We start from the raw sequence: 56,894 nt of genomic DNA, 5'->3' as shown, positions 1-56,894 counted from the left end.
CTCGAGGTGCTGCGCATCATCAACGAGCCGACCGCGGCCGCGCTCGCCTATGGCATGGACCAGAAGAAGGGCGGCACCATCGCGGTGTACGACCTCGGCGGCGGCACCTTCGACGTGTCGATCCTCGAGATCGGCGACGGCGTCTTCGAGGTGAAGAGCACGAACGGCGACACCTTCCTCGGCGGCGAGGATTTCGACGCGCGGGTGATCGACTACCTGGCCGACGAGTTCAAGAAGGAGCAGGGCATCGATCTCCGCGGCGACAAGCTCGCGCTGCAGCGGCTGAAGGAGGCCGCCGAGAAGGCGAAGATCGAGCTGTCGTCCAGCAAGCAGACCGAGATCAACCTTCCCTTCATCACCGCCGACGCCACCGGTCCGAAGCACCTGGTGCTGCAGCTGACGCGCTCGAAGCTCGAGGCGCTGGTGGATGACCTGATCCAGAAGACGCTCGAGCCCTGCAAGCAGGCGCTGAAGGATGCCGGCCTCAACGCGGCCGAGATCGACGAGGTGATCCTGGTCGGCGGCATGACCCGCATGCCGAAGGTCATCGAGGCGGTGAAGCAGTTCTTCGGCAAGGAGCCCGCGCGCAACGTCAACCCGGACGAGGTCGTCGCCATCGGCGCCGCGATCCAGGGCGGCGTGCTCAAGGGCGACGTGAAGGACGTGCTGCTGCTCGACGTCACGCCTCTGAGCCTCGGCATCGAGACGCTGGGCGGCGTGTTCACGCGCCTGATCGACCGCAACACCACCATCCCGACCAAGAAGTCCCAGGTGTTCTCCACCGCGGACGACAACCAGTCGGCGGTGACCATCAAGGTGTTCCAGGGCGAGCGCGAGATGGCGGCGGACAACAAGCTGCTCGGCCAGTTCGACCTCACCGGCATCCCGCCCGCACCCCGCGGCGTGCCGCAGGTGGAGGTGACCTTCGACATCGACGCCAACGGCATCGTCAGCGTCCAGGCGAAGGACAAGGCCACCGGCAAGGAGCAGCAGATCCGCATCCAGGCCAAGTCCGGCCTGTCGGATTCCGACATCGAGCGCATGGTGAAGGAGGCCGAGGCCAACGCGGACGCCGACAAGAAGCGGCGCGAGACGGTGGAGGCGCGCAACCAGCTCGATGCGCTGGTGCATGCCACCGACAAGACGCTGAAGGAGAACGGCGACAAGGTCGCGGCCTCCGACAAGTCCGATGTCGAGGCGGCGATCGCCAACGCGCGGCAGGCGATGGAAGGCCAGGACGCGGATGCGATCCGGGCCGCGAATGAGCGCCTGTCGCAGGCGGCTATGAAGATGGGCGAGGCGCTCTACAAGGCGCAGCAATCGGCCGAGCAGCAGGGTGGGCCGGGCGGCGGCGATGCCGGCGGCCAGCAGGGCGGTCCCGGCGGCAAGCCCGACGACAAGGTGGTGGACGCCGAGTTCGAGGAAGTGGACCCGAACAAGAAGAAGCCTTCATAAGGGCTGCTTCGGATCGGCTAGGGAATGGCGCGCCCGGCTTCCGGAAGGGGGTCGGGCGTACCTCTGTTGACCGCTTTGCGCATCGAGGACCGACGGCCCCATGGCCAAGCGTGACTATTACCAGGTGCTGGGCGTCGCCCGTGACGCGAGCGAGGACGACCTCAAGAAGGCGTACCGCAAGCTCGCCATGCAGTACCACCCCGACCGCAACCACGGTGACGCCGCGGCGGAGGGGAAGTTCAAGGAGCTGAACGAGGCCTACGACGTCCTGAAGGACGCCGAGAAGCGCGCCGCCTATGACCGCTTCGGCCATGCCGCCTTCGAGAATGGCGGCGGCGGTGGCGGCGCGGGCGGCTTCGCGGGCGGCAACCCCTTCGGCGGCGCCTTCGAGGACATCTTCGAGGAGATGTTCGGCGGGCTGGGCGGCCGTGGCCAACGCGGCCGTGGGCCGGTCGGCCGCGGATCGGACCTGCGCACCACCGTGGAGGTGACGCTGGAGGAAGCCTTCGCGGGTGCGAAGAAGACCATCCGCATCTCCACCACCGTCGCCTGCGAGGCCTGCAAGGGCACCGGCGCCGAGGGCGCGGCGGCGCAGGCGGCGGCGACCTGCGGCAGCTGCGGCGGGTCGGGCAAGATCCGCGCGCAGCAGGGCTTCTTCCTGATCGAGCGCACCTGCCCCACCTGCGGCGGCTCCGGCCGGACCATCAAGAACCCGTGCAAGGTCTGCGCCGGCCAGGGCCGCGTGCAGCGCGAGCGCACGCTGGCCGTCACCGTCCCCGCCGGCGTGGAGGACGGCACCCGCATCCGCCTCTCGGGCGAGGGCGAGGCCGGGATGCGCGGCGCGCCGGCAGGCGATCTCTACGTGGATGTCGGCGTGCGCGCGCATCCGATCTTCCAGCGCGACGGCGCCAATGTCTTCGTCCGCGTGCCGCTGCGGATGACGCAGGCGGCACTCGGCGGCGCGGTGGAGGTGCCGGTGATCGATGGCGGCCGCGCCAAGGTGACGATCCCGGCCGGCACCCAGGCGGGCGACCAGTTCCGCCTGCGCGGCAAGGGCTTCTCCGTGCTGCGCAGCGCCGCGCGCGGCGACATGTATGTGCAGGTTGCGGTGGAGACGCCGCAGAACCTGACCAAGCGGCAGCAGGAGCTGCTGGCCGAGTTCGAGCGCGAAGCCGAGGCCAACGGCCGCTCCTCCCCCGAGAGCGAGGGCTTCTTTGCCAAGGTGAAGGAGTTCTGGGACGGGCTGGGGCGGTAGGCGCGCTTCCTGCCAACGCGCATGTGACAGCCACTGCCCCCCGCGCAGGCTTGCGCCCCTGTGAAACCTCTGCCGAGGGACCACGTTGAGACTGCAACCGTCGCACCCCCCCAGCGACGGCCCAGGCAGGCGGCGGCGCGGAGACGGTCCCACCCGCGCCGCCGCCCGCCCCCCCGAAGCCGGCTCTGCCGGCTTCTTCCTGAAGGCTTCGTAGGCCGGGTGCGCGCTCTGTGCGGCCCGGCTTTGCCGTGCGCGCGGCGGCGGTCATTGGGCCGCTCGCCCACCGTCACGCCGAAGGCAGGGCCTCGGCGTCGCGGCGGGCGAAGGTTACTCGCTTCGGTCGCTTCGCGCGCCTACTTCACCGCCAGGTTGGAGAACATCAGCACCTTCCGCTCCAGGTCGAAGGTGGCGTGACTGCTGGCGCGGAACAGCTTGAGCAGCGGCTCCATGTCGTCGGCATCGGGCTGCAGGACATATTCCTCGACGCCGTTGTCGAGGATGAGCTGGAGGGTGAATTTCCCCTCCTCGCCGCGTTCCGTCTCGGTCCAGGAAGCCTGGATGTTGGTGACCTGCCGCACCCGGTGCGCGCGCTGCGTCGCGATCTCGGCCGGGTCGTGGTTCTCGTGATGGGTCATGCGCACCTCCGGTGGATGCGGCGAGGGACGCGCCGCGGCGCGGACGGTTCCCGCGCTCAGTGCACCCGGGCATGGGCGGCGCGCAGATCCTCGACGAAGCGGGCGTATTCGCGCTTCTGGCCATCCTCGTCCGGGATGCGCAACAGGTAGGAGGGATGCACGGTGGCGAAGACCGGCAGCCCCTCCGGCCCGGCGACGATGGTGCCGCGCGTCTTCATCACCGGCAGCGCCTTGCCGGCCAGCGCGCGCAGCGCGGTGGCGCCGAGGGCGACCAGCAGCTTCGGGCCGACGATCCCGATCTCGCGCAGCAGGAAGGGGCGGTAATAGGCAATGTCGCCGGCATCCGGCGATTGGTGCAGGCGGCGCTTGCCGGTGGGGGTGAACTTGAAGTGCTTCACCGCATTGGTGACATAGGCCTCGTCGCGCGGCACGCCGGCATCGCCGAGCGCGCGGTTCCACAGCCTGCCGGCCGGGCCGACGAAGGGGCGGCCCTGGATGTCCTCTTCGTCGCCCGGCTGCTCGCCGACGAAGAAGAGCGGCGCGCCCGGCGGCCCTTCGCCGAACACCAGCTGCGTCGCGCGACGGGCGAAATCGGGCAGGTCGTTGCGGCCGGCGAGCTCGCGCGCCAGCGCAGCAAGCGCCGCCTTCGGATCGCCGCTGGTGTCGAGCAGGTCCATGTCATCCACAACGCGCGCGGCGGCCGCGGGCTGCGCCGGCCTCTGCGGCCGCGCATTCGGTGCGCTGGCGCCGCGCGCGACCATCTCCGCCGCGCGCCGCGGCGCTTCCGCCAGCAGGCGCGGGATCGCCGCCGTCTCCGGCATGTTGCGCCAGTATTTGCGCGGCATCTCGGCGCGCATGGCGCCGGGCTTGAGGCGGGCGGGGTTGAAGATCGCCGCGTAATAGGCGCGCCAGAGCGGCTCCACCGCATCGTCGGGCGGCACGTCGGCGCGGCGTCCGCCGGGGCCGAAGGCGAGGTCGTGCCCGTCCCAATGGACGCTGCGCCGCGGCGTCACGATGGACCAGCGGAGGCCGGCGAAGCGGCGGACGAAGAAGCCGGCCTCGGCTTCCTCGATGTGGTGCTCGGGCTCGAACCAGGCGACGTGGCGGATGCCGGCCTCGGTCTCCACCTGCCGGAAGCGCAGGAAGGCGTGCATCTTGTGCGCGTCGCGCCGAACCGATTTCGCCATGGTCGTGAGCCGGACGATGTCGGGGTCGGTCGCCACCTGCATCAGGTCGTGCTCGCCATGGGTGAGGCGCCAGAGGACGCGGTAGAGCAGCGCGAAGCGCTCGGGGTCGTTGTGCCGGATCGCGATCTCCGCGAGCTCGACGAAGGCGCGCGGCACCTGGAAGCCACCGCCCGCGGCCGGCGGCAAGCTGCCTTGCGCGAAGAGCCCCGGCGCATCGCCGGCGACGCGCCATTCGGATTGTTCTGGCGGCACGCCCGCGCCGAGCAGCCCGCGCGCGGCGTGGCGCCAGGCGGCGAAATCGGCGGGGCCCGGCAGCACGGCGGCGACTGTCATCGGAATGGGGCCATCAGAACAGGCTCATCTGCATGGGCTTCGCGGCGCTGGCGAAGGCGGTGCCGGGGATCAGCCGCTCGCGCAGGTTGCCGCTGTCCAGCAGGTGCGGGCGGTGGTCGGCGGTGACGATGAAGGGCGTGACCCTCGGCAGGCTGACGCGCAGCCGCGCCAGGTCCTCCAGCCGGATGCGCGCATGGCGCCGCGTGGCGATCAGCTTCTCGACCGTCTTCGTCCCGAGGCCGGGCACGCGCAGCAGGTGCTCGTGCGGCGCGCTGTTGAGGTCCACCGGGAAGGCGCCGCGATGCTTCAGCGCCCAGGCGGTCTTCGGATCGAGCGCGAGGTCGAGCATGCCGCCCTCGCCGCCGGCGATCACCTCCTCGCGCGTGAAGCCGTAGAAGCGCAGCAGCCAATCGGCCTGGTAGAGCCGGTGCTCCCGGATCAGTGGTGGCGCGACCGGCGGCAGCGCGCGGGAGGCATCGGGGATCGGCGAATAGGCCGAGTAGTACACGCGCTTCAGGCGATAGCCGGCGTAGAGGTCGGTCGCGGTGGTCAGGATGGCGGCATCGTCGGAGGCATCGGCGCCGACGATCATCTGCGTGCTCTGCCCGGCCGGCGCGAAGCGGGGCGCGCGCGCGCGGCGTGCGGTGCGGGCCTCGTCCTGCGCGCCCTCGATGCGGCTGCGCAGCCGGCCCATGGCGCGGCGAATCTCGGGGAAATTCTTCTCGGGCGCGAGGGCCTGGAGGCTCTCGGGCTGCGGCAGCTCGATGTTGATCGAGAGCCGGTCAGCGTAGCGCCCGGCCTGCTCCACCAGCTCAGGCGATGCGTCAGGGATGGTCTTGAGGTGGATGTAGCCGTGGAAGCCGTGCTGCTCGCGCAGCGTGCGCGCGACCCGCACCAGCTGCTCCATGGTCCAGTCCGGGGAGCGGGTGATGCCGGAGGAGAGGAACAGCCCCTCGATCGCGTTGCGGCGATAGAAGTCGAGGGTGAGCTGGACGATCTCCGCCACCGTGAAGCGGGCGCGGCGGACGTTGGAGCTCGCTCGGTTGACGCAGTAGGCGCAGTCGAAGGCGCAGGCATTGGTCAGTAGGATCTTGAGCAGCGAGATGCAGCGGCCATCCGGCGCATAGGCGTGGCAGATGCCCATGCCCTCCGTGCTGCCGAGCCCGCCGCGCGTGGAATCGCGCTTCGCCGTGCCGGAGGAGGCGCAGGAGGCGTCGTATTTCGCCGCGTCGGCGAGGATCTCGAGCTTCTGGAGGAGGTCCATCTCTGTTCATGATATGTTCTTGTCGCCGGGACGCAAGGGCCCGGACCACGCGATCGCATGGCACGGCTCAGGAGCCGAACTGCCAGGCGGCGACCGGCACCGCCAGCAGCAGGATCAGCGAAACCACCACCAGCGCGCCGTCGCGGGTCAGCAGCCCGGCGGCGAACAGCGCGATGACCGCCGAGGCGAGCGAACCGGAGGTCGGGATCACCTCCATGAACGGCATGAACAGCGTCAGCCCGAGGATCAGGATGAGGGGCAGGAACAGCCAGGGCCGATGCAGCAGGAAAGTGAGGCGCGGCTTCAGGAAGCGTTCGACGAAGCTCACGGGCTTGCGGAGCCAGCCGATCCCCTTGCAGAGCTTCGCGCTGGACATGTGGCGGCGGGTGATGAAGCCGGGCAGCCACACGCAATCGCGCCCGGCGATCATCTGCACGACCAGGATGAAGACGATCACCGCGACCGTCGCGGTGATGCCGGGGATCGCGCTGGCCGGCGAGGTGGAGATCAGCGAGAAGACCAGCATGAGGGCCGCGAAGGATTTGTGGCCGAGCTTTTCGAGCACCTCCTGCACGGCGATGTGCTCGTCATGGACCGAGCCCTCCAGCCGGTCGAGGACGTCGCTGAGTGCGCGCGTGCGTTCCTGGGTCACTGCCTCGTCTTCGTGACGCAATTTCCACGGGCCTGCGCAGACCGATCCGTCATGAAGATCGTCGGGAACGTCAGGTTCCCCTGCCTCGGCGCCGAACGGGTTCATGCCGGGCGTGGCGCGCATGCGCAGGGACGAGGGCTGACGTTACGGGTGCGGCGCTAGCGCCGGCCGCCGGCGATCCGCACTTCCACCTCCGCTTCCAGGGGTCCGCCATCGTCCTTCAGTTCGCGGCGCATCTGCTCCCGCACGACGCGCCGCAGCGCTTCGGGCAGAGCGGTGTATTCCTGGCCTGAGTTCCCGGCTCCCTCCTCGATGCCGGCGAAGAAGGCATCGAAGGAGGGGAAGGTGGCGCGCAGGGTCTCCGTCCGACTCTCGACCTCCACGAAACCCGCGGCTTCGAACAGCGCGCACAGATGCGCCTCCTCCCCGAGCGAGAACATGCGCGCCGCTTCCGCCGCCTTCGCCGAGACGTGCCGGCCGATGACGGCGAGAACGCGATTGGACAGGGATCGCTCGGGCGTGGTGCTCACCGACACCGCCGCACGCCCGCCGTGCCGCAGCACGCGGCGGAATTCCGAAAGCCCTCGTGCCGGGTCGGGGAAGTACATCAGCCCCATGTTGCAGAGTACCGCATCGCAGCTCTCGGGCGGATGGGTGAGCGCCTGGCCGTCCTGGATCTCGAAGGAGACGTTCGGCAACCGCCCGAGCCGTTGCCGCGCCCGCTCGATCATCGCGGGGGAGATATCGGTCGCGGCAACGTGGCCGGCGGGCCCGACCGCCTCAGCAGCCGCTTCGGCGGCGAGGCCGGTCCCGGTCGCTATGTCGAGCACGCGCTGCGCCGGTGCGAGGCGCGCGGCATGCAGCAGGGCCGGCACGAAGGGGCGGGTCAGCCGCCCGATCACCTGGTCGTAGTTTGCCGCGGCCGTGCTGCTGAACTGGAGGTCAGCCATGGGCGATGCTCCTCCGCTGCGCGGCAGACGTCCCGGAGGCCGCTCCTGTTGGACCCGTCGGCGCGGCAGAGGTTAAGCGCCTTTCCGCGGAGCCGGCGAACGCCTTGTCGCGAGGCGGGAACCCTCGTCACCGCGCCCCGCCCGGCGTGATCCCGAAGGCGGCCCGAAACGCCGCGCCGAAGGCGGGGGCGCTGGCATAGCCGACGGCGGCGGCGGCGCGCGCGGGGGGCTCGCCGCGGGCCAGCCGCGCGGCGGCTTCGGAGAGACGCAACCGCTGGCGCCAGCGGGCGAAGCCCATGCCGGTCTCGGCGAGGAACAGTCGCTCCAGCGTGCGCGGGCTGGCACCGGCGGCCTCGGCCCAGTCCTCCAGGCGGAGCGGGCTGGCGGGGTCGGCGCGCAGGCCCTCGGCGACACGACACAGGCGCGGATCGCGCGGCTCCGGCACGCCGAAGGGCAGGCCGGGGGCGCGGGCGATCTCGTCCAGGATCAGCGCGGCCAAGTGCCCGCCGCGGCCGGCCTCGTCCCACTCCAGCGGTTCCCGGGTCGCGGCGAGGATCAGTTCGCGCAGCAGCGGCGAGACGGCGAGCACCGTGGTCGCGCTCGGCCCCACCGCGGCGGCGTCGGCGCGCAGGAACAGCGCGCGCATCGCGACCGGCCCCTCGATGCCGACGCGATGCGGCTCGGCGGCCGGCATCCACAGCGCATGGCCGGGCGGGACGACGAAGGCGGCGGCGTCGGTCGCGATGCGCATCACGCCGCGCGTGGCATAGAGCAGCTGCGCGCGGTCATGCGCATGGCGCGGCACCGCCTCGCCATCGGCATAGTCGCGAGCGAAGGCGGCGAGGGGGCGGTCCACGCGGTCGTGCGGCAGGTCGCGCCGTTGCGCCGGTGCCTGGCGGTTTCGCGACAGCGGCTGACGGGACGTCTTCACCCCGCCAGGCTACCATGCCGGCGAGCAACCCGCCCAGGATCGCGCGCATGGATGCCGCCACCCGCCAGATCGCCTTCGTCAACCTGGCGCATGTCTTCACCCATTACGGCCTGCTGATCCTGGCCACCGCCGTGCTGGCGATGGTGGTGCAGGAGGGCGCCGGCTTCGGCACCGTCTATGGCCCGATCCTGGCGCTCGGGACGGGGATGTTCGTGGTCTATGGCCTCGGTTCGCTGCCGATGGGCTGGATCGCGGAGCGCATCGGGCGGCCGGTGCTGATGCTGGGCTTCTTCCTCGGCACCGGGGCGGGAATGGCGCTGGCGGGGATGGCGCCGGGGCCCTGGACGCTGGCGGGCGCGATGTTCGTGATGGGCGCCTTCAGCGCGATCTACCACCCGATCGGCACGGCGATGCTGGTGGATGCGGCCGGCGCGCGCGTGGGTGCCGCGGTGGGCGTCAACGGGGTGTTCGGCAACCTCGGCGTGGCGCTGGCGCCAATCGTCACGGCGGCGGTCGCGGCGGCCTTCAGCTGGCGCTGGGCGTTCATCCTGCCGGGGCTGCTCTGCATCGCGTCGGGCCTGCTCTACTGGGCGAACGGGCTGACCGACGTGGCGCGCGCCAAGGCGGCGAGCCGGCCCTTCCCCACCATCCCGCCCGCGGTGGTGCGGCGCGCGGTGATCGTGCTGCTCTGCATTGCGACGACCAGCGGCTTCGTCTTCAACGGCTTCACGCTGCTGCTGCCGAAGCTGATGCAGGAACGCCTCGCCGGCAGCCCGGACCTGCTGCCGGTGGTCGGCGTGCTGGCCTTCTTCGTCACGCTGTTCGGCGGGCTGACGCAGTTCACGGTGGGACGGCTGATCGACCGCAACACGCTCAAGCGCGTCTTCATGCCGCTGGCGCTGGTGCAGATGCCGGCGCTGCTGCTGCTGACGCAGCTTTCGGGCTGGCCGGTGCTGGTGGTCGCGGCGCTGGTCTGCGCCTCGGTGTTCGGCCAGGTGACGGTGAACGAGACGATGACGGCGCGCTACGTGGCGCCGGCCCTGCGGGCGAAGCTCTATTCCATCCGCTTCTCGGTGGGCTTCCTGGGGGCGGCGATGGCCTCGCCGCTGGTGGGCTGGCTGCACGACCTCTACGGCGGCTCCGGCGCGGTACTGGCGGTGCTCGGCGTCTTCGCCACCGTCACGCTCGCCTGCGCGCTGTTCTTCCCCGACCGGAAGGAGGAATTGCAGCCGGAGCTCTGGGTGCAATCCGCGCCGCCGCGCGGCGTGCCGGCGCCGGCCGAATGAGGCGCGCGGCGATCCTGCTGGCCGCGCTGGCGATCGCCGCGCCGGCGCTGGCGCAGACGCCGATCCGCTTCGCGCGCGGCGCCTCCTCCGCCGTCGTCGAGGGCAGCGTGCTGCGCGGCGAGCGCGCGACCTACAGCATCGCCGCGCGCGCCGGACAAACGATGACGCTGCGGATCGCCTCGCCCGAGGAGAACGCGGTGTTCCAGCTCTACGCGCCCGGCGCGCGCATGGCACCGGAGGGCGTCGCCGGCAAGCCGCTGCCGGGCGCCGCGGAAGGCGAGGATGCGCGCAGCTGGCAGGGGCGCCTGCCGGCGAACGGCACCTACCTGATCGTGATCGGCCCGACGCGCGGCAACGCCGCCTATCGGCTGGAGGTGGCCGTCAGGTAGCGCGCCGCCGCCCCGCCAGCCCCGCCCAGGCCACCAGCCCCGCCACTGTCTTCGCCACCGCCGCGCGGCTCGCCTCGTCGGTCAGGTCGCTGTTGGCGTCGAAGCGCTGCGTGGCACTGCCGACGTAGCAGTCCGGTGCGGGCATCAGGCGCATGCCGCAGGCCAGCAGCACGGTGCGCAGATGCTGCTGCGCGCGCGCCGTGCCGAGCGAGCCTGGCGTCGCCCCCATGATCGCCGCCGGCACCTCCTGCAGCGGCGTGCGGCGCGTCTCGCCTGCCGGCGCGCTGATGCGGCCGCCGCCCTCGAAGCGGCTGGCCCAGTCCACGGCGTTCTTCAGCGGCGCGGGGATGCCGGCATTGTATTCGGGGCAGGCGAAGAGCATGGCGTCCGCACCCCACAGCGCCTGGCGGAAGGCGACCACCTCCGCCGGCCAGCCGGGCGTCTCCAGATCCTGGTTCATCAGCGGAAGCGCACCGATCTCCACCACCTCGAGCGTCGCGCCCTCCGGCAGGGAGGAAGCGGCGGCGCGAAGCAGGCCGCGATTGTAGGACGCGGCGCGCAGGCTGCCGCAGAGGCCGACGATCCTGACCATGCTCGATCACTCCCGGACGAGCAGGCCCCTTCGCACGAGACGGCGGCAGAAATCCACCGCGCCCTCGCCAAGTTCCGCCGGCGTCGCGCCATCGGCCAGCCGTTCCATCCACGCCGCCTGCGTCGCATCCAGTGTCATCGGCGCGCCGACCCAGCGCAGCGAGGCGCCGCCGGCTTCCTCCGGCACCAGCGCGTGCAGCACGCCGGGCGCGAGCTTCAGCGGCGTCTCCGGCCCGGGATCGGCCACGAACAGGCCGCGGCCGAGCAGCGCCGGGCGGTCGGCCGCCAAGCGGTCCAGCAGCTCCAGCGCCGCGCGCTCCAGCGCCGCCGGCTCGGCCAGCCGCGCGGCCAGCGGACGCACCAGCCCGGCCAGCGCGCCGGGCCCCTCGGCCAGGCGCCAAGTGGGGAAGCTGCGGCGCAGCGCCGGCTCGCTGGCTTCCAGCAGGTCCACCGCCAGCCGCAGCACGGTGGCGAAGGAGGGATCCATCAGCCCGACGGTGATGTGCAGCGAGGGCTCGTCGCCTTCCTGCGCGGCGGCGTCGTGCAGCACGCCGCGCGGAACATAGAGCGTCTCGCCCGCGCGCAGCGTCAGCGTCGCCGGCTCGCCCTCCGGCTCGATGTTGCCGGGCCAGGGGGTCCGGCGCGTCGGGTGCGGCACCGGCTGGTCGGACCACAGCCGCCAGCGCTTCTCGCCCTGCACCTGCAGCACCAGCACGTCATGCGTGTCGTAATGCACGCGGAAGCCCTGCGCGCCGGGCGGGGTGAGATAGATGTTGGCCTGCACGCCATGCAGGAACACCTGCTCCAGCCCGCGGCAGAAGCGTTGCAGCGCCGGGTGGATCTCGTGGAACTGGCTGACCACCAGCGTCGCCCCGGCATCCACCGCGGCGAACAGGTTGGGCAGGTCCACCCGCCCATCCTCGCGCAGGAAATCGTCGAGCGGCACGGCGGCCGTGCCCTTGCGGCGGCTGTCCGCCATGCTGACGCGCGGCTCCCGCGCCGCATCGGTCGCCAGGAAGGCGTCGAGGTCGGCGACGGAGAGCAGCCCGGCATGATGTGCGGGAGCGGGCGCGGGAAAGTGTCGCCAAGCCGTTCCCTCGCGCAGGGCCAGCCCCTCCTCCAGCGGAAGGTCGCCGAAAGCCTGGGCCCAGGCCGCTTCGGCCTGGGTGTGATTGCTGCTCATGCGCCGAAGGCTAGCCCGCGCTGCGGTTGTGGCTCAACGGCCTGAACGGCCGAAGCCAGGCGAATCCTCGTTCGGCCCGCGGTCGCTGTCAGAGAGGCCGGTGCGCCGCGGCCCCGCGCCGCCGCGTCCACGGCCCGGCTGATCCGACGGGTCGTTGTCGCTGATGCCGGCGCCGCCACGCGCGCCGCCACGGCCCCGGCCCGGCCCATCCGACGGGTCGTTGTCGCTGATGCCGGTGCCGCCACGCGCGCTGCCCCGACCCTGGCCGGGCCCGTCGGAAGGGTCTCGGTCGCTGACTCCGGTGGCGCGTGCGCCGCCGCGGCCGCGGCCCGGCGCGTCCGAAGGGTCGCTGTCGCTGACGCCGGCGCTGCGCCGCCCGCCACGGCCGAAGCCGGGCTGGTCGCTGGGATCATTGTCGGTGACGCCGCTGCCGCGGTGGCCGCCCCGGCCGCGGCCCGGCGGATCGGAGGGGTCGCTGTCGCTGACCGCCACGCGGTTCTGCACGAGCGTCGGCTGCGGCTGCCGCACGAAGCCGGGCTGTTGCTGCTGCGGCACGAAGACCACCGGCCTCTGCTGCGGCACGCAGGCCGCGGTCGCCGACCCCGCCCCGCCGATCACCGCCAGCCGGAGCACGAACAGCCGGCGTCCCAGCGGCGCCGGCGTCTTCCCGCTCTTGTCGTCCGGTTCCCTGGTCATCCGCTATCCCCCCGTGCTCACAGGGTTGTGCGCCTATTCGCGCGGGATAGCTAACGATATTACCCAGAAACGGCCAAAGAGATAAAAATCTGACATGCGCGGGCGAGACGACGAAGGCCGGCCGAGCCTCGTCGCCCCGGCCGGGTACGATCCGGCCTCACCAGCCGCGGCGGCCGTAGCCCGGGCTGTCGGACGGATCGCTGTCCGAGAGGCCGGTGCGCCGGCGATAGACCGGTGCGCGATAGCCGCCGCGACCCCGTCCCGGCGCATCCGAAGGGTCGCTGTCCGAGACGCCGGTGCGGTAGACCGGCGCCGCGCGATAGCCGCCGCGGCCGCGGCCCGGCGGGTCGGAGGGGTCGTTGTCGCTGATCCCGGTCACCCGCCGCCCGCCGCGGCCGAAGCCCGGGCTGTCCGAGGGGTCGTTGTCGGTGACGCCGCTGCCGCGATGCCCGCCGCGCCCGCCGCCCGGTGGGTCGGAGGGATCGGAATCGCTGATCGCCACGCGGGTCGGCGCATAGGTGCGCTGCGGCACATAGACCACCGGCCCCGCCTGCGGCACGCAGGCCGCGGTCGCCGTGCCGGCGCCGCCGAGCGCGAACAGGCGCAGCACGAAAAGCCGGCGACGCAGCGGCGCAGGTTTCGCGCCCGCTTCCTCATCCTGTTCGTCCGTCATGGCGGTCCCCCTTCGTCGCCTGGCAGCCTGCCCGATATTCATGGCCACCATGTGAACGAATCGCGCAACGACGACGTCGGCGCATCGCTCAGCGATAGCGTATGCCAATGATACGCGCACGAAAGAACGGAAAATAGTCGGGCGTGCCGAAATGGTTGCCGGCCTCGACACGGCCCGCCACGGTGAAGCCGCCGACGCGCGCCTCTTCCAGCACGCGCCCGCCGAAGGGCTGCAGCCGAAAGACGCGCGCCGGGTTGGCATCGCTCCAGCGCTGCATCGCGAGCGCCAGCAGGCGTCCGTCATCGGCCACCTCGATCTCGACCGCCACGGCCTGGCCTGCATGGTCCACCCGCAGGCGGGCGCGGTGCTCGTCCATCGCCTGCCACGCCAGGCCCGGCCCCGGCAGCAGCGCGGCCGGCACCCACAGCGCCGCCTCCGCCACGCAGCGCGCCATGGCCGAGCGCGCGAGGTCGGGCGTGTCCGCCGCGCGCGCCACCGGCACCAGCCCGGCCAGCCAGAAGCGCACCCAGGCATCCCCCCGCGCCAGGCCGTCGGAACCGAGGATGCGGGCCGGCCAGGCGCCGAGCCGGGGGATCCAGACGAAGCCGTGCGGCGGGGCAAGGATCTGGCGCGCGCGCATCGGCTGGTAGCGCGGCGCCGTCCGGTCGCCGAGGCCGAGCTCGCCTTCCATCTCAATCTCGGCGATGCGGCTGAGCGGCGTGCCGGGGGCGATGGCGCGCGTCAGCCACCGCCGCGCCGGCGCCGGCAGGCCCTCCACCATGGCGGGATCGAAGCGCGGCGGCGCCGGCTCGGCGAGCGCGGCCAGATGCGCCCAGGCCGCCGCCGCACGCCGGGCATCGGTGCGACGCAGCGCCGCTGCGGCCAGCGCCCCGGCGCCGAGCGCCCCGCCGAGCAGGGCGGGCAGCAGGGGAATGGGCATCGCGGCTCCTCCTCCGGCATCCCGTCGGGCGCAACGCGGCGGCCGGCGTCAGGGCGGCGGCGGCATCACCACGATGGTCACCGCCCGCGCGTCCGGCTCCTGCCCGCGGCCGCTGAAGGCGCCGACGCGGGCTTCGGCGCGGATGCGGTCGCGCTCCACGCCGCGCTCGGAGAGCGCCTCCGCCACCGCCCGCGCCCGCCGTGCGGCGAGGCGGGTGGAGGTCTCGGCGCCCTGGCCCCGATCGGCATGGCCGAGCACGCAGATGTTGCGCTCCGGCGCCTGCTTCGCCAGTGCCGCCGCGGCGTCGAGGCTGCTGCGCGCGGCCTCGCTCAACCGGTCCGCGGCGCGGGCGAAGGGGATGGCGAAGACATCATCCTCCAGCTCCCCGGCGCCGACGCAGGAGAAGGGCCGCGGCTGCGCCACCGCGAGCCCCGGCAGCAGCAGCACGAGCAGCAGGAGCGCGGGCGCCCTCATCCCGAAACTCATCCCCAAACTCATCCCGCTGGCACGAGCAGCCCGGCGCCGGCGAGGCGGCCGAGCAGCGCCTCCGCCGGCACGGCCGGATGCGCCCTGGCGAGCTCGGGTGCCGTGACATCGGGCCGCGCCAGCAGCCAGGCCGCGGCCTCGGCCTCCACCGGGGTCAGCGTCAGCGTGCCGGAGGCGGCCTTCACCACCCAGTCGGCGCCGCGCCGCACCGGCTTCGCGCCATTCGCCACCACCCGGAACGCCGCCGCGCCATCCGTTCCCGCTTCCCCGCCCGAACTGCCGATCCCGCGCGCCGCCAGCACGTCGTAGCCGCCGCGGCTGAAGCGGTAGCCGGCGACGAACTGCGCCAGCACCTCCATCACCTTCGGGTCGCGGCACAATTCGGCCAGCTTCTGGCCGAGCAGGCCGGCGCGCTGGGTCAGTGCGAACCGCGCGGGCGCCGAACCATCCTGCCGCGGCAGCGGCTTGCGGAACTCGGCCTCGTAGAGGACCCGTTCGAGCAGGATGTTCATCAAATCCATGCCCAGCGGCGCGTGCACGCCATAGGCGACATGGACGCTGGCCGGGGCTTCCGCCAGGGCGTCGTGGTACCAGCCGCGCGGGAGATACAGCAGGTCGCCGGGCTTCATCTTCACCACACCGCGCAGCTTGCCGCGCGCCTGGTCGTGATGCGCCTGCGGCTGGCCCTTGAAGGCGGGATGGGGGATCGGCCACTCGGCGCGGCCTTCCCAGATGTTCCAGTCCTTCTCGCCCTCCACCTGCACGGCCCAGACGTCGTGGGTGTCGTAATGCGTGCGGAAGGCCTTGTGGCTCTGCCAGGAGATGTAGACGTTCGCCTGCGCCTTGCCGAGGCCGGCGGACTCCAGCGCATTGGAGACGGAGGCGAGGCCCGGCGTCAGGCTGTCCACGTCGTTCATCACGACGGAGGCGCCCTTGGCGATCCAGCCCTGCACCAGCTTCGCATCGGGCTGCAGCACCGGGCCACCGTCGCGGCCGGTGGCGCGGGTGCAGAACTGCTCCGGCGGAATGGTCTGGCTGTCCATCACAAGCTTGAGCGAGGTGCCGGTCCAGATATGCGTCATGTCGAGCAGGCGGTTGATCTGCCGCCAGGACAGCACCTGCGCGAATTTGGCGGGGTCGCCGCGGACATGCAGCGGCGCCTTGTCGAAGTGGTCGGCAAAGAACTGCTCGGGGGTGACGGGGGCGAGCAGGGCGGCGAGATCGGCGATCATGGCCGCTGTTTATCACCACCCGCGCCACCGTGACACGTGCCGGTGCTTGCGGCCCTCCCCCCCTTGCCGGCACCCTGCCCGGGAGGAGACGCCACGATGAACGACGTACCCACGCCCGAGCCGCGCCAGGCGGAGGATGGCGTCCGCCCGGGCGTGCTGGCCGCGGCCGAGGCCGCGCTGCAGCGCGCCGCCCCGGCCTTGCCGGACCTGGCCGCCGCCTTCCTGCGCCGCCTGTTCGCTGCCGTGCCGACCCCCGAGCTGGCCGCCACCCCGCCGGAGGCGCTCGCCGAAGCCGCCGCCAGTCTCTTCGCCTTCGCCGAAACCCGCCGCCCGCGCGAGGCGAGGCTGCGCGTGCTGCCCCCCGGCCCCGGCCGCGGCCCGCATCCGGTGGTCGAAATCGTCACCGAGGACATGCCCTTCCTGGTTGACAGCGCGCTGGCCGCGCTGGCGCTGCGCGGCCGCACCGTGCGCCAGCTGCTGCACCCCATCATGCCGGTGCGGCGCGACGCCGAGGGCAGGCTGGTCGCGATCGAGGAGGGCGCGAGACTCCGGGAGAGCGTGATGCGCATCACGCTGGCCCCCGGCGCGGCGGTGACGCTGGGCGCCGGGGCGCCCGCGCCGGACACCGAGGACTGGGCTGCGCTGCATGCGGCGCTGATGCGCGCCATGGCCGATGTGCGCCTGGCGGTGACCGACTTCGAACCGATGGTCGCCCGGCTGCGCGAGGCCGAGGCGGAAGTTGCGGAGGAGGAGGCGGCGCAGTTCCTGCGCTGGATGGCGGAGGAGAACTTCGTGCTGCTCGGCCACCGGCGGATCAGTCTGCACGAGGACGGCACCGCGACCGTCGCGGCGGAGGAGGATCTCGGCCTGCTGCGCGACCCCAGGCTTTCGGTGTTCGACGTGCTGCGCCATCTGCCGAACCTGCCGGCGCCGGTGCGCGAGAACCTCGCGCGGCTCGGTCCGGTGAGCGTGGCGAAGGCGAACATGCGCGCCACCGTCCACCGCCCGCAGCATGCCGATGTGGTGCTGACGCGCATCCGCGATGCCGAGGGGCGGACCATCGGCGGGCGGATCTTCCTCGGGCTGTTCGCCGCGGCCGCCTACAACCGCAACCCGCGCTCCATCCCGCTGCTGCGCGAGAAGGTGCTGCGCATCCTGGCGCGCGCCGGCGTGGACCCCGACACCCATGACGGCCGCGCGCTGCGCAACATCCTCGACACCTGGCCGCGCGACGAGCTGTTCCAGGCGCCGGAAGGCGCGATCCTGGCCGGCTGCCTGCGCGCGCTGGATCTCTCCATCCGGCCGCGCGCGGCGCTGGTGCTGCGGCGCGACCCGTTCGAGCGCTTCGTCTCCGCCATCGCCTGGCTGCCGCGCGACACCTTCGACACCGCGATGCGCGAGCGCATCGGCGGGCTGATCGCGCAAGCGTTCAATGGGCGGCTCTCGGCCTTCTACACCACGCTCGGCGACGCGCCGCTCGCGCGCATCCACTACGTGATCGGCACCACGCCGGGCGCGCTGCCGCAGGTGGAGGACGACGCGCTGGAAGCGGCGCTGGTGCAGGCCGCGCGCGGCTTCCGCGAAAGGCTGGACGAGGCGCTGGCCGATGAGCTCGGCGAATCCGCCGCCGCGCCGCTGCTCGCCACCTGGCGGGAGGCCTTCCCGCGCGCCTACCGCGACCACGAGACGGCGGCGCAAGGTGTCGCCGACCTGCTGCTGGCGCGCCGCGCGGCGGAAGGCGGCTATGCGGCCACCGCGCTGTCGCGCCCGGCGGGGGCGGATGCGCGCACGCTGCGGCTGCGGCTGGCGCAACCGGGCGGGCCGCTGCCGCTGGCCGATGCGCTGCCGCTGTTCGGCAGCCTCGACCTGCGTGCGACCGAGGAGGTGCCGCACCGGCTCTCGCCCGCCGGGCTGCCGCCGGTGGTGCTGCACATCTTCACCCTGCAGGCCGCGGTGCCCTGCGAGGAGGCGCGCTTCGCCCATCTCCTGGATGCGCTGGCCGCGCTGCAGGACGGCCGCGCGGAGGCCGACGGCTTCAACCGCCTGGTCCTCCGTGCGGGCCTCGACTGGCGCGAATGCTGGCTGCTGCGCGCGATGTTCCGCTGGCTGAAACAGGTCGGCTTCGGCTTTGCGCAGGAGAGCGCGGAGGCGGCGCTGGCCGCCAACCCCGCCGCGGCACGCATCCTGGTGGACCTGTTCCACCGCCGCTTCGACCCGATGATCGCCGACCGCGACGAGGCGGTGCTGGACGAGTCCTGGCGCGCGCTGCTGGACAGCATCGCCAGCCCCGACCACGACCGCATCCTGACGCGGCTGCGCACGCTGCTGGATGCGATGCTGCGCACCAACTTCTTCCAGCGGAAGGACTACCTGGCCTTCAAGCTGGACAGCGCGCGCGCCGGCGACATGCCGCAACCGCGGCCCTGGCGGGAGATCTTCGTGCATTCGCCGCGCATGGAAGGCACGCATCTGCGCGCCGGCGCCGTCGCGCGGGGGGGCATCCGCTGGTCGGACCGGCGCGAGGATTTCCGCACCGAGATCCTCGGCCTGATGAAGGCGCAGCGGCTGAAGAACGTCGTCATCGTGCCGACGGGCGCAAAGGGCGGCTTCATCCTGAAGCACGCGCCGCCGGCGACCGACCGCGAGGCCTTCATGGCCGAAGGCATCGCCTGCTACCGCACGCTGGTGCGCGGCATGCTCGACCTCGCCGACAACATCGAGGGCGAGCGCATCGTCACGCGGGAGAACATCGTCCGGCGCGACGGCGACGATCCCTACATCGTCGCCGCGGCCGACAAGGGCACCGCCACCTTCTCCGACATCGCCAACGGGCTCTCCGCCGAGTACAACTTCTGGCTCGACGATGCCTTCGCCAGCGGTGGCAGCGCGGGCTACGACCACAAGGGCATGGCGATCACCGCGCGCGGCGCTTGGGTGATGATCGACCGCCACTTCCAGGAAGCGCTCGGCCACGGCGTGCAGGAAGCGTCCTTCACCTGCGCCGGCGTCGGCGACATGAGCGGCGACGTGTTCGGCAACGGGCTTCTGGTGTCGCGGAAGACGAAGCTCGTCGCGGCCTTCGACCACCGCCACATCTTCCTCGACCCCGATCCGGACCCCGAGCTCTCCTACGCCGAGCGCGAGCGGCTGTTCCGGCTGCCGCGGTCCTCCTGGGCCGACTACGATGCGCGGCTGCTCTCGCCGGGCGGCGCGGTGCTGCCGCGCAATGCGAAGACGCTGCCGCTCAACCAGCAGGCGCGCGCGCTGCTCGGCATCGAGAGCGAGCGCGCGGAGCCGGCGGCGATCATGCGCGCCATCCTGAAGCTGCCGGTGGACCTGCTCTATTTCGGCGGCATCGGCACCTATGTGAAGGCGAGCACGGAGACCCAGGCCGAGGCCGGCGACCGCGCCAACGACGCGATCCGCGTGGATGGGCGCGAGGTGCGCGCGAAGGTGATCGGCGAGGGCGCCAATCTCGGCGTGACGCAGGCCGGCCGCATCGAGGCGGCGCGGCTGGGTGCGGAGGGCGTCGGCGTGCGGCTGAACACCGACGCGCTCGACAACAGCGCGGGCGTATCCACCTCCGACCACGAGGTGAACATCAAGATCCTGCTCGCCGAGGCGGAGCGCGAGGGCACGCTGACCCGCCGCCAGCGCGACGAGCTGCTGGCGCAGATGACCGACGAGGTCGCCGCACTCGTGCTGGCCGACAACCACGCGCAATCGCTCGCCGTCAGCCTGGAGGCGCTGCGCGCGACGGAGGACATCGCCGCCCATGCCGCGCTGATGACGCGGCTGGAGGCGGAGGGGCTGCTCGACCGCGCGGTGGCCGGCCTGCCCGACGAGGCGGCGATCCGCGCGCGCGCCGCCGCGGGGGAGGGTCTGACGCGGCCGGAGATCGCGGCGCTGCTGCCTTTCGCCAAGCTGTGGCTGACCGACGCGGTCGAGGGCAGCGCGCTGCTCGACGACCCGGTACTGGCGCCGCTGCTGGTCGCCTATTTCCCCTCCGCGCTGCGCGAGCGGTTTGCCGCGTTGATCCCGCGCCATCGGCTGCGGCGCGAGCTGGTGGCGATGCTGCTGGCGAATGCGGTGGCGAACCGGCTGGGCGTGGCGGGGCTGGCGCGGCTGGCGGGGCCTGCAGGCGATCCTGTCGCGGTGGCGCGCGCCGCCTGGCTGGCCGATGCCTTGTTCGGCCTCGAGGCCGCCGCGGCGGAGGCCGATGCCGCGCCCGCGCCGGCGGCGCAGCGCCTGGTCGCGCTGCTCGGGTTGCGGCGCCTGCAGGAGGGCACGGCGCGCGGGCTGCTCGATGCCGTGGGCGAGCTTGGCGCTGCGCGCGACCGGCTGGCGCCCGGTTTCGCCGCGCTGGCCGGCGCCGCGCATCCGGGTGCGGAGGCAACGGCGCTGATGCAGGCCGGCGTGCCGGAGCACGTGGCGCTGCTGGCGGCAACGCCCGGGCTGGCGGCGGCGCCGGCGGTGGTGCGGCTGGCGGCGGAGGCCGGCGTCGCGCCGCTGGAGGCTGCCACCGCCTGGTCCGCGGTCGGCGAGGCCTTTGCGCTGGAGGCGCTGCGCGGCGCGGCCGAGGCGGCCCGCGCGCCGGGGCGCTTCGCCGCGCGGGCGAAGGCGGAGGCGCTGGCCGACCTCGCCCGGCTGCAGGCGCGGCTGGCGGCGGGGCGGCTCTCGGGTGCGGCGCCGGATGCCGCCGCGGCGGCCGAGGCGGCGCGGCTGGCGCGGGAGGCGGCGGCGGCGGGCGACCTGGTGGCGATCGGCGTGGCGGCGCGGGCGCTGGCAGGGTTGGGGTAGCGGGGACGCCCTCCCCCGCGCTTGCGCTGGCTGGGCTGGGTGGGGGAAACCACCGTGATCATCACGGATCTCCCCCCGCATGACCCGCAAGGCTTGGGCCTGGGCCTTCTACGACTGGGCCAACAGCGCCTTCCCCACCGTCGTCTCCACCTTCGTCATCGCCGCCTATTTCGCCCAAGGGATCGCCCCAGATCCGGCGACGGGACAGGCGCAATGGGGCTGGATGCAGGCGACGGCGGGCTTGTGCATCGCCGCGGTCTCGCCGGTGCTCGGCGCGATCGCCGATGCGGGCGGCAGGCGGCGGGCAATGCTGGCGATGGCCACCCTGCTGACCGCGCTGGCCACCGCCGCGGTGTGGTTCGCGAAGCCGGAGCCCGGTTACGCGCTCTATGCGCTGGTCTGCGTCGGCATCGCGACCATCGGTTTCGAGGTCGGCTCGGTGTTCTACAATTCCATGCTGCCGCAGGTGGCGCCGCGGGAGCGGCTGGGGCGCGTCTCCGGGCTGGCCTGGGGGCTCGGCTATGCCGGCGGGCTGGCGTGCCTCGGCGTCGCGCTGGCGGTGCTGGTGCAGCCGGATCCCTCGCCGCTCGGGCTCGATCGCGGATCGGCGGAGCATGTGCGCGCGACCGCACTGCTGGTTGCCGCTTGGCTGCTGCTGTTCTCCTGGCCGGTGCTGCTGGCGCTGCCGGATCCGCCGGGGCGCAAGCCCCGCTGGGGCGAGGCCGCGGCGCAGGGGCTGGCCGAGATCCGCGCCGTGCTGCGCGGCCTGCCGCAGCAGCCGGCGCTGCTGCGCTTCCTGGTCGCGCGGCTGTTCTACACCGATGGCCTCAACACACTGTTCGCCTTCGGCGCGATCTATGCCGCCGGCGTGTTCGGCATGGGCATCGAGCAGGTGCTGCTGTTCGGCATCGCCATGAACGTCACCGCCGGGCTCGGCGCCGCCGGCTTTGCGCTGGTGGAGGACCGGCTCGGCTCGCGCCGGATGGTGCTGCTGGCGCTGGGCGCGATCGTGATCATCGGCGTGCCGCTGCTGACGACGGACAGCGTGACCTGGTTCTGGATCCTGGCCTTGTCGCTCGGGATGTTCTTCGGCCCGGCGCAGGCGGCGAGCCGCGCCTTCATGGCGCGGCTGGCGCCGGAGGGCGAGACCGCGGCCTGGTTCGGCCTGTTCGCCCTCTCGGGCCGCGTCACCGGCTTCCTCGGCCCGGCCGCGCTGGCAGCGGTGACGGCGATCACCGAGAGCCAGCGCCTGGGCATGGCGACGGTGCTGGTCTTCCTGGCGATCGGCGCGCTGATCCTGACGACCGTGAAGGATCGGAACTGAGGCTGCGCAATTCAATCAGTGCGGGCGGCCCGCTCAGCGGGCCGAGGCCGCGAACGCGGCCCGCCGCTTATGCGGCGAAGCCAAGGCGGCGGGGCCGCCGCCCGGCGTCTGAGGGCTCAAAACAGGCTTATCTGTTTGCGGCGACTACGTCGACGCAAACAGATAAGCCGGCATGGGGCGGGTGTTGTCCACCACGCCCTTCACGCCGGGGACGTTCTCGGCCAGCACGCGCAGGCCGCGCTGCACCGCGGCGCTGCGGCTGAAGCCGTTGAACTCCACCACGCCGTCCTTCACGTCCAGCATGGTGTAGAAGGTGTCCGCCCAGGGCTCCTTCTTCATCGCCGCCATCACCGCGCGGCGGATGCGCTCATCCGGGTATTCGCCACCCTCAGGCGGCGGCGTCACCAGCGCGCGCAGCAGGTCGGCGCGCGAGACGATGCCCTTCAGCCGCCCCCCCTCGGTCACCACCACGCGGCGGATGCCGCGTTCCTCCATCAGATGCGCGACCTCGGAGGCCAGGATGTCGGGCTCCACCGCCACGACATCGGGCGTCATCACGTCGCGCGCGGTCACGCCATGGGTGCGCGCATAGCGCTCGGCCTCGCGCTGCTGGTCGGAGAACAGGCTGGACAGGAAGCCGGCCGGCCGGTCCACCTCGCCCGCCAGGCGGCGGATCAGGTCGGCCTCGGTCACGATGCCGAGCACCTTGCCCGTGCCGTCCACCACCGGCACGGCGGAGATGCCGCGGTCGGCCAGCAGGCGCGCCATCGCCATCACCGGCGTCTCGGGCGGCACCGTCACGACATCGACGGTCATCAGGTCGCGGGCTCTCAGGCTGGTCATCGGAACACTCCCTCTCCGGGCATGCACAATGACAGCATGGTAGGCCCGGCCGGTCAGCCCAACCTTGACGCAGGTCAACTGCCGGAGGTTTGACACGTGGGGAGGGGCCTGTATTCCTGGCCCCACTCAACACGGGAGGATCTGATCCATGACCATCACCATCGGGCGCCGTGCGCTCGGCCTCGGCGCCGCCGCCTTGGCCCTGCCGGGCCTCGCCCATGCGCAGGCCGCGCAGCAGATGTCCATCGCCACCGGCACCACGGGCGGCGTCTATTACCCGCTCGGCGGGGCGCTGGCGAACTTCCTGTCCCGCGGGATTCCCGGGATGAGCGCGACCGCCGAAGTCACCGGCGGCTCGGTCGCCAATTTCCAGCTGCTCGGCGCCGGGCGCGTCGGCATGCTGTTCGGCCAGGTGGATGCGGCGGTGGACGCGATCAGCGGCGCCGGCCCCTTCCGCGGCCGCAAGGTGCCGGCGCGCGCCATCGCCGTGCTCTACACCAACCGCATGCAGGTGGTGACCACGCAGGCGACCGGGATCAACAGCATCCAGGGCCTGAAGGGGAAGCGCGTCTCCACCGGCGCGCCGGGCTCCGCGACCGAGCTCTTCGCCTTCCGCGTGATCGAGGCCGCCGGCCTGGATCGCGAGAAGGACTTCGCGGCGCGGGAGCGCCTCTCGCCGGCGGAATCCACCAACGCCATCCGCGACGGCAAGCTTGACGCCTATTTCTTCGTCTCCGGCGTGCCGACCAGCGCGGTCACCGACCTGGCCGCGACGCCGGGCACCACGATCAAGCTGGTTGACCATGCCGACCTGCACCAGAAGATCGTCGAGAAGAACGGCCCGGTCTATTTCCCCGAGGAGATCCCGGCCAACACCTATCCCGGCCAGCAGACCGCGAACAAGCAGCTCTCGGTCGCCAACATCATCGCCGTGCGCGAGGACATGCCGGCCGATCTGGTGACCAAGATCCTGCAGGTCACCTGGGGCAGCCGCGAGGACCTGGTGCGGACGCATTCGGCGGCGCGCGACTTCACCCTGGCGGCGCAGAAGTCGTCCGCGGCCGGCATCCCCTGGCATCCGGCGGCGGAGGCCTTCTGGCGCGCGGCCGGCGCGAATCTCGGCTGATCGCGCGCGGCGCCTCGGGCTGATGAGCTCCACCCTTATCCCGCCCGAGGTGCCGAAAGGCGCATTGGACGAAGCCACCGCCGCCCGCCTCGAAGCCCTGATCGAGCAGGAGGAGGGGGTGCAGAACCGCCTCCCCGGCCTGCTCGGCCAGGCCGCCGTGGCGGTGGCGCTGGCGATGTCGCTGTTCCATCTGTGGGCGGCGTGGGACATCGTCCCCACCACCACGCTGCGCTTCGTCCATGTCGGCTTCGCGCTGGTGCTGGGCTTCGCGCTGTTCCCGGTCGGGCGGTCCTGGCGCCACCGGCTGATGCCGTGGGACATGGCGCTGATCGCCGCCGGCATCTATGTGATCTGGTACCTGATCAGCGGCGGCGACGACCTGCTGGACCGCTACGTCTTCCCCGAGCCGATGGACCTCGTCGTCGGCTGGATGCTGATCGCGCTGGTGCTGGAAGTGACGCGCCGCGCCACCGGGCCGGTGATGCCGGTGGTGGCCCTGGTCTTCCTGATCTACGGCTTCTTCGGCAATTTTCTTCCCGCCCCCTGGCAGCACCAGGGCTACGACGCCGAACGCCTGGTGCCGCACCTGACGATGACGCTGGAGGGCATCTTCGGCACGGCGGTGGATGTCTCGGCCAGCCTGATCGTGCTGTTCACCATCTATGGCGCGATCCTGCAGGCCTCCGGCGCCGGCAAGTTCTTCGTGGACTTCTCCTTCGCCGCCACCGGCGGCAAGGCGACGAGCGCGGGGCGCACGGTGGTGCTCTCCTCCTTCCTGCTGGGCGGGCCGTCGGGCTCGGGGGTCGCCACCACCGTCACGCTCGGCACCGTCGCCTGGCCGATGATGAAGAAGGTCGGCTACCGGCCGGACGATGCCGGCGGGCTGCTCGCGGCCGGCGGCATGGGCGCCATCCTGTCGCCGCCGGTGATGGGGGCGGCGGCCTTCCTGATCGCCGAATACCTGAAGATCGGCTACCTCGACGTGCTGGTCATGGCGATCATCCCGACCTGCCTCTACTACGCGTCCCTGCTGTTCATGGTGGAGCTCGACCAGCGCCGCATCGCAGCCCGCGCCGCCGCCGGCGACGCCGCCGCGGCTGAGGTGATCAAGGTGGACCCGGTCGGCAAGCTGCTGAAGCTCTACGGCTTCCACTTCTCCACCCTGATCGCGATCATCGTCTTCATGGTGATGGGCTACTCGGCGACGCTGTCGGTGCTCTACGCCATGATCGTCGCGGTGCTGCTGAGCTACATCCGGCGCGACACCGCGCTGACGCCGCGGCGGCTGGCGGCGGCGCTGTCGGGCGGCGCGGTGCAGGCGGTGGGCATCGCCGCCACCTGCGCCTCCGCGGGCATCATCGTCGGCGTCATCACGCTGACCGGGCTTGGCCTGAAATTCTCCGACATCGCGATCCAGGCGGCGGGCGGTTCGCTGGTGGTGACGGCGATCTACACCGGGCTGATCGTCTGGGTGGTCGGCCTCGCCGTGCCGGTGACGGCCAGCTACATCATCTGCGCGGTGGTCGCCGCGCCGGCGCTGATGAAGCTCGGCGTGCCGGACTACGCGGCGCACATGTTCGTCTTCTACTACGCGGTGCTGAGCGAGGTCTCGCCGCCCACCGCGCTGTCGCCCTTCGCCGCCAGCGCGATCACCGGCGCCGGTCCGTACCGCACCACGCTGATGGCGTGGAAATACACCATCCCCGCCTTCGTGCTGCCCTTCGTCTTCGTCACCGATCCCGAGGGCGTGGGCCTGCTGCTGCAGTTCCGCGGCGACATGGGCTGGACAGATGTGGTCTGGCAGGTGGTGCTGGCGGCGACCGGGCTCGCCGCGCTGTCGGCGGCGACCCAGGGCTGGCTGCTGCGCGGCCTGGCGGGGTGGGAACGCTGGGCGCTGGCGCTGGCTGGCGTGCTGATCATCTTCCCCGCCGCGCTGGAGGCGCTGCTGGCCGGGCTGATCCCGCAGCCGCACCTGGTCGGCCTGGCGCTGGCGGCGGCGCTGATGGCGTTGCAGTGGCGAAGAAGCCCGGCCTGACCATCCTTGCGGTGTCGCTCGCCACTGCCCTCGCGGCGTGCGGCGACACCCCCGCGGGCGAGGCGCTGCGCAGCCTCGCGCCGTCCGCGACCGAGACCGAGGCAGGGGCGCCATCGCCCGCGCCGCAGGGCGCCGGCCTGATGCTGCTGGCGCCGCGCCGCGTGCTGCTGGTGCCGGTCAGCGAGGCCGGCGACCGTCGCGTCTGGCGTGGCGTGGGCAATGTCGCGCTCGCCACCGAGGGCGCCCGCGTGGTGGCCACGGCGGGGCTGGCGCGGATGGTGATGGCGACGCGCTTCGACGGCCCCGACCCGCTCGATGACCCGCGCGCGCTGCTGGGGCGGGAGGCGCGGGCGCGGCGCACCGTGGACCTCTCCGGCGCCGACCGCGAACCCGGCTCCATGCGCTTCGGCGTCGCGCTGGACTGCACGCTGCGCGGCCAGCCGGAGGCGGGCTGGATCCTGGTGGAGGAGCGCTGCCGCGGCGGCGGGCTTTCCTTCACCAACCGCTTCTGGGCGGAGGCCGCGAGCGGCACGGTGCGGCGCAGCGAGCAATGGGCCGGCGACGGGCTGCCGCTGCTGGTCATCGAAATCCGGTAGCTCCGCCGGCTGTCCGCATTCGCGGGCTCCGGGCCGGACTTCCTCAACCCCATCCTGCCGGCCCCGAGCCGCCCCGTCGCAGCGCGGATTCCGCTTGCGTCAGCGCGGCTATTGGCGTAACCGTGCGTTATTCGGATAACGTGAAGTATCGCCAATGTCCGCCACCACCCGCCCCTACCGCCAGGTCGCCCGCGCCGCCGCCACCGAGGAAACGCGGCGGCGCCTCGTCGCGGCCTTCGCAGCCGCGATCGGGCGAAGCTGGATGGAGGAGATCACGCTGGACGAGGTCGCGGCCGCCGCCGGCACCACGCGCCAGACGGCGATCCGCCTGTTCGGCGGCAAGGAAGGGCTGCTGGCCGCGGTGACGGAGCGCATCGGCCGGGAGGTGGTGCTGCGCCGCAGCCTGCCGCCCGGCGCGGGCGCACGCGCCGTCGCCCGCGCGGTGGTGCAGGACTACGAGGCCAGCGGCGACATGGTGATGCGCCTGCTGGCGCAGGAAGGCCGCTACCCGCCCATGGCGGCGCTGCTCGACACCGGGCGCGCCTGGCATCGCCGCTGGGTCGCCGAGGCCTTCGCGCAGGCGCTCTCCGCCCTCCCGCCGCCGCGGCGGGAGGTGCTGCTCGACCAGCTCGTCGTGGCCACCGACGTCTTCACCTGGAAGCTGCTGCGGCGCGACCGGCGCCGCACCGCCGCCGAGGTGGAGGAGATGGTGGCCAGCCTGATCATCGGCATCCTCCAGCAGGAAAGGCAGCGTGATGCGTGAGTTCCTCTTCGCCGGATGGGAAGGCGGCGGCAACGTCGCACCGATGGCCGGCGCGGTGCGCCGGCTGGTCGCCCGCGGGCACCGCGCGCGCGTGCTCGGCGACTGGTCAATGCGCGAGGATGTCGAGGCCGCCGGCGGCCTGTTCCGCCCGTGGGAGACGGCGCCGAACCGCCCCGACCGCCGGCCCGAGACCGACCTGCTGCAGGACTGGATCCCGAAGGAGCCGGGCGCCGGGCTCACCCGCGTGCTGGACCGGATCATGGTCGGTCCGGCCGCCCTGTATGCCGCCGACACCCTGGCCGAGCTGCGCCGCGCGCCGACCGACGCGGTGGTCAGCAACGACCTGCTGTTCGGGCCGATGATGGCAGCGGAGGCCAGCCGCACGCCGCTGGCGGTGCTGGCGCCCAACCTCAGCGTGCTGCCCATCCCCGGCCTGCCGCCGATGGGCCCCGGCCTCGCGCCGCCCACCACGCCGGAGGAGCACGCGATGGCCGAGGCGGCGGCGGCCTGGCTCGGCGGCCAGCTCGCCGCGCGGTTGCCGACGCTGAACGCGGCGCGCGCCGCCCTCGGCCTGGCGCCGCTCGCCGACGCCTTCGACCAGCTGCGCGCGGCGCGCAAGGTGCTGCTGGCGACCAGCCGCGCCTTCGACTTCCCGGTGGAGGCCCTGCCGGCCGGCATGTGCCATGTCGGGCCGCTGCTCGAGGAGCCGGCCTGGGCGGAAGGATGGACCATCCCCTGGCGCGACGCGCGGCCGCTGCTGCTGGTGGCGATGAGCACGACCTTCCAGGACCAGGCCGGCGTGATCCAGTCCGTGCTCGACGCAGCCGCCTGCCTGCCGGTGCAGGTGGTGGCGACGCTGGGCCCGGCGCTGGCCGGCGCCGCCCTGCGCGTGCCGGCCAATGCGGTGGTGCAGGAGCGCGCCTCGCACGACGCGCTGATGGCGGAGGCTGCGCTGGTGGTCACGCATTGCGGCCATGGCACGGTGATGCGCGCGCTGGCGCATGGGCGCCCGATGCTCTGCCTGCCGATGGGTCGCGACCAGAACGACAACGCGGCGCGCGTCGTTGCGCGCGGCGCCGGGCTGCGGCTCCCGCCCGATGCGCCGGTGGCGGAGCTGCGCGCCGCGATCGAGACCCTGCTGGCCGACCCGCGCTTCGCGGCAGCGGCCGCGGCGCTCGGCGCGGCGATCGCTGCCGCCGAGCCGCCGGATGCGCTGGTAACCGCGCTGGAGGCGATGGTGGCGCAGGCACCCTGCCGGCAGGCGGCTTAGACCCGGCGATTCACGTCCTGGCGTGCCCGCCTGCGGCGTGCACATCCAGGGCGATCGCGGCCTAGCCCCGAGCACAACGCGTTGCGTACGCGCGGGATGATCGGGGGCTACCGCCAGCCGATTCCCGCGCGCCGCACGCGCCGCGCCACATGGCCGAGCCAGACCAGCTGCACCGCCAGCGCCGGCAGCACCACCAGCGGCTTCGCCCAGGGCGACATGGCCAGGAACGTCCACGCCAGCGCGGCGTGGAACAGCGCGAAGCTCCAATGGATCGCCGCCACCGCCCGCACGCCCATGCCGGCACGCTGCGCCAGCTGATACAGATGCGTCCGGTGCCCCTCGGCCAGCCGCTCGCCCATCAGCGCGCGGCGCGCCAGGGTGAAGGCGGCGTCGAACAGCAGGCCGAACATCAGCAGCGGCACGATCAGGAAGGAAAGCTGCAACGCGTCGAAACGCGCCGCGGAGACCGCCAGCACGGCGACGACGAAGCCGGCGAACTGGCTGCCGACATCGCCCATGAAGATGCGCGCCGGGTGCAGGTTGAACGGCAGGAAGCCCGCGAAGCCGGCGGCGAGGAACAGCGCCGCGGCATAGACGAACCAGGCTTCCTGCTGCGCGGCGATCAGGCAGAGTGCGGCGGCGACGACGAACAGCGTGCCGCCGACCAGCCCGTCCAGCCCGTCCATGAAGTTCACCGCATTGGTGCAGCCGACGATCCAGATCAGGGTGAGCAACGGCCCGAGCCAGCCGAGCTCCACCACGCCGACATAGGGCAGGGCGAGCTTCGTCACGATCAGCCCGCTGCCGAGCGCCACCAGCGCCGCGCCGCATTGCGCGAGCAGCCGGAGCCGCGCCGAGAGGTGCCGCACATCGTCCACCAGCGCCACCCCGGCGATCACGGCCGCGGCGACGATCACGCCGAGGAACTGCGCATCGGCGATGCGGGCGAAGCGCGCCTCGGCGTAGAGCACGACCATGCCGGCGACGAAGGCGAGCACCACGCCCACCCCGCCGCCGCGCGGCGTCGGGCGCGCATGCGCGCTGCGGGCATTGGGGTGGTCGAGGATCGGGAAGGCGATCATCAGCCGCACCGCCCCGGCCGAGATCGCCGCCAGCAGGACGGCGAAGCCGAGATGCTGCAGCAGGTTCTGGAGCTGGATCACCGGACCAGCCGCGCCGGCTCCCGGCTGGCATAGACATCGCCGGAATTGGCGTCGTGCGGCAGCGCGGCGATCCAGGCGGCCATCGCCGCGGCATCGAGTGGCGCGGCATGGACGAACGCCATCGCCTCGCCGAGGCAGGCGTTGAAGGCGCGGTAGCCGAGTGCGTGCAGCCGCTCCAGGCAGGATGCCGCGACCGCGCGCTGGATGGTGGTGAACTCGAAGGACAGCGCGCGCGGCGCGCGGGTGAGGCCGGCCAGCGCCGTGGCCTCATAGCCCTCGACGTCGATCTTGATGAAGTCCGGCAGGCCGTGCGCGGCGGCCAGCGCATCGAGCGTGGTGACCGGCAGGTGCAGCGCGGCGTCCCAGACCTGCCCCTCCCAGCCCGGCGCGCCGGCGGCGGCGGCGACGAAGGCGTCGGAGGCGGTGGCGACGGTCGGGTTCGCCGAGTTCAGCCGCAGCACCGCCTCGCCCGGCTCAGCGCCGACCAGCGCCGCGATGCGCGTCACGCCGGGATCGCGGCCGAACAGCAGGCGCAGCAGCCGCGCCAGGCGCGGCTGCGGCTCCACCGCCACCGCGCGGGCGCCGAGGCGGCGGAAGCTGGCGGTGCGGTCGCCGACATGCGCGCCGATGTCGAAGGCGAGGTCGCCGGGGCCGAGGAAGCGCGCATGGAAGGCATCCAGCGCCGCCGCGCGTCCGGGCGCGTAGTAGGTCCGCAGCGAGCGGGAGATCGCGGAGGTGTGGCCGTGCATCCGATTCACGCCTCCGGTGCTCGGCTCCGCCTCCGCCCTCCGGCGATCGGATGCGCTGCTCACGCGAAGACCACCGCCGCCCCGCCGGTGAATTCCGGCGGCACCATCACGCCGTCCGGCGTCTCGACCAGCTTCAGGTCGCGCAGCAGCGCGCGGGCGGCGGCGGCCTTGTCGCTGGTGCGGATCACCATCCCCGCCATGAAGGGCAGCGACGGCGCCGCAACACCGGGCAGCAGTCGCGGCAGCGCCTCGGGCGGCAGGATGCGGATGCGGGTTTCCATCGCGGGCGAATCCGGCCCCGCCGCGCCCGGCGCGCCGGGCAGGCGCAGGCGGAAGCCGGCGAGCGGGTCCGGCTCGGCGGGAAGCCCGGCGAGGCGGGCCAGGCGCGCCGTGGTCTCGGCCGGCGCGGCGGAGACCAGGATGGCCGTCTCCAGCGCCTCGGCGCCGTTGCGGTGGGCCATCCAGCGTGGATCCCAGACCAGTTCGGGGGTCAGGTGCTGGATCAGCTGCACGCGGCCCTCCGGCGCGTCGGGGAAGGGCAGGCGGGCGAAGCGCGCGATCGGCCCGCCGGGCTCCACCGGGCGCTGCAGCCAGGAGATCCCGGGGATGGCGAGGCCGCCACGCCGCAGCCGCGCCAGGTTCTCTTCCGTCTCGCCGATGCCCAGCGCGAGGATGTGCATGCCCTCGTAGCGCGCGACGAAGCGGTCCACGCCATTGGCGAACAGCGAAGGGTCCAGGATGCCGAGCATCTCGACATAGCCGTGGCGGAGGAAGGCGCAGCGGTTGCCGGTGCCGAAGGGCTCCACCGGACCATCCGGCGTGCGCCGGCCGGATTGCTGCGCGATGGGCGAGAGGGCGAAGCCCAGCCTCTCCCACGATGCCCAGACCGGCGCCGGGTCGCGCACGCAGATGCCGACATGGTCGAGGGCGAGGGCGGTGCTCATGGTTCGCTGCTCACCCGGCCGGGCTCTCGTATTTTTCCAGCAGCCATTCGGCCGGCTCGCGCGCCGCCTCGTCGTACCAGCGCGCCACCAGCGCATGTTCCCGCACCGCGGCGCAGTAGCGGCGGCTGGTCTCGGACAACTCCGGCTGCCAGGTGAGGAAGCGGGTGACCACCGGCGCATACATCGCATCCGCCAGGGTGAAGTCCCGGCCGAACAGGAAGGGGCCGCCATGCGCCGCCAGCGCCTCGCCCCACAGCGCCTCGATCCGCGCGATGTCGGAGAGGCTCTCCGGCGCGCGGCCCCGGCCTGGGAAGGTGCGGCCGAGATTCATCGGCATGGCGATGCGCAGCGCCCGGAAGCCGGCATGCATCTCGGCGGCGATGCTGCGGGCATGGGCGCGCGCGACGCGGTCCGCCGGCCAGAGCCCGGGAACGCATTCGGCGCAGTATTCGGCGATGGCGAGGCTTTCCCACATCCGCGCGCCGCGGTGCTCCAGATAGGGCACCAGCCCGTTGGGCGAGATCTCCTTGATCGCCTGCGTGCCGCCGCCGCCGGCCAGCGGCACCAGCACCTCCTCGACGTCGAGGCCGGCCATGTGGACCATCAGCCAGCCGCGCAGGCTCCAGGAGGAGTAGCGCTTCGTCCCGATCACCAGCCGACCCTCGGCCATCGCCTTCTCTCCCGCTGCGGCGGGCGGCTTATGCCACGCGGCCCGGGCGTCGTCATGCCACGCTCCCTTGGCCGGCCGCTTCCTGCCGGGGGCGGCGTCGGCTTCCGGCCGCGGGCGGCAAGGTCTATGGGGTGGCGGCGATGGCTGCGACCGCCCGGGATCGGATCCTGCTCAATCTGGGCCTCGATGCGGGGCTGGCCGTGCTGGCCGTGCCCGGCGCGGTGTGGCTCGCCGCGCCCGGCGCCTGGCCGCCCGGCCCGTGGTGGCTGCTCGGCCTGCCCGCGGGTGCGGCGGCGCTGCTGCTGGCGGGCTGGCCGCTCGGCCTGCCGCGGCAGTACTGGCGCTTCGCCGCGCTGCCCGACCTGCTGGCGAGTTCGGCCGCCGCGGTCGCGGCGGCGGCGCTGTTCTGGGCCCTGCTGCACGCGGTGGGCGCCTGGCGCCCGCCCAACCTGGCCTTCCCGGCGATCCATGCCCTGCTGCTGGCCGCCGCCCTGGCCGCGCCCCGCATCGCCGCCCGGCTTCGCCATGCCGGCCGCGGCGGCCCGCTTTCCGGCACGCCGGCGCAGAGCGTGCTGGTGGTCGGCGCCGGCGACGGCACCGACCTGTTCCTGCGCGCACTGAGCCAGGAACGCGGCATCGCCTACCGCGTCAGCGGCATCCTCTCGATGCGGGAGCGGCAGATGGGCCGGCGCATCCTGGGCGTGCCAGTGCTCGGGACGGTGGAGGATGCCTCTGCCGTGCTCGACCTGCTGCGGGACGAGGGGCGGCTGCCGGCGCTGGTGGCGCTCGCCACCACCCAGTTGCAGGGCGCGGCGTTGCAGCGCCTGCTGGATGCCTGCGACCGCCACGGCGTGCCGGTGAAGCGCCTGCCCAGCCTGACGGCGCTGCGCCCCGCCGCGCGCCGCGCCGGCGAGCGGGCGGAGGCCGAGCCCCGCGTCGCGCTGCGCCCGATCGAGATCGAGGAGCTGCTGGACCGCCCGCAGGTGCCGCTGGACCGCGAGGGCATGGCCCGCCTGGTGCAGGGCCGCCGCGTGCTGGTGACCGGCGCCGGCGGCACCATCGGCGGCGAGCTGGCCCGCCAGGTGGCCGCCCTCGGCCCGGCCAGCCTGACGCTGCTCGATCACGGCGAATACGTGCTCTACGAGATCGACCTCGAGCTGCGCGAACGCCACCCGGGCGTGCCGCGCCGCGCCGTGCTGGCCGATGTGCGGGACGAGGAGCGCATCCGCCGCCTCTGTGCCGAGCTGCGGCCCGAGCTGGTCTTCCACGCGGCCGCGCTGAAGCATGTGCCGATGGTGGAGAACGACCCGCTCGAGGGCCTGCTGACCAATGCGCTCGGCACCCGCGTGGTGGCGGATGCAGCGCGCGAGGCCGGCTGTTCGCTGATGGTGTTCATCTCCACCGACAAGGCGGTGAATCCGACCAGCGTGATGGGTGCCTCCAAGCGCGTGGCGGAGATGTACTGCCAGGCACGGGACCGGGAAGCCCGCATGTCATCGGCTTCAGGCTCCGCCGCGGGGGGCGGCATGCGCCTGGTCACCGTGCGCTTCGGCAATGTGCTGGGCTCGACCGGCTCCGTGGTGCCGCTGTTCCGCCGCCAGCTGGAGCGCGGCGGGCCGCTGACCGTCACGCATCCCGACATGCGCCGCTACTTCATGACGGTGCGCGAGGCGGTCGGCCTGGTGCTGCAGGCCAGCGTGGTTGGCGCGAGGGGAATCGCATGGTTTGCCGGCTCCACCGGCGGAGCCGACGAACCGCCCGAGCTGCGCGAGGGCGGCATCTTCGTGCTCGACATGGGCGAGGCGGTGAAGATCGTGGACCTCGCCCGCCGCATGATCCGCCTCGCCGGGCTGCGGCCGGAGGAGGATGTGGAGATCCGCTTCACCGGCCTGCGCCCTGGCGAGAAGCTCTACGAGGAGCTGTTCCACGGCCAGGAGCCGCCGCACCCCACGCGCTTCCCCGGCCTGCTGGTCGCCGTGCCGCGCACCACGGATGCCGCCGAGATGGCGCGCGCGATCGACCGCATCGCCGCGCTCTGCATCGAGGGCGACCGGCATGCGGCGCTGGCCGAGCTCTCTCGCCTGGTGCCGGAATTCGCGCCGCCGGGGAACGGCGCGGCCTGACCCCCGGCCTCAGCTCGCGGCCGGTTCCGGCTGCGCCTCGGTGTCCTCCGCCGGCGCAGGGCTGCGCGCCATGCGCAGCCGCACCGTGGCGCCCTGGCCCGGCGTGCTCTCCGTCTCGACCGCCGCGCCGATGCGCGCGCTCAGCGTGCGGACCAGGTCGCCGCCGAGGCTGCCGGGGCGGTCGCCGGGGGCCGGCATGCCGATGCCGTCGTCACGCACCTCCACCTCCAGCACCTCGGCCATCGGGCCGGCCACGCGCACCTGCACGACCCCGGCCTGTCCGGGGGGATAGGCGTGGCACAGCGCATTGGTCAGCAACTCGCTGACCACCAGGCCGAGCGGGATGGCGCGATCCACCTCCAGATGCGTATCGCCGGTCCATGAGCAGCTGACCGTGACATCCGGGTTGAGCCGGTCGGCGAGCCGGCAGAGCTTCGCCACCATCGCGCCCGCATCGGCGTTCCGCAGGTCCGGGCTGCGCTGCAGGGCGCCATGCGCCTCCGCCACCGCGTTGACGCGGGAAACCGCTTCGTCGAGCGCGAGTGCCGCGGCCGGCTCCGCCAGCCGGCCGCGCTGCAGGCGCAGCACCCCGGCCACGAGCTGCAGCGAGTTCTTGATGCGGTGGTCCGCCTCCCGCTGCAGCAGCTCGCGATGCGCGACGGCTTCGCGCAGCGCCCGCTCGGTCGCCTTCAGCGCGGTGATGTTAAGGCTGGCGGACACCGCGCCGAGGATGTTGCCGCGCGCATCGCGCACCGGCCGCGCATTCGACAGCAGCGCAATGGCCTCGCCATCGGCGAAGACCATCTCGTATTCCTCGTTGTGGCTCTCCTCGCCGCGCATGGCGCGCTGCAGGGGCATCTCGTCCGGCGGCACCCGGCGGCCATTGCGGCGCAGTTCGACATTCGCGAGCCCCGCGCCCCCGGATGCCGGGGCAAGCGGTGTGCCGGTGCCGATGGGCGCGCGCATCAGCTCCGCCGCGAAGCGGTTGCGCGTCACCTCCCGCACGTCCGGCGCGCGGGCGAACCAGATCGCGACCGGCGCGAGATCCATCAGCGCCTGCAGCTCCGCCAGCCTCGCGCCGAGCGTCTGCTCGGCCGTCGCGGCCCGGCGCAGGGCCGCGCGCAGCAGGGTGGCCGTGGCCACGATGGTGGCGGAGCTGACGATGAACAGCACCTCGTTGACGATGCTCGTCGGCGTCAGCCCGAACGATCCCGAAGGTGGCAGCAGCCAGAACCAGGAAAACAGCGCGCCGGCGATGGTGGCTACCGCGCCCGCCAGGGCCCCGCCGAGGATCGCTGCCAGCAGGGTGGAGACGAAGAAGGTGGCGAAGGGCACGGTGCCCGGCGCGAACGGCTCCATCGCGGTCCGTATCGCGGCGGCGGCGGCGGTCAGCGCCAGCGCCACCAGCACCGCCCGCCAGCCCCGGCCGGACTGCGCGGATGTCACACGCGCCAGAAGCGAGATGTACAAGGCGTCTCCTGGACCTCCGGGGGTAGATACAAGCAGGCCGCCACGACCGCGCAATCACGTTTGGTTGGCACCCCGGCGCGGATCCGCAACGCCCGGAAACCCGCGGTGATTTGGACGGCGCCGCGCGCCGGGTCTATGGACCGGCCAACCCCATCGCCCACGGATCGCCATGACCGCCTCGCGCCCCATCGCCCTCTTCGACATGAAGGCCCAGCAGGCGCTGATCCGCCCCGAGCTCGACCGGCGGCTGGCGGCGGTGCTGGACAGCGGCGCCTTCATCAACGGGCCGGAAGTGCGGGAGCTGGAGGCGAAGCTGGCCGAATTCGCCGGCTGCGCCCATGCGGTCGGCGTCTCCTCCGGCACGGATGCGCTGCAGATCGCGATGATGGCGGAGGGGATCGGCCGCGGCGATGCGGTGTTCCTGCCCGCCTTCACCTACACCGCTACGGCCGAGGTGCCGCTGGTGCTCGGCGCCACGCCGGTCTTCGTGGATGTGGACCCCGTGACCTTCAACCTGGACCTGGCCGACCTGGAGCGCCGCATCGCGCTGGTGGCGAAGGACGGCCGGCTGCGGCCGCGCGCGGTGATCGGCGTGGACCTGTTCGGCCTGCCGGCGGACTGGCCGGCGATCGAGGCGATCTGCGCGAAGCACGACATGTTCGCGCTCGACGACGCGGCGCAGGCCTTCGGCGCCGCGCTGCACGGCAAGCGGCTCGGCCGCTGGGGCCATGCCGCGGCGCTGAGCTTCTACCCGACCAAGACGCTGGGCTGCTACGGCGATGGCGGCGCGCTGCTGACCGATTCAGCCGAGCGCGCGGAGCTCTACCGCCAGCTGCGCACGCATGGCGAGGGCAAGAGCCGCTACGAGGTGCTGCGCACCGGCATGAACGGCCGGCTCGACACCATGCAGGCGGCGGTGCTGCTGGCGAAGCTGCCGCTGTTCGAGGGTGAGCTGGCCGCGCGCGCGAAGGTTGCGGCGCTCTATGCCGAGGCCCTGGCGGGCCTGCCCTTGCAGCTGCCGGTGACGACGCCGGGCGCCGAGCACGCCTGGGGCCTCTATTCCGTGCTGCTGCCCGACACGGCGGCGCGGGAGCGCGTGCAGGAGGTGTGCAAGGCCGCCGGCGTGCCGACCGCGATCTACTACCCGAAGCCGCTGCACCACCAGCCGGCCTATGCGCCGGCGCATGCCGCCTCGGTCGCCCCCGGCGGTCCGCCGGCGCTGCCAGTTTCGGAGATGCTGTGCGGGCGCATCATGTCGCTGCCGATGCACCCGTATCTGACGGCCGAGGACGTGGCCCGCGTCGTCGCCGCCATGCGCCGGGCGTTCTGATCAGAAGTAGATCCCGGCGCGCAACAGGTAGCCGCGGATCGCCGCGACCGCGATCGAGATGGCGGTGATCAGCAGCAGCAGCACCAGCGGCGAGAGATCCACGCCGCCGAGGTTGGGCAGGCGATTGCGGATCGGGCGCAGCGCCGGCTCGGTGATGCGGTAGAGGAAGTCGGCGATCGTCCAGACGATGCGGTTGCGGCCGTCGAGCACGTTGAAGGCCATGAGGGTCTGCACGATCGCCGCGAGCAGGACGGCCCACCAGTACAGGTCGAGCCCCGCCTGCACGAGGAAGAACACGGCATCGAGCAGCATCGGCGGTTCCCTGGCCTCTCCCCCGGCTGGTGCGCCTGGCCGGCTTTCGGGCCGGGCCGGAAGCGCCTCGGTTGCCGGCGGGGTGATTTCCGAGCCCGGAACCTAGTGGCGGCGGCAGCGCCGAACAAGGCGCCGTCCCGGTGCCTTGACTTGCCCTCGCGGCCCGACGATAACCCGCGCCCTCAACCGTCCGCTGGGACGTGCGGGGCTGTAGCTCAGTTGGGAGAGCGCGTCGTTCGCAATGACGAGGTCAGGGGTTCGATTCCCCTCAGCTCCACCACCGTCCACCGCCGAACATACTGATAATGCTGCTTTTCTTTCGCAGCCGGCCGCCGCCGCCCCAACATCGGCCCCAACAGGCGTGTGCAGCGGCCTCGCGGCTTCCGCTCGCATAGCAGCAGTTCATCGAGCGCGACGGCGCGGCTGACGCCGACGCGCGCGCCAATCAGAGCAGCAATTCCAACCTGGCAGCGGCGGCCGTGGTTCATGCGGTTTGGGATCTGCGTTGCGGGACGATTGCCAGCAGGCACCCGTCGGAGTTCAGCTCGTCTGGCGGCATGCTGCCGGCCAGCTCCCGCATCGCGATGCGCGCCTTTCTTTAGCCGCCGCCGAAGGCGCCCGCGACACAGCACTTCGCGGGGGCCGCCGGCACCGGCGTGCCGTCGCCCGCGACCGCCAGTATCACGTCCTGAGCCCTCTCCATCAGCTCGCCATCCCGCCTCAGCAGGCGCCCCATGCGCCTGGCCGGGGGCGATCGATGCTCCTGCAGCTGCCGCTCCCACTCTCCGACAGCCCAAGCCTGCCCCCCGTTGTCGCCGGTGCCGGCGCCGCTGAACGCCGCGTCGGTTGGGTACCGCGGCCGCTCGGCGGCCACCGCCACACAAAGGCTCAGCTCCGGCACGCACTTGACGCGGAGTGCAGAGGCCGGGGTCATGACTGCGGCACGTGTGGCCGCCCCTCCCGGCTCTCGAGGTGGACGCAGCCAGCGAGCGCAGCGATGTCACCCCCATCGGCGCCCCCCCCGGCCCGCGTTTCGAGGGGGTAGGGGCTAAAACGATGTAGGCGCCCGGAAATTCTATGCGTATCCCATTGGCCGCCGCTTCCAGCGACCAGGGCGGCCACCCGCGTTCTGCGAGCCGCTCAAGCATATGCTTCGAGGTGGGCGGCCAGGATCAAAGGTGCCCACGTTCGCCTGGTGTTCCAGGTATGCTGCGGCTATATACACCGGTGGCGTCAGCATATCGGGGCGCGGGACAACCGAAGGGTTCACCCGACTCCCTCTCCGGATGTATGTTGGCGCCAGAGGAGGGGAGCCGGGCGCTACCAACGCCCGACCCCCCCGTTCGTGCCGGACCCGCGTCCCGGCGCGAGCTTGCTGTTGTCTCTGATCAGCCGCGTGAGAAGTTTGACCATCTCACGCCGGTCCTTGCAAGCCTCGAACGACGCGCTCAACGACCCGCCGGACAAGAGGTCCGGCAGGAACGATGGAGTTCGCGTGTGAAGTTTGAAGGTGGAACCCCACCCGGCCCCGGCGCCGGCGACGTCAGCCCAGTCACCATCGCGCGCCGCCCGAAGAGCGGGCTCACGCGGCAGCAGGGGGACTTGATCCGCCGCCGGCTGCGCAGCGATGCACCGCCGAGCTACGAGACGCTCGCGGCAGAACTCGGGGTGCCCGAGCGTGCCGTGGAGCTGGAGGCGATGCCGCTGCGCATGCGCCGCGAGAACCCGCCGCGCGGCACGATCAACGCCACCCCCGAGTGCGCCAGCTTTGCGAAGATGCTGGCCGAGGCGAACGGCGTGCCGGTGTGGGCGGTGACTGACATCGTCTACAGCCAGTGGGCCGAATACAAGGCCAAGGAAGCCGCCGGGCTCCGCATGCGGTAGGTGACAGCGGGGACGCTCACACGAGCGTCCCCGCGAGTTCGCGGCCGGCGGGCTAGGCGTCACCCAAAGACGCAATGCGCGCCGGTCGGCGGGAGCCCCAACCGAGTGTTAGCCCGCGGTGCCCTCGACGTTCCCATCCGCTCCCAGTTTGGGCGCGCCAGTTGGCGCGCCCACCGTGGTGCGGCGGTAGGCAACAGGTGATTTCCGCTTTTCGACGAAGCCAGCGCGGACGATCGGCCGAGGGCTACGGTCCTCTTCCGACCGCTCGGCCTTCCAGATCCAAATCCAGCTCTCCTCCTCGCCGTCCTCAGTCTGCTCCGTGGTGATCCTCTGGCCCAGCTCGCAGAGCCAAACATATCGCGGCCTAGGAGTGTACTTGGGCTCGCCGTCCAAGTGACCAGCGAGGGCGAGCGCAACCTTCTCAGCCTGCTCGAACGTTGGGAAGTACGCCTCCTGGTAGCCGCTTTTTTGCTCAGCATCGTCGGCAGTTTCGACGGCGAAGCGGCATTCGTCGCATCCCTCCTCGTCTGCCAAGAAACCTCCCTCGGCCAGCTTCCCGAAGCTGTTCCGTATGGTCGGCCGGCCGCCGCGGAGGATCGCTATCCGCGGTCCCAGAGGGCTGGCGGGCAGCACACTGTCGAGGAGGTCGAGGAGCGCCGCCCGCTGCTCATCGGATAGGGCGGCGATCCGCTTCGCAAGCCTCTCCTGGACCGACGACCCGCTCGGCATCAGACACTCCCCCCGCATCCGTTTCACTCGAGAGCCTAACTGGGAGCTGCGATGGTTGGTAGGCTAGCTCTACGTCTGAATACAAATCTCGATGCCGAAACAGGGTCTCTGGTGCTGTCCGGTGGGAGCGTGGCAGACTGCGCGGAGGCGTAGAGGGGGGTTAGGTGTCAGTAGACCTGCAGGACCTGTCACGGCGGCTGTTCGCCGCGGCAGATCAGCTCTGGACGAACAGCGCCCTCCGCCCTGATCAGTATGCCCAGCCGGTCCTTGCCCTGATCGCGCTGCGCCAGATGGAGGCGAAGTTCGAGGCGGTCCACGCCGAGCTGGCGCCGAAGCTCACCGGCCGCCTCAAGCCGACGCCCGACCTCTACCAGGCCCGCGGCGCTGTCTTCCTACCGGAGAACGCCCGCTTCTCCCGCCTCCTCTCGCTGCCTGGCACGGCCGATCTCGGCGCCGAGCTGAACGCCGCCATGAAGGGCATCGCGGATGCGAACCCGGAGCTGGCCGGCGCCATGCCGCAGGGCTACGGCGGCCTGCCCAACGACACGCTGCGGGAGTTGCTGCGCGTGCTGGCGCCCCTGAAGATCGAGGGCGACGCCTATGGCCTGATCTTCGAATACTTCATGGGCCAGTTCGCGGCCTCGACCATGCAGAAGGGGGGCGAGTATTTCACGCCCGCCTCCATCGTGAAGCTCATCGTGGAGGTCATCGAGCCCTACCACGGCGCCATCTTCGATCCCGCCTGCGGCTCGGGCGGGATGTTCGTCCACTCGGCGGAGTTCGTGCGGCGCCACCACAAAGCGCCGGAGCGGGAGATCAGCGTCTTCGGCGTCGAGAAGATGACAGACACGCTCCGCCTCTGCCGGCTGAACCTCGCGGTCCATGGCCTCTCGGGCGACATCCGCGAAGCCAACACCTACTACGACGACCCGCACAAGCTGGTCGGGCGCTTCGACTACGTCATGGCGAACCCGCCCTTCAACCAGCCGGAGGTGGACCGGAAGAGGCTGGTGAATGAAACCACCAACGAGGTGGACGCGCGCTTCCCCTTCGGCCTGCCCACCGTCAACAACGCCAACTATCTCTGGATCGGGCTGTTCTACGCGGCGCTGAACCCCACCGGCCGGGCGGGCTTTGTCATGGCCAACAGCGCCAGCGACGCGGGCGGCAGCGAGCGGGAGCTGCGGCGGAAGCTGATCGAGACCGGCGCCGTGGACTGCATCGTCGCGGTCGGGCCGAACATGTTCTTCACGGTCACCTTGCCGGTGACCCTCTGGTTCCTCGACAAGGGGAAGGCGAAGGGGCCGCGCGGCGGCCAGGTGCTGTTCGTGGACGCCCGGCACCTGTACCGGCAGGTGACCCGGGCGCATCGCGTCTTCGACCCTGGCCAGATCGAGTTCCTGGCCAACATCGTCCGCCTCTGGCGCGGCGAGGCAGTGGAGACCGAGGCCGGCAGTGCGGCGCGGATGGCCGAGGCATTCCCAGAGGGGCGGTATCGCGACGTGCCGGGCCTCTGCCGCGTGGCGACGAGGAAGGAGATCGCCGCGCAGGATTGGAGCCTGAACCCGGGCCGCTATGTCGGTGCGGCGCCGGGGCAGAAGCAGGAGGATGAGGAGTTCCGCACGAAGCTGGAGGCGCTGCAGGAGGAGCTGGAGGAGCTGAACGCCGAAGCGGCGCAACTCCAGGCGCGGATCGCACAGAACATGGCGGAGCTGCTGGAGGCCCAATCCTGATGCCCGAGAGCTGGCGGTCCGTGAGGCTCGGCGACGTTGCAGAGGTCCGATGGGGCGACACATCGACCACAAAAGCCTCCTACATTCCCACGGGATTTCTTGCCTACAGTGCCACCGGTCCTGATGGCTTCTTGGATCACTTTGACCACCAAGGACCGGGCATCGTGCTCAGCGCAATCGGAGCCCAGTGTGGGAAGTCCTGGTTCGCTGATGGCCAGTGGTCCTGCATCAAGAACACGATCTACGTGAAGGGGCTCCCAGAGCACGCAGACACACGGTTCCTCTTCTATGTCACGTCAGCCCCAGACTTCTGGCCGAAGCGCGGCGCTGCCCAACCGTTCATCTCGCAAGGTGATGCACGAGCGAAGGAACTCTTGCTTCCGTCGCTGCCAACGCAGCGCCGCATCGCCTCCATCCTCGGCGCCTACGACGACCTGATCGCAGTGAACCGGCGCCGGATCGCGCTGCTGGAGGGGATGGCGCGGCGGCTGTTCGACGAGTGGTTCGTCCAGTTCCGGTTTCCTGGGCACGGGCACCAGGGGGCAGCGGAAGCAGCAGCCGAACTGCCGCCCGGTTGGCGAAAGGCACCGCTTGAGGAGATGCTGGTTCTGCAGCGAGGGTTCGATCTGCCGGCCGCAACGAGGACGGCGGGACCTTACCCCGTCATCGCTGCAACTGGACCAGTTGGCACGCACTTTGAGGCAAAGGTGAAGGGGCCAGGGGTGACCACTGGCAGGTCGGGCACTCTCGGCTCGGTCCTACTCGTGTTCGATGACTTCTGGCCCCTCAACACCGCCCTTTATGTGCGCGAGTTCCGACGTGCCTCGCCTGCGTATGCGCTGTTTTTGCTTCGACATCTTGACCTGAAGGCGCACGGGGGCGGCGCCGCTGTGCCGACACTGAACCGCAACCATATCCACGGGCTGCCGGTGCCGTGTCCCCCGACCGAACTTGTGGCGAAGTTCGAGGAGCAGGCGATGGTTTGGCTTCGTCTGGCCCGCGTCTTGGAGCGGCAACAGGCTGTTCTCGCCGCCTCCCGAGGCTTACTGCTTCCTCGCCTGATCTCCGGTCATCTGGACGTCGCCGCGGCCGAGCGCGAGTTGGAGGCCGCCGCCTGATGGCGCCTGCCAGCACGCCTCCCTCCCTCTCCGGCGCCATCGCCAGCGAGAAGGCGGTGGTGGAGGTGCCGGCTGTCGAGCTGCTGCAGTCCCTCGGCTGGCAGCACGGCGACCTGATGCAGGAGGAGCCGGGGGCGAAGAACCCAACCGGCCGCCTCTCCTTCCGCGAGGTGATCCTGCCCGCCCGCCTCCGCGCTGCGTTGCGTCGGGTGAACCCCGCGTTGCCGGACGAGGCACTGCAGCAGGCCGAGGCGAAGCTGACGGAGGACCGCTCCGCCATGCTGCCCGTCGCGGCTAACCGCGAGGTCCACCGCCTGCTGCGGGACGGCGCGCCGGTGGAGCTGCGCCAGCCGGACGGCTCCCTGAAGCCCGACCGGGTGCGGCTGGTGGACTGGACCGAACCGGCCGCGAACGACTTCTTCCTCGCGTCACAGACCTGGATCGCCAGCGGCCTCTACAAGCGCCGGCCCGACGCCATCGGCTTCGTCAACGGCATCCCGCTGCTGCTGTGCGAGTGGAAGGCGCCGACGCAGCCCGTCCAGGAAGCCTACGACGCCAACCTGACCGACTACCGCGACACCATCCCGCGCCTCTTCGACCCCAACGGCTTCACCGTCCTCTCCAACGGCCTGGAGGCGCTGATGGGGCCGTCGCACGCCCCCTTCGACGTCTTCGCCCCCTGGAAGCGGCTGGAGGAGGAGGGGCCGGAGAGCGTCGGGCTGGAGACGCTGCTGCGGGCCACCTGCGAGCCGGCGCGCTTCCTCGACCTGATCGAGAACTTCCTGATCTTCGAGGACGCCCGCGGCGGGCTGCGGAAGGTCACCGGGAAGTACCACCAGGTGCTCGGCGTCAACCGCGCCATCGAGGCGGTCCAGAAGCTGGAGGAGAACCGCGGGCGCCTCGGCGTCTTCTGGCACACCCAGGGCAGCGGCAAGAGCCTCTCGATGGTCATGTTTGCCGAGAAGGTGCTGCGGCGCCTCGGCGGCAACTGGACCTTCGTGGTGGTCACCGACCGGCAGGAACTGGACGACCAGATCGCCGGCACCTTCGCCGCCACCGGGGCACTGACCAAGAACATCAAGGACGCCCAGGCGCAGAGCCGGGCGCATCTGCGGGAGCTGCTGGCGGGGCAGGAGCGATACGTCTTCACCCTGATCCACAAGTTCTCAACCGAGCGCGGCGAGCTGATGCCGGTCCTCTCGGAGCGGCGGGACATCATCGTCATCACGGACGAGGCCCACCGCAGCCAGTACGACCAGCTCGCCGCCAACATGCGCCAGGCGCTGCCCAACGCAGCCTTCATCGGCTTCACCGGCACGCCGCTGATTGCCAGGCAGGAGCAGCGGACGCGGGAGGTCTTCGGCGACTACGTCTCGATCTACAACTTCGCGCAGTCGGTCGCGGACGGCGCCACCGTGCCGCTCTACTACGAGGCCAGGAAGCCAGAGCTGCAGCTCTCCGATGCGGAGGCGCTGCGGGACGAGCTGGACGAGCTGCTGGACGCGGCGATGCTGGACGAGGAGCAGGAGAAGAAGCTCCAGCGGGAGTTCGCCCGGCAATATCATCTCATCACTCGCGACGACCGTCTGGACCAGGTCGCCGCCGACCTGGTGCGCCACTTCGCCGCCCGCGGCTACCTCGGCAAGGGGATGTTCGTGGCCATCGACAAGGCCACCGCTGTCCGCATGTTCGACAAGGTTCAGGTGCAGTGGACTGCACTTCTGGCGGAGGAGGAGAAGCGGCTGGCCGAAGCGCCCGCCGAGATGCGCGAGGCACTCGCCGAGCGGGTCGGCTGGATGCGGGACGTCGAGTTCGCGGTGGTGGTCAGCCAGAGCCAGAACGAGATCGCCGAGCTGAAGGCCAAGGGCCTGGACATCCTGCCGCACCGGAAGCGGATGCAGGAGGAGGACCTGGAGGCCCGCTTCAAGAACCCGAACGACAAGCTACGGCTGGTCTTCGTCTGCGCCATGTGGATCACCGGCTTCGACGTGCCGACCTGCAGCACAGTCTATCTCGACAAGCCGATGAAGAACCACACGCTGATGCAGACCATCGCCCGCGCGAACCGCCGGGCGCCGGGCAAGGCGGCGGGCGTGGTGGTGGACTATGTCGGCGTCTTCCAGAACCTGCAGAAGGCGCTGGCGATCTACGCCGCGACCCGGGGCGGCGACACGCCGATCCAGAACAAGGACGGGCTGGTCGAGGAGCTGGAGGAGGCGCTGGCGGAGGCGCGGGCCTTCTGCACGGGCGCTGGCGTGGACCTGGACGCTATCGCCGCCGCGGAGAAGCTCGCCCGGCTGAAGCTGATCGGTGATGCGGTGGAGGCGCTGATCACCCCCGACGACCGGCGCCGGCAGTTCCTCCGAAAGGCCGGCGCCGCCGCCCGCGCCTACAAGGCGCTGCTGCCCGATGAGCGAGCCGCGCCCTACCTCAAGCCGGTGGCGGTCCTGCATGTCATCGCCGAGGCCATCCGCGGCAAGCTCGGGCCGGTGGACATCTCCGCCGTCTCCGCGCAGATCGAGGCGCTGCTGGACCAGCGGGTCGAGGGCGTCGCGATAACTGCGCCGATCATCCCAGGGGACGACCGCGGCGGTCGGGTGGACCTGGCGGAGATCGACTTCGAGAAGCTGGCGAAGCTGTTCCAGTCGAAGCCGAAGACCGCGAACGAGAAGCTGCGGTCGGCCGCGGAGAAAAAGGCGCGCGAGCTGGCCAGCAGCAATCCCACGCGCGTCCACCTGGTGGAGAAGCTGGAGAAGCTGGTCGAAGCCTATAACCTCGGTGCCGTGGACGTGGAGGCGTTCTTTGAGGCGCTGAAGGCGCTGATCGCGCAGATGGAGGAGGAGGAGCGCCGAGCGGCGCGCGAAGGTCTGACGGAGGAGGAGCTGGCGATATTCGACCTCCTCACCCGGCCGGAGCCGAAGCTGACCAAGGCGCAGGAAGCGGAGGTCAAGAAGGTGGCGCGGGAGCTGCTGGAAAGGCTGCAGGAGCTGCGCGTCAGCTTCTGGCGCCAGAACGTCCAGACCCGGGCTGCCGTGGCGTCGGAGATCAAGATCAAGCTGAACGAGCTGCCCGAGGAGCCGTATCCCCAGACCCTATGGGAGGAGAAGGTCGAGACGGTGTGGCAGTTCGTCTACGGCCACATGTCGGCCCCGCCGGGAGCAGGCGCGACCGCCCACTGACGCTCGCCACGGCGAGCGACACTGGCCCGCTGCATGCCCACTAATACGACGAACGGTGGCGGCTCTATCCTGGCCCAAGCGACCACGGAACGGGGGCTCGCTGGCCGTCGCAAAACGACGGGAAAGTGTGCCTCGACCACCGCCTGAGTATGACTTGAAGGCAGCATTTCCGCGGTGTTCCGCCGCATCCTGTCGATCGCTCGCAGGCGGTGGCGCCTCCCGGCATGTAGCCCGTATGTTCGCCCGAGATCATTAGTTCCGAGGCCGGTTGCGGTCTGCGCTTACGCAGACGAGGACGGCGGCCGGGAACAGCGGGAACGTCGGGAACAACTGCGGACGGGTGCGGCTTTCGGTGCGTTCCCGGCCATGCAGATGCGGCATCACCGGGAACGTGCCGCCGGCGCGGAGCGCGCGCCGGCGGAAGTCTTGGGGGAGGCCCTACTCCTCGTCCCCGCCCGTCAGGATCGTCTCGCGCACCACATACACGCGGACGTTCTTGGGCAGACCCACCTTCTCGTTCCGCTGCAGGCGTCCGTCGGCCTCGCCGGATCGGACCAGGTAGCCGCCCTTGTCGATCGCCTTCGCCGCCGCGGTGGGGTCCATACCCGGCACCACCTCAGTCTTCCAGATCTCCGGGAGGAAGAGGTAGCACCACTCGCCGCCGATGCGCTTGCGCCAGCCGGCGCGGATGCCGGTGATCTGCGAGGCTTCTGCGCCCTCGTAGAAGATCTCGGAGAAGCGGCTGGTACCGTAGAGCCCGATGAATTTTTTCACCGCCTCGATCGCCGCCGCGTCCTCGGCCGCGCCCTTTCCACCGGGGCGCGCAGCAAGCCACGCTGCGAAGCAGGTCGCCGCCGCGCGCAGCGCCTCGCCCGGGGGCCAGGCGAGGATGGCGCGGTCAGTCGCGAGTTCGCCTGCGGCAGCGACGAGCGCGAACCGCCCCGCTGCGCGGCGCACCTGCCCGTTCGCGCCCTCCGGACAGTGGGTGGAGACGAAGCCCTCGATCTGCTGGCGTGCGGCCTGGGCGATGCCGTCCGGGTCCGCAGCCAGCATCTCCAGCCAGGCCCGGCCAGCGGTGCCGTAGAAGCGCGCTGCGCCGGCCTTCACGGCATCAGCGAGCGCGCCGGCGGCGCCGAACCCGTGGAGATGCTCGAAGAGCCCGAGCGGGCCGGCCTCGGCGGGGATGTCGAGGATGCGCACCTCCTGGCCGGCGCGCACCCGCTTCGCTCCGCCCCGCGCCTCGGCGAGCCGGTCCGCAATCCCCTCCTCGCCGGTGCTCAGGAACAGGACGCGCCACGTCGCCGACCGGCGTGCGCGCCCGTCGCGCCCGGCGCGGGCCTTGCCGGAGCCGTTCGCGAGCATGTAGGCGGCACTCGCCACCGTCTCGGCGCCGGCCTCGCCCATCTCGTCGAGGCAGAGCAGCATGTCGGTGTGCATGCTCGCGGTCCCCTCAAGGGCGTTGTCGGTGGCGCGCCAGCTGCGGGACCACCCACGCACCCCGCCTCCGCCCCAGACACTGCCGGCCGCATGGAGGGCCGTGCTCTTCCCGATCGAGGACGCCCCGCGCAGGTGGAAGCCGCCGCCTTCGGCATCCAGGAGCGCGAGCAGCGGCGCCGCGAAGGCGGAGGCGATGACGAAGGCCAACCGCGAGTTGCCGACCGCCAGCGCCGCGACGGCACCCTGCCACTCTGCGAGCGTGCCGACCCGCACCAGCGGCAGGTCGAAATCCTGCTGCTCCGACGCGAGCATCACGCGGCCGGCAGAGGCCGGACCAATCGCGCCGGTCGGCAGCACGAACACCCGTCCGCCCGGCATCTCGTGCCACCCAGTCCGCGGCACCACGCGGACGCGCGCCGTCGGGTTCGCCCCCAGGAGGTACTCGGCCAGCAGGTCACGGGCGCCGCGGCGCGGCGCAATGTACAGGCCGCCCTCCATGAGCCGGGCGCGCACGCTCGCGCCGTCACTGGCCAGAGCTGCGCGCGGCATCGGCCACTCGTGGCACTGGCCGTCGGCGTCTTCCCATTCCAGCAGCACCCCCCAGGCGCTGCCGGCGCCGTCGTTCGTGGCTGCGACGACCCGGAGCGGGCCGCAGACACGCACGGGCGCCGCGCTGTCTTCCCCCGGCTTCACGTAGAACACGCCATCCTGGGTGACGCAGAACCCCAACGGGACGCCAATGGTGATCTCGGCTTCGCGTTCGGCGGAGGCCATCATCGCGCGGATCGTGTGTGCGCTGACGTCCGCCGGCTTGGCGCGGTCGGGATCTTCGAGGTCTGCGATGTCCCACCCCTCGGGCCAGTCTTCTGGGATCTGCACGACCGCAGCGCAGGAAGCGCCGGCGCCAATCGCGCGCGCCTGCATCTCCTGCATGGCCTTGCGGCCGGGCGCATCGGCGTCCGGCAGGAACGTCAGCTTGCGCCCGCGCAGCGGCGCCACGTCCACCATTCCGACAGCATTGCAGCCGCCGGGCCAGGTGATGACGACGTAGTCGGGGAAGAGCGCCGCGCCAGCATCGGCCGCCTTCTCGCCCTCCACCACCAGCACCGCAGCGTCGGGGCGAGCGGCGAGGCGGTCCAAACCGTAGAGCGGCCGCGGCGGCGGCGGCGCCATCCAGCGCCAGCCGCTCTGGGTGCAGCAGTACGGCAGGATCTGCTTTTTGTCGTTGTGTGGGTCGAAGCGGCAGGCCGCGAACAGCAGCGCGCCCGCCGCATTGCGGTACAGCCAGACCGCGCTCGGCGCGCCGTACCTCGGGTGCTCGATCCGCAAGGGGAGCGGGCGCGGCGCCGGCAGGATCGCCATAGGCATGCTGTCGGCGCCGGTGTTGTTCTCGGAAATGTCGAGGGTGGCGCCGATCGGCGCGAACGGGTCAGCCTCCATGGGGCGCCTCCAGGCCGAGCATGCGCGCGATCCGGTCCGCGGCCTCGCGCTGGGACAGACGGTGGATCGCCGCCGCGAGGCTGACGACGTCGCCGCCCTTCTCGCCGGTTGCGAAGTCGGCCCACTGCCCCGTCTTGACGTTCACCCGGCAGGAGCGGCCCGGCTCACCACTCAGGTTGCCGCAGGTCCACTCGCGGCCTTCAAGCCGGCCGCCGGAAAGCCAGCGGCGGCACAGATCGGCGAGATGCGGGAGCGCAGCGCGTGCGATAGCGCCGATATCCACCATCGGACGCTGAGTTGTGGTATAGGAGCGGCGGTTGCGCGTCGCAGCAGCACCGCCGCCCCCGTGACGCCGTTGCCGCGGCGCGCGGGGGTTCTCCATCTAACCCTCCTCCCCGACCTGCAGCATGCGCCGGAGCGAGGCGCCGCAGACGAGCGTGCGGCCGCCATTGCGGCGCATCTGCAGCTCGCCGGTGCTGGCGCGCCGGCGCAGCGTCGAGGGGCTCAGGCCGGACATGCGCGCGGCGTCGGGGATCGTGTAGGTGATGGCATTCGGCGGCGGCGGTGGCCGGTCTTCGGGCTTCCGCTTTCCGTGGTGGGGGATCTGGCTCATCGAGCACCTCCATGCGTTGGGGTGCGTCGTTGTCCCAGGGGCCTCCGGGTCGCGGCTGCCCGCCAACACGGACAAATTCAACCAGAGTTCCGATGACGTGCGCCCCGTGGGCGGATTGGCGGCTCCGGATCCTCCTCGATCTGGGCGAGGACGCTGCTGATCAGGTGGAGGCGGCCCGTCTCCTTGCGGCCGGCGGCGGAAGCGACGGCGTTGACCATCACCTGAAAGCCACCGTTCTCGTCCGCGTCCGGTGTGCCTCCAGCCTCCCGATACACGTCGGCCATGCCGGCGATAGCGTGGCGCATCGGGAGGTCCACGCGGCGGCCGCCGGCGTCGAAGCCGTAGATCGGCTTGTCCGGGTCGTTGTCCATGTGGTCGAGCGCCTTCGCGATCCTCGCGGCGGCCTGGGCGGGGTCGGCCGGCGTGCATATGTCAGCCATCTCGATCGTGGGGTCCACGATCTGCAGATCGCTCAGCGCGTCGTCGCTGATCGTGAGCGGCTTGGCAGGCAGGCGCCCGCGACGAGCGGCGACGACCAGGCGCTCGCGATGCCGCGCGATTTCGCGGCGGCGCTCGCGACGCGGCGGGATCGCCTCTGCATCAGCCTCGGCCAACTCGGTGGCGATGTGCTGGACCCGCCCCGTCCATTCCGTCACGCGGATCGGCATGCCTGCCTTTCGGGCAGTCTGCAGGAGAATTTCCAGAGCCGCCTGCACGCCCTCCTGCATCCGAGTGGCGGCAGATCTCGACGGTGCTGTCATGCGCAGGACCCAGCGGTCGGACGGTGGCAGATACCCCGGGCCGGGAACACCGGGAACGCTCCGCCGGGCAGCTCCTCACGCGCAGTAGGCGCCCTGTTCGGCTTACACAGCGACACCGTATTGAAGTGGTTCTGCATGACCCGCATCGCTCATAGGGAGGGCGGCGATCTACGCCGTCTCGGCAGTCTCTGGGATCGGCATCGTTGTTGAGTTCTGTCCGGTCGGCGTGGCCCCGGCCTGATCGTCTGAGAGCGCAGGCCGTTCCCGGTGTTCCCGGCCCGCTGCACGACGGGAACGTGCAGAGCCTCGGACATCCGCGGATGTTCCCGGCGTTCCCGGTGTTCCCGGAATAATCCGAAGCTCGCCGGCACGATCTCGCAGAAGCGGCGGAGATCCGTTCGTGGCGCGCTTCACCCGCTGCCGGTCGAGCTGGATAACGAGGGCGCCTGCCGAGCAGCAGAACTCCCCCCATGCCTGCATCAGCCCTCGGCGGCGCTCCAGGAGGTCGCTGCGCGCGTAGGCCGCTTCGCTCTCGTCCCTGATGAGGTGGGCGAGCGCCCGCTCATACGCTTCCCGGCCCTCATGGCGTGTGTCGCTGCACCAGTCGCGGAAGGTGCTGCGGAAGCCGTGCGGGACGACCACGCGGGCCGTCGCATCCCGCCACCGCGGCAGCTCGTGTTCACTCAGGCCGTCGGTCGCCATGCCCCTCACGAGCATCGTCAGCGCCATGTCCGATAGCGCGCCTCCCCGCGAGTTCGGGAAGACGAGCCGGTCGCGCTGCACCTTCTCCGGCCTGACCGCGCGGAGCACCGCGAGCGCGGCGTCGGAGAGCGGCACCCGATGCATTTCGCCGGCCTTCATGCGCTCGGCGGGGACAGTCCAGACACGCTCCTCAAGGTCCACCTCGCCCCAGGTCATCCCGCGCACCTCGCCCGTTCGGGCCGCTGTCAGGATCGCGAACGTGAGCGCCGTGGCCGCCCTCCCATGCCGCTCGCGCAGCGCCACCATGAAGGTGGGGACCTGGTTCCAAGGCAGGGCGGGCTGGCGCTGCACCCGCGCGATCTTCGACGGGTTCGGCAGCAGCTCCGCCAAGTTGCCGCGCCAGCGAGCCGGGTTCTCGCCGACGCGCCAGTTCAGCGCGCGGGCGTGGTCGAGGATCGTCTCAATGCGCCCGCGCAGGCGACTAGCCGTTTCCGGGATCTTTGCCCAAATGGGCCGCAGCACGCGCAGGACGTCCTCTACGCTCACCTCAGCGACGGGCAGGTCGCCGAGGATCGGCAGGGCGTGCTTCTCGACCGTCGCCCGCCATTGCCAGCGGTGCTTCTCGTTCTTCCAAGCGCCCTCGCGTGCGCCGATTGCGGACGCCATCGCGGCGCGGAACGTGCGGTCGCGGCTCGCCGCCTCGGCGGCCTGCTGCGCGGCCCGCTGCCGCTCTCGGATCGGATCGCGCCCCGACTTGATGTGTTGGCGGGCGATCTCCGCGGCGTCGCGCGCCTCCGCCAGTGACACGTCGGGATAGCCGCCGAGGCTCATGTCGCGCTGGCGCCCATGCAGCCGGTACCGGAGCACCCACCCCGCTCGGCTGTCGGGCCGGACGTGCAGATGCAGGCCGTTGCCGTCGGTGTGCCGGCCAGGCTTCGGCTCCGGTTTGCGCCGCCCAATCCCGGTCAGCCCCTTCACCTCTTCCACGGTGAGCTTGCCTGCCATGTTCCAGATCCCTCCGCCGTCGGCCCTCGCCGGCCATCCTGTTGGGTCTGGCCCCAACATCGTTCCCAACATGGCCACTGAGTTCCGGTAGTGCAAGGTGCGCAGCAGTGACTTAGGCGTTCTCGAAGCCTCTGTTAGAAAAGGGCGATTTTCCGGTCCATTCGACCAAAGGTGGTCCGACCTGATCCGAAAGTTCGGTGGACCTCAGCTCCACCACCAGCGTGTGAAATCAAGGAGTTAGGGTAAGCCGAGTGGCGCCTGTAACACAGGATGCACCACATGGGCCAAACTGCCCCCTCCTACCTGATCACCAGGAACCGCTACCATTCCATCCGCTTCCGCGTCCCCGTGGGCCTCATCCCGAGGCTGGGGCGCCAGGAGATCGTGCGTGCGCTCGGCACCGCTGACGGGCGGGCTGCGCGGGTTATTGCTGCGCGGATCGTGGTGCGTCTCGACCGGCTGTGGAAGCTGATGCGAGATCGGCTCACCCTCACCAGCGCAGCGCTGAAGAAGCTCGCCGATGACTGGCTGCGGCAGGAAGTCGATCGCGAATGGGCGATTTTCCAGAGCGGCGATTTTTCGCGGGCTGCGTTGCCAGAGGATTTCACCCCGGAGCAGGCGCAGCGGGCCAATGCCGAGCTATTCGCCCAGGATGCTTGGTTGACCGAGCTGGCGCTGCTGGAGACGCATCCGACGGCGCGTCCGCATGTCATGGATGACTTGGCGGGGATAGTGCTTGCCGAGGCGGGACAGGGCGAGCGACGCGGCTCGCGCGAGCGGGCGACGCTCAGCCTGATGCTCCTGGAGCGTCGCATCGACCTCCAGAGGTCGAAGGTCGCCTGGGCCGAGGGAGATCCGGCCGCGCTTCCGCCCAGCTCATGGATGGAGAAGATGGTCAGGGTGTCGTCCGCGCGGCCCCTCAGCCCGACGAGAGCAGGAACCCAGTGGCGAGGCTGACTACCACATCCAGGACCCTAGGCGAGGCGGTCAAGATCTTCATCGGTCACATGCGGCAGCACGGCGCGACGGAGAAGCACGTCAAGGACGCGATGGTGGATTTCCGGCTGTTGCAGGGGGCGTTCGGAACCGAGCGACCGGTGCGCACCATCGGGGGGGCCGAGGCAGGCAAGCTGTGGGAGGTGCTGCGAGCACTGCCGGCGCGTTCTCCCGGGGCGCCCGAACTCCCCGGGGCGGACGTATTCGAGAAGGCGAAGCTTGCCCGCGAGCAAGGCCTGGAACCGATGCACTGGCGGACGGCCAATTCCTACTTGGCACGCTGGCGCAAGCTGTTCGATCAGGAGGTCGCAGCCGGGCAGGCCGCGGCGAACCCATTCGTCGGCAAGAGCATGGCCGCCGTCGGGAAAGCCAAGCAGCAGCGCACCTTCGCCGATGAGGAGCTGGCGACGATCTTCGGCAACGCGCTCTTCCAGGGTGCTCACAGCGAGCACCACCGCTACGCGCCCGGCAGCTATCTGGTGAATGACTGGATGTTCTGGGCGCCGCTGGTCGCGCTTCTGTCGGGTGCCCGTATCGGTGAGATTGCTCAGCTGCGGCCGGCGGACGCTCGGCAGGTGCATGGCCATCTGGTGATCGACATCAATGCCGAAGCCGGGAAGACCCTGAAGAACGAAGGGACGGCGCGCCGGCTTCCGGTCCACTCCCACCTGATCGACCTTGGATTCCTGCAGCTGGCCGATGCGCGTCGGAAGGCTGGCGACGTTTCGTTGTTGCCCGGCATGCCGAAGCCGGTGCACGGCGACCCCGGGGCGCAGCCGAGCAAGTGGATGAGTGAACGCTTCCTGCCGCGCATCGGCGTGAAGGACAGGAAGGGGCTGGGCTTTCACTCGTTCCGGCACACCCTCAAGACGCTCTTTCGCAACGCAGGCGTGCCCGACAGCGTCTCGAACAGCATCTGCGGACATGATGAGCGCTCTGCCGGCGTTGCCCAAGGATATGGCCAGGTGCAGCTGGAGGCGATGTCGAGGGCACTTCAGCGGATCACGCTGCCGGATGCGGTTCTCCGCATTCCCGCGCGACATGCAATCGACGCGCTGGACGGCGCCCGTCCTGGTCCCGCCGGCAGCTGATCGCGCTGCGGTTCATGCCTGCGTGCAGGAGTGGCGATTAGCGCCGCCACCTGAGGCGTGCTTGTCCTGGGCGTCAGCCATCCCGACGCGACCTATGTCGGGGCACCGCACGGCTCGACGGTGGTCCGCTCGGGCGATACGCTGCTGCTTTATGGGCGTTCGCCGCGCCTCGCGGAACTCGGCAGCCGCCGCGCCGGCACTGAGGGGAACTGCGGCGGCAGGAGGCCGCCGCGGAGGAGCGGCGGGAAAAGCGGGAGGGGACAAGTTAGCCTCTGGTGCGCTGCTTCCTCGGCGGGCCTAGCGGGTGTTCACGTAGCCGCCTGCCGGACACGCTCCAGGTCCAACTCGCCCTTGGCACCCCATCCCTTGACCCCCTCCGGCACCTCGGGCCGGAAGCGCTCGAAGAGCCGAAACCCGCCCGGTTCAGTTCATCGGGTGGCAGGCTGGCGGCCAGAGCTGTAGCCGGCTCCCGAGCCTCGGCTCGATCTAGGATTGCCGTTTCGGTCTCCACCTAACCATCCTCTCTCCTGCAATCAGGAGGGAACCGATTCGCGATGCTGCACATGCTGATTTCGGTGGCCCGGGCCATCATGGGGCTGGGCACGATCGTTACCATCCTTGCTTTCGCCTTGCTGGGCGCAGGGGCAGCCGACGGCTTCGGGATACCGATGCTGGTCGGTGTGGGGCTCGGAGCCTTGGTCGGGCTGGTAATCGCGAGCGTGACTTTCGGTATCGCCGCGGCGATCTTCGACATTCAGGAGCGCACCGCGCGTTTGGTCGAACTCGCCGAGAGCAATGCCTCGGGACAGATTAGGCGCTGACGCCGAGCCAAGTTGCCGGGATGTGGCTTGCAACCTACCAGGATGCCACGGCATCGAAAGTTGGACCGAAGCGGCAGCTCGGGGGACCTCGCTGCACGCGATAGCGCGCTTCACTGCAACGGCGGTGACTCACCGCCTTGCGCTCCCCACCTTCGACCAGCCGGCAGCATCCATCGACACGTCGGTCCTGATCGGCGAGGGCACTGGCCTTGCGTTATTGAACGGGAGCTTGCGCGTCAAAGCGGAACACGGCAGCAGCCACGGCGCACGTCCAAAGCCCGCCCGCATCGCCCGCCGCCGCAGCGGTCAGGGACATGCTGTCCACGATCAAGTCGCTCATCGCGTAGGTCTGGCGGCGCTCATTCCACGCAGCGTCCGGATCGAACTCGATGCCAAGGGTCGAAGCCAGCATGCTGGCAGCCAGATCCTCCGCCTGCTCGCCACTCGCCGCCTCCGTCAGCCCATACCCGTGCAGCTCGGAGATATAGCCATACATGGCGGGGTCTGTCGGCCGCGCGAGGCCGATGCTCGCGTGCACCAGCCGTCCGGGCTCGTTCGTCTCGGCCCGTGCCACGACGCAGAAGGTGATTTCTCCTGGCCGCAGCGTCTCGACCCCTTGCTCGCGCTGCACGAGCACGCAGCGCGGCGGCCAGATGGACGACACCGAGACAAGGTTCTGCTGCTCGATATCGGCGTCCCGGAGCGCCAGCTCGAAGGCGGTGAGCTGGTAGCGGTGGACGCCTACCCCTCGCGTCAGAAATGCGCTTGTCGGGACCGGGAACATGCTGACCCTCCGGCTGTGGCCGGCCCGCCCATTGAGCGGCCGGCGCTGCTGTTCCTGCTGTAAGGCTGCCTTACGCCGGTCCGCAATTCAAAGACGCGGGCAGACCAGCTTTGACCACCCGCCTCCGTGCATCGCCTGCCCTGGCCGACTACGAGTTGCTCGAAATGCTGCTGTTCCTCGCCGTGCCGAAGGGCGACACCAAGCCGCTGGCGAAGGCGCTGATCAATCGCCATGGCAGCTTCGCCAACGTGCTGGCGGCGCCGCAGCGCAAACTGATGACCACCCGAGGTCTAGGCGAGCACTCGGTGGCCGCCCTCAAGCTGGTCCAGGCGGCAGCCCTCCGGATGCAGCGGGCGGAGCTGATGGACGCGCCGATCCTGAACAACTGGGAGCGGCTTATGGCCTATCTTGCATCGGCCATGGGAAGGGAGAAGGTGGAGTAGTTCCGGGTGCTGTTCCTCGACCCGAAGAACCGGCTGATCGCCGATGAGGTGCAAGGGCGGGGGACAGTGAACCACATCGCGGTCTATGCTCGGGAGGTGGTGAAGCGGGCCTTGGAGCTGCACGCCACGGCGTTGATCCTGGTGCACAACCACCCGAGCGGCGACCCGACGCCGTCGCAGGCGGACCGCGTGATGACGGCCGATATTGCGGATGCGGCGAAGCTCTTCGGCATCGTGCTCCATGACCACGTCATTGTGGGGAATGGGGCGATGTTCAGCTTCCGGCGGAGCGGGGCGATTTGAGCAAGGTGCCTTCTGCCGTGGAGGAGTCGCCGACATTCAGCTGCGATAGCTAAGACTTGATCGGACAGTCTGTGTTGGTTCCCGAAGGATGGAGCCGGTGGGCGGGGCGCGGTCCTTGCCCTCGCGCTCGGACCGCGGCCCGCCCACCGGCGGGACGGAGAACCTGGAGATGACACAGGAACAGAAGATCATTCGCGCC

At 71.4% G+C, this 56,894-nt stretch carries 46 protein-coding genes, 1 tRNA gene and 2 pseudogenes (1 of these 49 running past the window's edge); 22 read left to right on the top strand and 27 right to left on the bottom strand.

Features of this window, described 5'->3' with window-relative positions:
• Positions 1-1,455 (top strand): annotated as a pseudogene (gene dnaK, locus ACESM1_RS18455) (molecular chaperone DnaK); its annotated part reaches 510 nt to the left of the window's first position; the annotation flags it as partial.
• A gap of 100 nt (positions 1,456-1,555) precedes the next feature.
• Positions 1,556-2,710, top strand: a complete 1,155-nt coding sequence (gene dnaJ / locus ACESM1_RS18450) for a molecular chaperone DnaJ (RefSeq protein WP_372622558.1) — start codon at positions 1,556-1,558, stop codon at positions 2,708-2,710.
• A 353-nt stretch (positions 2,711-3,063) separates the two neighbouring features.
• On the opposite strand, the gene ACESM1_RS18445 is transcribed toward dnaJ, so the two are convergent.
• The 6 genes from ACESM1_RS18445 to ACESM1_RS18420 all read right to left on the bottom strand — a co-directional run bounded on the left by ACESM1_RS18445 (position 3,064) and on the right by ACESM1_RS18420 (position 8,662).
• Positions 3,064-3,345: a hypothetical protein gene (locus tag ACESM1_RS18445; RefSeq protein WP_372622556.1), complete on the bottom strand. Its 282-nt coding sequence runs from the start codon at positions 3,343-3,345 to the stop codon at positions 3,064-3,066.
• 56 nt (positions 3,346-3,401) lie between these two features.
• The gene (locus ACESM1_RS18440; RefSeq protein ID WP_372622554.1) at positions 3,402-4,865 is read right to left on the bottom strand and encodes a UdgX family uracil-DNA binding protein; all 1,464 of its coding nucleotides are present in this window, start codon (positions 4,863-4,865) and stop codon (positions 3,402-3,404) included.
• A gap of 13 nt (positions 4,866-4,878) precedes the next feature.
• Positions 4,879-6,129: a putative DNA modification/repair radical SAM protein gene (locus ACESM1_RS18435; RefSeq protein WP_372622552.1), complete on the bottom strand. Its 1,251-nt coding sequence runs from the start codon at positions 6,127-6,129 to the stop codon at positions 4,879-4,881.
• A gap of 67 nt (positions 6,130-6,196) precedes the next feature.
• The gene (locus tag ACESM1_RS18430) at positions 6,197-6,781 is read right to left on the bottom strand and encodes an exopolysaccharide biosynthesis protein (protein ID WP_372622550.1); all 585 of its coding nucleotides are present in this window, start codon (positions 6,779-6,781) and stop codon (positions 6,197-6,199) included.
• 158 nt (positions 6,782-6,939) lie between these two features.
• Complete coding sequence (locus tag ACESM1_RS18425) at positions 6,940-7,731, bottom strand: methyltransferase domain-containing protein (RefSeq protein WP_372622549.1); 792 nt, start codon at positions 7,729-7,731, stop codon at positions 6,940-6,942.
• A gap of 127 nt (positions 7,732-7,858) precedes the next feature.
• Entirely contained in the window at positions 7,859-8,662 is an 804-nt protein-coding gene (locus tag ACESM1_RS18420; RefSeq protein ID WP_372622547.1) for a helix-turn-helix domain-containing protein, read from the bottom strand.
• Positions 8,663-8,709: 47 nt separating this feature from the next.
• Here ACESM1_RS18420 and ACESM1_RS18415 point away from each other — a divergent pair, with 47 nt between their 5' ends.
• Entirely contained in the window at positions 8,710-9,948 is a 1,239-nt protein-coding gene (locus ACESM1_RS18415) for an MFS transporter (protein WP_372622545.1), read from the top strand.
• Positions 9,945-10,337 carry a hypothetical protein gene (locus tag ACESM1_RS18410; protein ID WP_372622543.1) on the top strand — a complete coding sequence of 131 codons (393 nt, stop codon included), beginning with the start codon at positions 9,945-9,947 and terminating at the stop codon, positions 10,335-10,337. The genes ACESM1_RS18415 and ACESM1_RS18410 overlap by 4 nt, the downstream gene beginning before the upstream one ends.
• Here ACESM1_RS18410 and ACESM1_RS18405 read toward each other — a convergent pair.
• The 7 genes from ACESM1_RS18405 to ACESM1_RS18375 all read right to left on the bottom strand — a co-directional run bounded on the left by ACESM1_RS18405 (position 10,330) and on the right by ACESM1_RS18375 (position 16,138).
• A complete protein-coding gene (locus ACESM1_RS18405; protein ID WP_372622541.1) occupies positions 10,330-10,929 on the bottom strand; it encodes an NADPH-dependent FMN reductase in 600 nt (199 codons plus the stop codon). The genes ACESM1_RS18410 and ACESM1_RS18405 overlap by 8 nt on opposite strands.
• A 6-nt stretch (positions 10,930-10,935) precedes the next feature.
• On the bottom strand, positions 10,936-12,111 hold the full coding sequence (locus tag ACESM1_RS18400) for a cupin domain-containing protein (protein WP_372622539.1): 1,176 nt from the start codon (positions 12,109-12,111) through the stop codon (positions 10,936-10,938).
• 33 nt (positions 12,112-12,144) lie between these two features.
• Entirely contained in the window at positions 12,145-12,807 is a 663-nt protein-coding gene (locus ACESM1_RS18395) for a hypothetical protein (protein ID WP_372622537.1), read from the bottom strand.
• 157 nt (positions 12,808-12,964) lie between these two features.
• Positions 12,965-13,480 carry a hypothetical protein gene (locus ACESM1_RS18390; RefSeq protein ID WP_372622535.1) on the bottom strand — a complete coding sequence of 172 codons (516 nt, stop codon included), beginning with the start codon at positions 13,478-13,480 and terminating at the stop codon, positions 12,965-12,967.
• Between the two features lie 88 nt (positions 13,481-13,568).
• On the bottom strand, positions 13,569-14,420 hold the full coding sequence (locus ACESM1_RS18385) for a DUF6544 family protein (protein ID WP_372622533.1): 852 nt from the start codon (positions 14,418-14,420) through the stop codon (positions 13,569-13,571).
• A gap of 48 nt (positions 14,421-14,468) precedes the next feature.
• Positions 14,469-14,894, bottom strand: a complete 426-nt coding sequence (locus tag ACESM1_RS18380) for an OmpA family protein (protein WP_372622531.1) — start codon at positions 14,892-14,894, stop codon at positions 14,469-14,471.
• A 20-nt stretch (positions 14,895-14,914) separates the two neighbouring features.
• Entirely contained in the window at positions 14,915-16,138 is a 1,224-nt protein-coding gene (locus ACESM1_RS18375; RefSeq protein WP_372622529.1) for a cupin domain-containing protein, read from the bottom strand.
• A gap of 96 nt (positions 16,139-16,234) precedes the next feature.
• Between ACESM1_RS18375 and ACESM1_RS18370 the strand changes: the two genes are divergently transcribed.
• Positions 16,235-20,938: an NAD-glutamate dehydrogenase gene (locus ACESM1_RS18370; protein WP_372622527.1), complete on the top strand. Its 4,704-nt coding sequence runs from the start codon at positions 16,235-16,237 to the stop codon at positions 20,936-20,938.
• 79 nt (positions 20,939-21,017) lie between these two features.
• On the top strand, positions 21,018-22,262 hold the full coding sequence (locus tag ACESM1_RS18365) for an MFS transporter (RefSeq protein WP_372622525.1): 1,245 nt from the start codon (positions 21,018-21,020) through the stop codon (positions 22,260-22,262).
• 144 nt (positions 22,263-22,406) lie between these two features.
• On the opposite strand, the gene ACESM1_RS18360 is transcribed toward ACESM1_RS18365, so the two are convergent.
• A complete protein-coding gene (locus ACESM1_RS18360; protein ID WP_372622523.1) occupies positions 22,407-23,105 on the bottom strand; it encodes a CBS domain-containing protein in 699 nt (232 codons plus the stop codon).
• 148 nt (positions 23,106-23,253) lie between these two features.
• Here ACESM1_RS18360 and ACESM1_RS18355 point away from each other — a divergent pair, with 148 nt between their 5' ends.
• The 5 genes from ACESM1_RS18355 to ACESM1_RS18335 all read left to right on the top strand — a co-directional run bounded on the left by ACESM1_RS18355 (position 23,254) and on the right by ACESM1_RS18335 (position 28,895).
• Positions 23,254-24,231: a TAXI family TRAP transporter solute-binding subunit gene (locus ACESM1_RS18355; protein ID WP_372622521.1), complete on the top strand. Its 978-nt coding sequence runs from the start codon at positions 23,254-23,256 to the stop codon at positions 24,229-24,231.
• Between the two features lie 22 nt (positions 24,232-24,253).
• Positions 24,254-26,266 (top strand): TRAP transporter permease, encoded by a 2,013-nt coding sequence (locus tag ACESM1_RS18350; protein WP_372622519.1) that lies wholly within the window; start codon positions 24,254-24,256, stop codon positions 26,264-26,266.
• Positions 26,245-26,862, top strand: a complete 618-nt coding sequence (locus ACESM1_RS18345) for a YjbF family lipoprotein (protein WP_372622517.1) — start codon at positions 26,245-26,247, stop codon at positions 26,860-26,862. Before ACESM1_RS18350 ends, ACESM1_RS18345 begins: the two co-directional genes overlap by 22 nt.
• Before the next feature lie 154 nt (positions 26,863-27,016).
• Positions 27,017-27,625 carry a TetR/AcrR family transcriptional regulator gene (locus ACESM1_RS18340; protein WP_372622515.1) on the top strand — a complete coding sequence of 203 codons (609 nt, stop codon included), beginning with the start codon at positions 27,017-27,019 and terminating at the stop codon, positions 27,623-27,625.
• Positions 27,618-28,895 (top strand): nucleotide disphospho-sugar-binding domain-containing protein, encoded by a 1,278-nt coding sequence (locus ACESM1_RS18335; RefSeq protein WP_372622514.1) that lies wholly within the window; start codon positions 27,618-27,620, stop codon positions 28,893-28,895. The genes ACESM1_RS18340 and ACESM1_RS18335 overlap by 8 nt, the downstream gene beginning before the upstream one ends.
• 107 nt (positions 28,896-29,002) lie before the next feature.
• Here ACESM1_RS18335 and ACESM1_RS18330 read toward each other — a convergent pair whose 3' ends face one another.
• The 4 genes from ACESM1_RS18330 to ACESM1_RS18315 are packed head-to-tail and all read right to left on the bottom strand — an operon-like array spanning position 29,003 to position 32,421.
• Positions 29,003-30,058 (bottom strand): glycosyltransferase family 4 protein, encoded by a 1,056-nt coding sequence (locus ACESM1_RS18330; RefSeq protein WP_372622512.1) that lies wholly within the window; start codon positions 30,056-30,058, stop codon positions 29,003-29,005.
• Positions 30,055-30,807 carry an FkbM family methyltransferase gene (locus tag ACESM1_RS18325; RefSeq protein ID WP_372622510.1) on the bottom strand — a complete coding sequence of 251 codons (753 nt, stop codon included), beginning with the start codon at positions 30,805-30,807 and terminating at the stop codon, positions 30,055-30,057. Before ACESM1_RS18325 ends, ACESM1_RS18330 begins: the two co-directional genes overlap by 4 nt.
• Positions 30,808-30,866: 59 nt before the next feature.
• A complete protein-coding gene (locus tag ACESM1_RS18320; protein WP_372622508.1) occupies positions 30,867-31,751 on the bottom strand; it encodes a VOC family protein in 885 nt (294 codons plus the stop codon).
• 10 nt (positions 31,752-31,761) lie between these two features.
• Positions 31,762-32,421: a glutathione S-transferase family protein gene (locus ACESM1_RS18315; RefSeq protein ID WP_372622506.1), complete on the bottom strand. Its 660-nt coding sequence runs from the start codon at positions 32,419-32,421 to the stop codon at positions 31,762-31,764.
• Between the two features lie 140 nt (positions 32,422-32,561).
• Here ACESM1_RS18315 and ACESM1_RS18310 point away from each other — a divergent pair, with 140 nt between their 5' ends.
• Positions 32,562-34,544, top strand: a complete 1,983-nt coding sequence (locus ACESM1_RS18310) for a polysaccharide biosynthesis protein (protein WP_372622504.1) — start codon at positions 32,562-32,564, stop codon at positions 34,542-34,544.
• 9 nt (positions 34,545-34,553) lie between these two features.
• Here ACESM1_RS18310 and ACESM1_RS18305 read toward each other — a convergent pair whose 3' ends face one another.
• On the bottom strand, positions 34,554-36,014 hold the full coding sequence (locus ACESM1_RS18305) for a sensor histidine kinase (protein WP_372622502.1): 1,461 nt from the start codon (positions 36,012-36,014) through the stop codon (positions 34,554-34,556).
• Positions 36,015-36,183: 169 nt separating this feature from the next.
• Between ACESM1_RS18305 and ACESM1_RS18300 the strand changes: the two genes are divergently transcribed.
• Entirely contained in the window at positions 36,184-37,344 is a 1,161-nt protein-coding gene (locus tag ACESM1_RS18300; RefSeq protein WP_372622500.1) for a DegT/DnrJ/EryC1/StrS family aminotransferase, read from the top strand.
• Here ACESM1_RS18300 and ACESM1_RS18295 read toward each other — a convergent pair whose 3' ends face one another.
• Positions 37,345-37,656: a YggT family protein gene (locus ACESM1_RS18295; RefSeq protein WP_372622498.1), complete on the bottom strand. Its 312-nt coding sequence runs from the start codon at positions 37,654-37,656 to the stop codon at positions 37,345-37,347. It abuts the gene before it with no gap.
• Positions 37,657-37,860: 204 nt separating this feature from the next.
• Here ACESM1_RS18295 and ACESM1_RS18290 point away from each other — a divergent pair.
• Positions 37,861-37,936 (top strand) — tRNA-Ala (locus ACESM1_RS18290).
• Between the two features lie 1,322 nt (positions 37,937-39,258).
• Positions 39,259-39,540, top strand: coding sequence for a hypothetical protein (locus tag ACESM1_RS18285; protein ID WP_372622496.1), 282 nt, complete (start codon positions 39,259-39,261; stop codon positions 39,538-39,540).
• A 108-nt stretch (positions 39,541-39,648) separates the two neighbouring features.
• Here the strand turns inward: ACESM1_RS18285 and ACESM1_RS18280 are convergent, their stop codons facing one another.
• Positions 39,649-40,269: a hypothetical protein gene (locus ACESM1_RS18280; protein ID WP_372622495.1), complete on the bottom strand. Its 621-nt coding sequence runs from the start codon at positions 40,267-40,269 to the stop codon at positions 39,649-39,651.
• Between the two features lie 164 nt (positions 40,270-40,433).
• On the opposite strand from ACESM1_RS18280, the gene ACESM1_RS18275 reads away from it, so the two are divergent.
• From ACESM1_RS18275 to ACESM1_RS18265, 3 genes are read left to right on the top strand one after another with little or no spacing between them, the layout of a single operon-like run.
• The gene (locus ACESM1_RS18275) at positions 40,434-42,002 is read left to right on the top strand and encodes an N-6 DNA methylase (protein WP_372622493.1); all 1,569 of its coding nucleotides are present in this window, start codon (positions 40,434-40,436) and stop codon (positions 42,000-42,002) included.
• A complete protein-coding gene (locus ACESM1_RS18270; RefSeq protein ID WP_372622491.1) occupies positions 42,002-43,120 on the top strand; it encodes a restriction endonuclease subunit S in 1,119 nt (372 codons plus the stop codon). The genes ACESM1_RS18275 and ACESM1_RS18270 overlap by 1 nt, the downstream gene beginning before the upstream one ends.
• Entirely contained in the window at positions 43,120-46,299 is a 3,180-nt protein-coding gene (locus tag ACESM1_RS18265) for a type I restriction endonuclease subunit R (RefSeq protein ID WP_372622490.1), read from the top strand. The genes ACESM1_RS18270 and ACESM1_RS18265 overlap by 1 nt, the downstream gene beginning before the upstream one ends.
• Before the next feature lie 438 nt (positions 46,300-46,737).
• Here ACESM1_RS18265 and ACESM1_RS18260 read toward each other — a convergent pair whose 3' ends face one another.
• The 5 genes from ACESM1_RS18260 to ACESM1_RS18240 form a co-directional block, all read right to left on the bottom strand.
• Positions 46,738-49,176, bottom strand: a complete 2,439-nt coding sequence (locus tag ACESM1_RS18260; protein WP_372622488.1) for a DUF927 domain-containing protein — start codon at positions 49,174-49,176, stop codon at positions 46,738-46,740.
• Entirely contained in the window at positions 49,166-49,558 is a 393-nt protein-coding gene (locus tag ACESM1_RS18255; RefSeq protein ID WP_372622486.1) for a hypothetical protein, read from the bottom strand. The genes ACESM1_RS18260 and ACESM1_RS18255 overlap by 11 nt, the downstream gene beginning before the upstream one ends.
• Entirely contained in the window at positions 49,559-49,789 is a 231-nt protein-coding gene (locus ACESM1_RS18250) for a helix-turn-helix domain-containing protein (RefSeq protein WP_372622484.1), read from the bottom strand.
• A 77-nt stretch (positions 49,790-49,866) separates the two neighbouring features.
• Positions 49,867-50,505, bottom strand: coding sequence for a hypothetical protein (locus ACESM1_RS18245; RefSeq protein WP_372622483.1), 639 nt, complete (start codon positions 50,503-50,505; stop codon positions 49,867-49,869).
• 213 nt (positions 50,506-50,718) lie between these two features.
• Positions 50,719-52,257: a tyrosine-type recombinase/integrase gene (locus ACESM1_RS18240; protein WP_372622481.1), complete on the bottom strand. Its 1,539-nt coding sequence runs from the start codon at positions 52,255-52,257 to the stop codon at positions 50,719-50,721.
• A 279-nt stretch (positions 52,258-52,536) separates the two neighbouring features.
• Here ACESM1_RS18240 and ACESM1_RS18235 point away from each other — a divergent pair, with 279 nt between their 5' ends.
• The 3 genes from ACESM1_RS18235 to ACESM1_RS18225 all read left to right on the top strand — a co-directional run bounded on the left by ACESM1_RS18235 (position 52,537) and on the right by ACESM1_RS18225 (position 55,165).
• Positions 52,537-53,214 (top strand): DUF6538 domain-containing protein, encoded by a 678-nt coding sequence (locus ACESM1_RS18235; RefSeq protein WP_372622479.1) that lies wholly within the window; start codon positions 52,537-52,539, stop codon positions 53,212-53,214.
• Complete coding sequence (locus ACESM1_RS18230; RefSeq protein WP_372622477.1) at positions 53,202-54,344, top strand: site-specific integrase; 1,143 nt, start codon at positions 53,202-53,204, stop codon at positions 54,342-54,344. Before ACESM1_RS18235 ends, ACESM1_RS18230 begins: the two co-directional genes overlap by 13 nt.
• Positions 54,345-54,898: 554 nt before the next feature.
• Positions 54,899-55,165, top strand: coding sequence for a hypothetical protein (locus tag ACESM1_RS18225; protein WP_372622475.1), 267 nt, complete (start codon positions 54,899-54,901; stop codon positions 55,163-55,165).
• 214 nt (positions 55,166-55,379) lie between these two features.
• On the opposite strand, the gene ACESM1_RS18220 is transcribed toward ACESM1_RS18225, so the two are convergent.
• Positions 55,380-55,949: a pyruvoyl-dependent arginine decarboxylase gene (locus ACESM1_RS18220; RefSeq protein WP_372622473.1), complete on the bottom strand. Its 570-nt coding sequence runs from the start codon at positions 55,947-55,949 to the stop codon at positions 55,380-55,382.
• Positions 55,950-56,014: 65 nt separating this feature from the next.
• Between ACESM1_RS18220 and radC the strand changes: the two are divergent.
• Positions 56,015-56,695, top strand: a pseudogene (gene radC / locus ACESM1_RS18215) (RadC family protein).
• Positions 56,696-56,894 lie beyond the last annotated feature (199 nt).

This window comes from Falsiroseomonas sp., from assembly GCF_041690465.1.
GTDB lineage: Bacteria > Pseudomonadota > Alphaproteobacteria > Acetobacterales > Acetobacteraceae > Falsiroseomonas.
The sequence above is the reverse complement of the archived record's forward strand: the minus strand, read 5'-3'. Positions and strand labels throughout refer to the sequence as shown.

Bases quoted from the DNA above. Each gene is read 5' to 3' on its own strand.
- dnaJ (WP_372622558.1), top strand. From the start codon at position 1,556: ATGGCCAAGCGTGACTATTACCAGGTGCTGGGCGTCGCCCGTGACGCG.
- ACESM1_RS18445 (WP_372622556.1), bottom strand. From the start codon at position 3,345: ATGACCCATCACGAGAACCACGACCCGGCCGAGATCGCGACGCAGCGC.
- ACESM1_RS18440 (WP_372622554.1), bottom strand. From the start codon at position 4,865: ATGACAGTCGCCGCCGTGCTGCCGGGCCCCGCCGATTTCGCCGCCTGG.
- ACESM1_RS18435 (WP_372622552.1), bottom strand. From the start codon at position 6,129: ATGGACCTCCTCCAGAAGCTCGAGATCCTCGCCGACGCGGCGAAATAC.
- ACESM1_RS18425 (WP_372622549.1), bottom strand. From the start codon at position 7,731: ATGGCTGACCTCCAGTTCAGCAGCACGGCCGCGGCAAACTACGACCAG.
- ACESM1_RS18415 (WP_372622545.1), top strand. From the start codon at position 8,710: ATGGATGCCGCCACCCGCCAGATCGCCTTCGTCAACCTGGCGCATGTC.
- ACESM1_RS18410 (WP_372622543.1), top strand. From the start codon at position 9,945: ATGAGGCGCGCGGCGATCCTGCTGGCCGCGCTGGCGATCGCCGCGCCG.
- ACESM1_RS18405 (WP_372622541.1), bottom strand. From the start codon at position 10,929: ATGGTCAGGATCGTCGGCCTCTGCGGCAGCCTGCGCGCCGCGTCCTAC.
- ACESM1_RS18400 (WP_372622539.1), bottom strand. From the start codon at position 12,111: ATGAGCAGCAATCACACCCAGGCCGAAGCGGCCTGGGCCCAGGCTTTC.
- ACESM1_RS18395 (WP_372622537.1), bottom strand. From the start codon at position 12,807: ATGACCAGGGAACCGGACGACAAGAGCGGGAAGACGCCGGCGCCGCTG.
- ACESM1_RS18390 (WP_372622535.1), bottom strand. From the start codon at position 13,480: ATGACGGACGAACAGGATGAGGAAGCGGGCGCGAAACCTGCGCCGCTG.
- ACESM1_RS18385 (WP_372622533.1), bottom strand. From the start codon at position 14,420: ATGCCCATTCCCCTGCTGCCCGCCCTGCTCGGCGGGGCGCTCGGCGCC.
- ACESM1_RS18380 (WP_372622531.1), bottom strand. From the start codon at position 14,894: ATGAGGGCGCCCGCGCTCCTGCTGCTCGTGCTGCTGCTGCCGGGGCTC.
- ACESM1_RS18375 (WP_372622529.1), bottom strand. From the start codon at position 16,138: ATGATCGCCGATCTCGCCGCCCTGCTCGCCCCCGTCACCCCCGAGCAG.
- ACESM1_RS18370 (WP_372622527.1), top strand. From the start codon at position 16,235: ATGAACGACGTACCCACGCCCGAGCCGCGCCAGGCGGAGGATGGCGTC.
- ACESM1_RS18365 (WP_372622525.1), top strand. From the start codon at position 21,018: ATGACCCGCAAGGCTTGGGCCTGGGCCTTCTACGACTGGGCCAACAGC.
- ACESM1_RS18360 (WP_372622523.1), bottom strand. From the start codon at position 23,105: ATGACCAGCCTGAGAGCCCGCGACCTGATGACCGTCGATGTCGTGACG.
- ACESM1_RS18355 (WP_372622521.1), top strand. From the start codon at position 23,254: ATGACCATCACCATCGGGCGCCGTGCGCTCGGCCTCGGCGCCGCCGCC.
- ACESM1_RS18350 (WP_372622519.1), top strand. From the start codon at position 24,254: ATGAGCTCCACCCTTATCCCGCCCGAGGTGCCGAAAGGCGCATTGGAC.
- ACESM1_RS18340 (WP_372622515.1), top strand. From the start codon at position 27,017: ATGTCCGCCACCACCCGCCCCTACCGCCAGGTCGCCCGCGCCGCCGCC.
- ACESM1_RS18335 (WP_372622514.1), top strand. From the start codon at position 27,618: ATGCGTGAGTTCCTCTTCGCCGGATGGGAAGGCGGCGGCAACGTCGCA.
- ACESM1_RS18325 (WP_372622510.1), bottom strand. From the start codon at position 30,807: ATGCACGGCCACACCTCCGCGATCTCCCGCTCGCTGCGGACCTACTAC.
- ACESM1_RS18320 (WP_372622508.1), bottom strand. From the start codon at position 31,751: ATGAGCACCGCCCTCGCCCTCGACCATGTCGGCATCTGCGTGCGCGAC.
- ACESM1_RS18315 (WP_372622506.1), bottom strand. From the start codon at position 32,421: ATGGCCGAGGGTCGGCTGGTGATCGGGACGAAGCGCTACTCCTCCTGG.
- ACESM1_RS18310 (WP_372622504.1), top strand. From the start codon at position 32,562: ATGGCTGCGACCGCCCGGGATCGGATCCTGCTCAATCTGGGCCTCGAT.
- ACESM1_RS18300 (WP_372622500.1), top strand. From the start codon at position 36,184: ATGACCGCCTCGCGCCCCATCGCCCTCTTCGACATGAAGGCCCAGCAG.
- ACESM1_RS18295 (WP_372622498.1), bottom strand. From the start codon at position 37,656: ATGCTGCTCGATGCCGTGTTCTTCCTCGTGCAGGCGGGGCTCGACCTG.
- ACESM1_RS18280 (WP_372622495.1), bottom strand. From the start codon at position 40,269: ATGCCGAGCGGGTCGTCGGTCCAGGAGAGGCTTGCGAAGCGGATCGCC.
- ACESM1_RS18270 (WP_372622491.1), top strand. From the start codon at position 42,002: ATGCCCGAGAGCTGGCGGTCCGTGAGGCTCGGCGACGTTGCAGAGGTC.
- ACESM1_RS18265 (WP_372622490.1), top strand. From the start codon at position 43,120: ATGGCGCCTGCCAGCACGCCTCCCTCCCTCTCCGGCGCCATCGCCAGC.
- ACESM1_RS18260 (WP_372622488.1), bottom strand. From the start codon at position 49,176: ATGGAGGCTGACCCGTTCGCGCCGATCGGCGCCACCCTCGACATTTCC.
- ACESM1_RS18255 (WP_372622486.1), bottom strand. From the start codon at position 49,558: ATGGAGAACCCCCGCGCGCCGCGGCAACGGCGTCACGGGGGCGGCGGT.
- ACESM1_RS18250 (WP_372622484.1), bottom strand. From the start codon at position 49,789: ATGAGCCAGATCCCCCACCACGGAAAGCGGAAGCCCGAAGACCGGCCA.
- ACESM1_RS18240 (WP_372622481.1), bottom strand. From the start codon at position 52,257: ATGGCAGGCAAGCTCACCGTGGAAGAGGTGAAGGGGCTGACCGGGATT.
- ACESM1_RS18235 (WP_372622479.1), top strand. From the start codon at position 52,537: ATGGGCCAAACTGCCCCCTCCTACCTGATCACCAGGAACCGCTACCAT.
- ACESM1_RS18225 (WP_372622475.1), top strand. From the start codon at position 54,899: ATGCTGCACATGCTGATTTCGGTGGCCCGGGCCATCATGGGGCTGGGC.
- ACESM1_RS18220 (WP_372622473.1), bottom strand. From the start codon at position 55,949: ATGTTCCCGGTCCCGACAAGCGCATTTCTGACGCGAGGGGTAGGCGTC.